Source organism: Kitasatospora sp. NPDC057500 (genome assembly GCF_042802195.1).
Lineage (GTDB): Bacteria > Actinomycetota > Actinomycetes > Streptomycetales > Streptomycetaceae > Kitasatospora.
Genome location: NZ_JBHVER010000039.1, coordinates 1 through 46,935 on the forward strand (window position 1 = coordinate 1; position 46,935 = coordinate 46,935).

Consider the following 46,935-nt stretch of genomic DNA (forward strand, 5'->3'; position numbering starts at 1 on the left):
GGGGGGCCCCCCCGCCGACCCCGCCGCCGCCGGGCCCCCGCCCGCGTCCGCGCGCGCTCAGAAGAAGACCGACCGCCGCTGCACCAGCAGCTGGTAGAGCGTGTGCTGGATGGTCTCGCGCACCTCGTCGGCCAGGTCGAAGACCAGCACCGGATCGTCGGCCGCCTCCGCCGGGTGCCGGTCGGTGGCGATCGGCTCGCCGAACTCGATGATCCACTTGGTCGGCAGCGGCACCGCGCCGAGCGGCCCCAGCCACGGGAAGGTCGGCGTGATCGGCACGTACGGCAGGCCCAGCAGCCGGGCCAGCGTCCGGAAGTTCCCGATCATCGGATAGGTCTCCTCCGCCCCGACGATCGAGCACGGGACGATCGGCACCCCTGCCCGCAGTGCCGAGGAGACGAAACCGCCCCGGCCGAACCGCTGCAGCTTGTACCGCTCGGCGAACGGCTTGCCGATCCCCTTGAAGCCCTCCGGCCAGACGCCGACCAGCTCGCCGCGCTCCAGCAGCGCCTGGGCGTCCTCGTTGCAGGCCAGGGTGTGCCCGGCCTTGCGGGCCAGCTCGTTGACCCCGGGCAGCACGAACACCAGGTCGGCGGCGAGCATCCGCAGGTGCCGCCGGTGCGGGTGGTGGTCGTGTATCACCACCTGGGTCATCAGGGCGTCCAGCGGGATCGTCCCGGAGTGGTTGGCGACGATCAGCGCGCCGCCCTCGGCCGGGATGTTCCCGATCCCGCGCACCTCCACCCGGAAGTACTTCTCCGCCAGCGGCCGCAGCAGCCCGAGCAGCACCTCCTCGGTGAGCTCCCGGTCGAAGCCGAACTCGTCGACCTCGTAGTCGCCGGTGATCCGGCGGCGCAGGAAGGCCAGCCCTTCGGCGGCCCGGTCCTCCCAGCCCTTGCCGAACGCCCGGGTCGCGGCGGCACCGAGCCGCCCGGCCAGCGCGCCGCCGACGGCGTCGGCGACCCGGTCGGCCAGGCCGGGAGCGTCGGCGGGCGGCTCGTTCCAGCTGGGCGCGGACTCGATCGGGATGACCTTCGCCTCGCCCGGCGCGTTCTCGGCGGCGGCACTCATGCGGGTTCAGCTCCTGGGTCGGTGCGGGCGGGCGGCGGTGGCATCGGACCCGGCCAGCAGCGCGGCCAGTCCGTCGGTGACGGCGGTCAGCCGCCGCGGGGGCAGCAGGCCGGGCGACTGCGCGGCGGCGAAGTCCGCGAAGGCCTCCGGCGTGGTGAACGCCGGACGGTGGCCGAACTCCTCGCGCAGCCGCGCGGTGTCCACCACCCGGCCGTGGGTCAGCAGTCGCAGCTGCTCGGGCGAGACGTCGACCAGCCGGGTCTGCCGGGCCAGCCCGGCCATCCAGCTGACGGCGGGCAGCAGCAGCGGCAGGGTCGGCCGGCCCAGCCGGCGGGCGCACTGGGAGAGCAGCAGCACGCCCTCCCCCGCGACGTTGAAGGTGCCGGTGTTCACGGTGCCCGGCGCGGCGGGGAAGGAGGAGCGGCAGAGCACCTCGATCACGTCGTCCTCGTGCGCGAACTGCAGCCGGGGGTCGTACCCGAGGACGGTCGGCAGCACCGGCAGCGCGAAGTAGTCGCTGAGCGGGGTGTCGGCGCCGGGACCGACGATGTTGGCGAACCGCAGCACGGTGACCGCGACGTCCGGGCGGCGCCGGGCGAAGCCACGGACGTAGCCCTCCACCTCGACGGCGTCCTTGGCGAAGCCGCCGACCGGCAGGACCTTCGGCTGGGTGCGCTCGGTGAACACCGCCGGGTCGCGCGGCGCGGAGCCGTAGACGCCGGTGGTCGACTTCACCACCAGCCGCCGCACCCCCGGCGCCTTCTGGCAGGCGCCGAGCAGCTGCATCGTGCCGATCACGTTGGACTCCTTCACCGCGGAGCGGTGGGTGGAGCCGAGACCGGTCGCGCTGACCGCGAGGTGGACGACCGTGTCGACGCCGTGCTCGGCGATCACCCGCGCCACGGCGGGGCGGCGCAGGTCGAGCTGGTGGAAGCGGTACGGCGCGGCGGGCCCGTCCGGCTCCGCGAGCGCGCGCAGCGCCGGGCGCGGCGGCTGCACGTCCACGCCGACCACCAGGTCCACCCCCGGCCGGCGGCGAAGCTCGGCGGCGAAGCGGGCGCCGAGGTGGCGGGCCACGCCGGTGACGAGCACGACCGTTCCCACAGCGCTGCACCCCATTCCTCGGCCCGGGCGACCTGCGTGCACCGTACCGCGCCGCCGCGGCGGGCCGGGAAACGACACCGCCCGCCCCGGACCGTGAGGCCGGGGCGGGCGGTGCGAAGCGCTGGGCGCGCGAGGCGCGGCCGGGGACGCTTACTTCTTGTTGCGACGCTGAACGCGCGTGCGCTTGAGAAGCTTGCGGTGCTTCTTCTTGGCCATACGCTTGCGACGCTTCTTGATGACAGAGCCCACGGAACAACCCTCGCTCACTGAGACTCTCGCCCGTGAGAGACGGAGTCCATACGACTGACGGAGGGCCTAGCCTACCTGCCACTCGCCCAGGGCCGTAATCGCGCTCCCCGAGGCGGGCGAACTCAAGGCGAATCCGGGGCGAACGGATACGGGGTCCACCGTGGCGGACCCCGTACCCGACCGGCCCGCCTACGCGCTTTCGAGCCGCACGTAGGACTCCTTGAGGTACTCGTGCACTGCCTGCTGGGGCACCCGGAACGAGCGGCCGACCCGGATGGCGGGCAGCTCACCGCTGTGCACCAACCGGTAGACCGTCATCTTGGAGACCCGCATGACCGCGGCCACCTCGGCCACGGTCAGGAAGACGACGTCCTGCAAGGGGCGTTCGCCGGAACTCATGACCATCACCCGACCCTTACCCGTGTGCAAGGCACCGGCTTCCCCTCCGGTGACTCCACCGGCACACGTGTATCCCCAGAGTAGTTATGGGTGGTACCAGTGGGAAGAGGGAGAACCGCAGTCCTCGTACGGTGAGGCATAAGCCCGTTGCAGTACGTAGCCGATCGGCGGTCTGCACTAGGCGGCGTGCGCACGGAACGCGACCGGGCACCAGGTCTTCACAAGCGGGGGTGCCGGTTCCGCGGCGCGGGTCAGGGCATCAGGCCGTGGTGCGGCAGGACGGCGCGGCGGGTGGCCAGGATCGCCTGGTCGAGGCGGTCGGCCGGATCGTATCCCGCGTCGAAGTCGCGCCAGACCGGACGGGCGCCGTCCGTCATCCGCAGCGGGGCCGGGCGGCGGGTGCGCCGGTAGACCTCGGCGCGCCAGGACTCCGGGGTCTCGGTGGCCGGGTCGACCGGGCGGCCGGCCGCGGTGGCGACCAGGTGGGTCCAGGTCCGCGGGACGACGTCGACGACGGCGTAGCCGCCCCCGCCGAGCGCGATCCAGCGGCCGTCGGCGTGCTCGTGGGCGAGCGCGTGCAGCTCCTGGGCGATGGCCCGCTGGGCGTCCACGGTGACGGCGAGGTGGGCGAGCGGGTCCTCCAGGTGGGTGTCGGCGCCGTGCTGGGTGACCATGACCTGGGGGCGGAAGGCGGCGAGCAGCTCGGGCACCAGGGCGTGGAAGGCGCGCAGCCAGCCGGTGTCGCCGGTGCCGGCCGGCAGCGGGAGGTTGACGGCGGAGCCCACGGCGCCGGGGCCGCCGGTCTCGGTGGCCCAGCCGGTCTGCGGGAAGAGGGTGGCGGGGTGCTCGTGCAGGGAGACGGTGAGCACCCGGGGGTCGTCCCAGAAGGCCTGCTGGACGCCGTCGCCGTGGTGGACGTCGACGTCGACGTAGGCGACCCGCTCGGCGCCGAGTTCGAGCAGCCGGGCGATGGCGAGGGCCGGGTCGTTGTAGACGCAGAAGCCGGAGGCGCGGTCGGGCATGGCGTGGTGCAGGCCGCCGGCGAAGTTGACGGCGTGCGGGGTCTCGCCGCGCCAGACGGCCTCGGCGGCGGCGACGGACTGGCCGGCGATCAGCGCGGAGGCGGAGTGGACGGCGGGGAAGGACCAGTTGTCGTCGGTGCCGAGGCCGTGCCTGGGGTCCTGCCGCTCGGGGTGGGCGGCGGCGTACTTGACCGCCTCGACGTACTCCGCGGTGTGCACCAGCCGGAGGGTGGACTCGCCTGCGGGCGGCGCCGAGCGGACGGTGACGCCGGGTCCTGCGGCGAGGCCGAGGTCCTCCACCAGGCGCATGGTGAGCGCCAGCCGGGTCGGGTCCATCGGGTGGCCTGGGCCGAAGTCGTAGGCGGTGACCGCCTCGTCCCAGAAGAGGTGCAGGCCGCAGGAGGTGTCACGCTCGGCGTCGGGCATGGCCTCCACCGTAGTGGGTGGGGGCGGCGGGGCCCGGCAACGGGTCCTTGAACGCTGGTTGTACGGGCGTCAGCCCCGGGAGGCTCCGGTGGCCGGTCCGGGGGCCAGGGCTTCGGGAGCCGGGGCGCCGGGAGCCCGAGCGCCGGGAGCCAAGGTGCCGGGGGCCTCGGCGGGGCGACGGCCGGCGAGCCGGCAGCCCAGGCAGTCCGGGTGGCCGCGCCGGCCGGCCGGGTCCGGGGCGCGCCAGTGCCGCAGGCCGGGCGGGCGGGGGCCGGTGGCCTTGCCCCGGCCGGCCAGGTGGAGCACCCAGGCGGCGACCGCCCCGAGGGCGGTCAGCGCCGCGCCGGCCCACAGCCCGGGCGCGGAGCCGGCGATGAAGGCCGCGCCCGTGGCGGCCGAGCCGAGGGTGGCCACCGCCGTACCGGTCCAGCCGGCCACCGTGTGGCCCATGTCGTGATCACCGTGTGCGCCCATGTCTCCTCGTTTGGTGTGATGGACGGGCTCGCACGGACTCCCCCGCCCGCACGACGCCCGACCGACCAACGTTTTATCTCGCAAGATAAGTAACTTAGATGCTAAGGAGATCTCCTGTGGAGGGCAAGCCCCGCCCGGACGCGACGGCCGCACAGGCGCTCTACGCGATGGACCGGATGATCTCGCTCGCGCAGTTCGGCCAGCAGGACATCGCGGCGCGGCTCGGCCTGAACGTCACCGACCTCACCTGCCTCGGCTTCCTGATCGAGGCGGCCACCGCAGGAGAGCCCCTGTCCGCCGGAGACCTCGCCGAACGCGCCCAGCTGACCACCGGCGCCGTGACCGGTGTGCTCAACCGGCTGGAGAAGGCCGGGTACGCCCGGCGCCAGGCCGACCCGGGCGACCGCCGCCGGGTGCGGGTGGTGCTGGAGGCCGACGCGCAGACCCGGATCCTGGAGGTCTACGGCCCCTTCTACGAACGGATCGGCCGCCTCTTCGCCGACTACACCCCGGACGAGATCGCCGTCCTCGCCGACTGGTTCACCCGCGCCCGGGGGATCATGCGCGAGTCGCTGGACGAGGTCCGGGGGACCACGGACCGGGGCGCCTCCGGCTGACGCCCTCGGCTCACGCGGGGGCGGGCGCCGCCGGGGCCGGGGCCGGGGCGAAGCGGTCGGCGAGCGGCAGGACGGCCAGCACCAGCAGCATCGGGGCGAGCAGTGCCCAGCGGTAGGAGCCGGCCCCCGCCAGCGCCCCCACCAGCGGTGAACCGACCAGGAAGCCCGCGTAGTTGAACAGGTTGAGCCGGGCCACGGCGGCGTCCGGGTCCGTCGGGAGGAGCCGGCCGCCCGCTGCGAAGACCTGCGGGACGATCGCACAGATCCCGAGGCCGAGCACGGTGAACCCGGCGATGCCGGTCCCGGCGTCCGGTGCGGCGGCGGCCACCGCGAAGCCGAGCGCGGCCAGCGCGGCACCGGTCCGCACCACCGGGACGGCACCCCAGCGCCGTACCGCGCGGTCGCCGAACGCCCGGCCGAACAGCGTCGCCACCAGGTAGCCGACGTACGAGAGCTTGGCGACGTCCTCGGGGCTGTGCAGCGCGTCGGTCAGGTACTTGACGCTGTAGTTGGAGACCGAGGCGTCGGCGATGCAGGCGAAGGCCATCGCCAGGCAGAGCGGCAGCAGCGGGCGCCACGGGACCGTCCGGGCGGCGGCCTCGGCGGCCGCCCGGACGGCATCGCCAAGTTCGGCGGGTCCGGCGAGGAGCGCGCCGACGGGCAGCGCGAGCGGGGCGATCACCGCGGCCGCCGCCCCGAACAGCACCGGCAGGCCGAGGTCGTAGTGCGCGCCGAGGCCGGCGACGGCCGCGCCGAGGATGCCGCCGAGGCTGAACGCCGCGTGGAAGCCGAGCATCACGGAGCGGCCGTAGCGGCGCTGGAGGCCGACCCCGAGCATGTTCATACTGGCGTCCAGCGCGCCGACCAGCAGTCCGAAGGCGCCCAGGGCGAGCGCCAACTGCCAGAGCGCGTCCCCGAGGCCGACGGCGGCCAGGGTGGCGCAGACCGCCGGCTGGACCACCCGCAGCACGGCCCGCGCGCCGGTCCGGCGGGCCAGCCGCTCGGCGGCGATCGAGCCCACCCCGGCCAGTACCGGTACCGCGGCCAGGAAGAGCGGCAGCAGCGCGTCGTCCAGCCCGTACCGGTCCTGGATCTCCGGGACGCAGGCGACCAGCAGGGCGAAGGCGACCCCTTGGAGCAGGAAGCTCACGGCCAGTGCGGCCCGTCCCGCCCGGAGCCGCGGCGTGATCGCGGGCCCCTCGCTCCGGTCGGCGCTCTCGGGACCCTCGGTACGCACGAGCACCTCGCTACTGGCCGGTACGGCGGTCGGTGGCGAGAGCGTAGGCGCAGACGGCCGTTCCCGGGAGGGGGTGCGCACGCGGAACAGCGGCGTCCTCGGCCGGGCCGCCCCGGCCGCCGGGACCGGGGGGCGCGGCATCGGCCGGTGCCCCGCCCCCGGGGTGTCCGCGCTGCTCAGCCGAGCAGGGCGGGGACCTCGGCCAGGTCGGCGATCAGGCCGGTGGCACCGGCGGCGGTCAACTTCGCCGGGTCGGTCAGCGCGGTGTAGCCGTAGACGTCCATGCCGGCCGCACGGGCGGCCAGCACCCCGTTGGGGCTGTCCTCCAGCACCAGGCAGACCGCCGGGTCGACGCCGAGGGTGCGGGCCGCGTGCAGGAAGAGGTCCGGGGCGGGCTTGCCCACGCCGACGTCCTGGGCGCTGAAGATCCGCTCCTCGGCGATGCGGCCGCGCAGTCCGGCGGCGTCCAGCGCGGCGCGGATCCAGCTGTGGTGGGCGGAGGAGGCCAGGCAGTACGGCATCTCGCGCCGCCGGAGCTCCTCCAGCAGCGCGCCCGCGCCCCGGACGGCGGTCAGCTCGGCCGTGAACGCGTCGAAGATCCGGCCGTGGTACGCATCGTCGAAGTCCTCCGGGAGCAGCGCGCCGTCGTACCGCTCGGCGATGACGTCGTGCACCCGGTGGGCGGCGGTGCCCATGAAGTCCCGGTAGGAGTCCTCGATCGTGGTCGGGTAGCCCAGCTCGGTCAGGTACTCGGCCAGCAGCCGGTTGGAGAGCGGCTCGCTGTCCACCAGGACACCGTCGTTGTCGAAGATCACCAGTTCATAGGTCATGCGTGCGACCCTACCGGCCCGTTCCCGCAGGTCACTTGCCGCCGGAGGCCAGCTCGCGGGAGCGGTCCCGGGCCGCCTCCAGGGCGCCCAGCAGGGCCGCCCGCACCCCGTGGTTCTCCAGCTCGCGGATGGCCGCGATGGTGGTGCCGGCCGGCGAGGTGACCGCCTCGCGCAGCTTCACCGGGTGCTCACCGGAGTCCCGCAGCATGACCGAGGCGCCGATCGCCGACTGCACGATCAGGTCGTGCGCCACCTGCCGGGGCAGGCCGAGCAGGATGCCCGCGTCGGTCATCGCCTCGACCAGGAAGTAGAAGTACGCCGGCCCGGAGCCGGAGAGCGCGGTCGCCGCGTCCTGCTGGGACTCGGGCAGCCGCAGCGCCTTGCCGACCGAGCGGAAGATCTCCTCCGCCCGCTCCAGGTGCGCCTCGGTGGCGTGCGAGCCGCCGGAGATCACGCTCATGCCCTCGTCGACCAGGACGGGCGTGTTCGGCATCACCCGGACCACCGGGGTGCCGGCCGCCAGCCGGGCCTCGAACCATGCCGTGGGGATGCCGGCCGCCGCCGAGATCACCAGCCGGTCCGGGGCGACGTGCGGCGCCAGCTCGTCCAGCAGGGTGCCCATGTCCTGCGGCTTCACCGCGAGGATCAGGGTGTCGGCCAGCTTGGCGGCCTCGGTGTTGCCCACCACGCCGACCCCGTACCGGGTGGCCAGCTCGGCGGCCCGCTCCGGGCGGCGGGCGGTCACCAGGACGTCCCCCGGGTCCTTGCCGGCCCGCAGCAGACCGGAGAGCAGGGCCTCCCCGATCTTGCCCGTGCCGAGGAAGGCGATCTTCTGTCCGTGCGCCGCGCTGCTGGTCATGGCCGCTCCTTGCCTCCGGTACCGCGTTCCTGCACCGCGGCCATCCTCGCACCGCGCGCCCGCCACCGGCGGCACCGTCCACTCTGCGGGCACGGTCGCCGGGCACGGCCGGGCACCGCCGAGGGGGCTGCGACCGGGCGCGGCGGAGCGTCGCGTCCGGGGCTCCGCCGGGCGGCCCCTAGGGCGAAACTCCGGGTTCTCCCCTATGGCCCGGGGGTTGGCGCGGGCGCACCGTGGAGTCATGGCACACGGAGAGATGTCCCGACGTGAGAACCGGCAGGTGGCCGTCGCCGCGGCGACCCTGGGACCGTGGCGGACGGCCGCGGGAGTCGGTGCGCTGGTGGGGGCGACGGACCTGGTGATCGAACTGATCGACGGGGACTGGTCGTCGAGCATGCTGGCCGGTTCGGCCGGCTGGGGCCTGTTCTTCTTCTTCCTGGTCGGCACGGTCGGCGCCCGGCTGCGCCGGGAGAGCGGCGACCGGCGGCTGCAGCGGTGGGCGAACGAGCACCCGTGGCAGGCGGCGGTCCCGGCGGCGGGCGGGCTGCTGGTGCTGAACACGCTGGCGCAGCTGTTCCTCGGGGACGCGGGCTTGTTCGAGGCCTTCTTCGCCTCGCTGTTCCCGGCCGCGATGCTGGTGACCGTCGCGGGGGTGGTCGGCTCGGTGAAGAAGGCCCGCGGCAAGGACTGACGGGGCCTCGGCGGCGGTCGGGCCGGGGACAAAACGTCCCGATCGACGCACACCGCCGGCGTGTTCACCGCTTGGTGTGGCCCCGATCGAACACCTGTCACCCTCCGTCGGCATACTGGCGCGATGCCGATCGCCGAAGATCCAGAACCGCGCCCGTCCGAGGGCGGGGAACCGGGCGGGACCGCCCCGTCCGGGCCGGACGGGAAGGACCCGTTCGCCGACCTCGTCCTGGACGAGGAGTTCGTCCAGGGCGCCTCCGTCAAGGAGCAGACGGGCCGCACCCGGATGCTCGCCGCCCAGTGGCGGCACACCCCGCCGGTCGACCCGGGCGGCCGCCGTTCGGTGAACGACGGACCGGCACCGAAGAAGCGGTTCGCCCGCAAGGCGCGGCCGGTCGACCCGTGGGGCAACCGGCGGCCGCGGCGCTCGCTGGAGTGGCGCACGCCGCTGTTCGTGCTGCTGGCCGTCGCCCTGGTGCTCGCCGCGCTGAACGTCGACGGGCTGCGGGACTGGTACTCGACGCGCTTCGGTGACGGCTCCGCCGGTACGGCCACGTCCACCCCGGTGCCGACCGTCGCGCCGGAGACGGCCCGGCCGACCGGAGCCCCGTCGGCGGCGGCGGAGCAGCGCCCCACCGTCGACCACCCGTGGGCCGGCTCCCCCGCCGAGGGGTGGCCGACCGGCATCACGGTGTTCGAGCCCAAGGAGGCTCCCGGCGCCATCGGGGTGTTCACCGCCGAGGAGGTCGCCGAGCAGGTCGAGCTGGTCAAGGAGTACCTGGCGGCGGCCAACCTGGACCCGGCGGTGGTGGCCGGCGGGCGTCCGGCGGCGGCGCTGGCGATGCTGGACGCAGAGGAGCAGAACTCGGCGGTCAAGGCGCTCGCCAAGCCGTCCGTCGAGACCGACCCCACGTACTGGTTCACCCGCTTCGACCCGGCGGAGGCGATCCCGGTCGACGGCACGGTGAAGCTCCAGGGCATGATCACGGTCGAGGGCGACGGCGAGAAGGGCGTGCTGGTGCACACCGACTTCACCTTCGTCTACGCGCTGCGGCCCGGTCCGGAGGCCGCCGCGCGCGCCGCCTCCCCCAGACCGAAGCCCACCCAGGGCGGCGGCAGCGGCGGCGCGGGCGGCACGGCCAAGCCGGTCGGCTGGACGGTGCCGGCCGCCGACGTCGCCGGGGACACCTGGACCGCCCGCACCGTGGTCCGCAAGGTGGAGACCTTCCGGTTCTACGACCCGAAGCGCTACGACGTGATCCCGAAGAAGCTGAACCTCAGCAGCAGGTCCGAGATCGGCAACAGCGCCTGCGACGTCTACGACGGCTATCTGCACCCGCAGTTCGACCAGTTCGCGGCCGTGGACGGCCCCGAGCCCTCACCGAGCGGCACCGCCAGCGACCCGTACGACCGCAGCAAGGACCTGCCGGCCGACGACGACGAGTGCGGGACGGTGACCCGCAGCTGAGGCCTCAGCGCCTGCGCTTGGCGCGGCCCGGCGTCCTGGCGCCGGGCCGTCCGCTGCGGTTGGCCTGCCGGCGCTCGTGGCGGTCGAGCTCGCGCTCGTAGCGGGCGCGCCGGACGGCCTCGCCCGGGGCCTCGCGCAGGCTGCGGACGAAGTAGGCGAGCAGGGCGCCGACCCCGCCGATGATCCAGACCACGCCGAGCGACTTCTCCTCCGCCATCCAGCCGGTCAGGTTCTCCTTGCCCTCGGCGAGCAGCTTCCAGGTGCGCAGCGCGGCGAGCAGCGAGCAGATCGCGACGGCGGCGGCCAGCAGGCCGTTGAGGAACCCGCCGTTGTCGGCGACCCGGATGCCGTCGACGGCGAAGCGCAACAGGAGGGCGGCGGCCGCGGCGGCGAGCAGGGCGCCGACGGGGACGAGGACGCGGCGCAGCCGGTAGCCGCCGTCGCGCTCGACCCAGCTGGTGCCGAACCAGCGGATCGGCTCCGGCTCGGGGGCGCCGGCGGGCTGGGCGGGGAGGCTGGGTTCCTGGGTCACGGATCCGATTATCCCCGGTCGGCGGAAACGGCGGAGGAGCCGTCCCGGTGGTCGGGACGGCTCCTCGTGGCCGCTGCCGGCCCGGCGGACGGGGTCAGCCGAGCTTGGAGACGTCCCGGACGGCGCCCTTGTCGGCGGAGGTGGCCATCGCGGCGTACGCGCGCAGGGCCTGGCTGACCTGGCGGTCGCGGTTCTTCGGCCGGTAGCCGCCGCCGGCCTCCAGCGCGCGGCGGCGCTCGTCCAGGACCTCGGCGGGGACCTCCAGGGAGATCCGCCGGCCCGGGATGTCGATGGCGATGGTGTCGCCGTCCTCGACCAGCGCGATGGTGCCGCCGGACGCGGCCTCCGGGGAGGCGTGGCCGATCGACAGGCCCGAGGTGCCGCCGGAGAAGCGGCCGTCGGTGACCAGCGCGCAGGCCTTGCCGAGGCCGCGGCCCTTGAGGAAGGAGGTCGGGTAGAGCATCTCCTGCATGCCGGGGCCGCCCTTGGGGCCCTCGTAGCGGATGACGACGACGTCGCCCTCCTTGACCCGCTTGGCGAGGATCGCCTCGACCGCGTCCTCCTGGGACTCGACGACGACGGCCGGGCCGCTGAACGTCCAGATCGACTCGTCGACGCCGGCGGTCTTCACGATGCAGCCGTCCTCGGCGAGGTTGCCGTACAGCACGGCGAGGCCGCCCTCGACGGAGTAGGCGTGCTCGACGCTGCGGATGCAGCCGTTGGCGGCGTCGGTGTCCAGCGACTCCCAGCGCTCGGACTGCGAGAAGGCCTCGGCGGAGCGGACGCAGCCGGGGGCGGCGTGCCAGAGCTCGACGGCCTCGGCGGACGGCGAGCCGCCGCGGACGTCCCAGGTCTTCAGCCACTCGGCGAGCGAGTCGGAGTGCACGGTGTGCACGTCCTCGTTGAGCAGCCCGCCCCGGTAGAGCTCGCCGAGGATGGCCGGGATGCCGCCGGCCCGGTGCACGTCCTCCATGTAGTACGAGCCGTTGGGCGCGACCTTGGAGAGGCAGGGCACCCTGCGGGAGACCGCGTCGATGGCCCGCATGTCGAAGTCCAGCTCGGCCTCCTGGGCGGCGGCGAGCAGGTGGAGGATGGTGTTGGTGGAGCCGCCCATGGCGATGTCGAGGGCCATGGCGTTCTCGAAGGCGGCACGGCTCGCGATCGAGCGCGGCAGGACGGAGTGGTCGTCCTGGCCGTAGTGGCGGTTGGCGATCTCGACGACGGTCCGGCCGGCGTTCTCGTAGAGCGCCCGGCGGGCGGTGTGGGTGGCGAGGACGGAGCCGTTGCCGGGCAGCGAGAGGCCGATCGCCTCGGTGAGGCAGTTCATCGAGTTGGCGGTGAACATGCCCGAGCAGGAGCCGCAGGTCGGGCAGGCGTTCTCCTCGATGATCGCGATGTCCTCGTCGGAGACGTTCTCGTTGACCGCCTGGGAGATCGCGTCGACCAGGTCGAGCTTGCGCACGGTGCCGTCGACCAGGGTGGCCTTGCCGGCCTCCATCGGCCCGCCGGAGACGAAGACGGTCGGGATGTCGAGGCGCAGCGCGGCCATCAGCATGCCGGGGGTGATCTTGTCGCAGTTGGAGATGCAGATCAGCGCGTCGGCGCAGTGCGCGTTGACCATGTACTCGACCGAGTCGGCGATCAGGTCGCGCGAGGGCAGCGAGTAGAGCATGCCGCCGTGGCCCATCGCGATGCCGTCGTCGACGGCGATGGTGTTGAACTCGCGCGGGATGCCGCCCGCCTGCTTGATCGCCTCGGAGACGATCCGGCCGACCGGCTGGAGGTGGGTGTGGCCGGGGACGAACTCGGTGAAGGAGTTGGCGACCGCGATGATCGGCTTGCCGAAGTCCTCGCGGGCTACGCCGGCCGCCCGGAGAAGCGCCCGGGCGCCTGCCATGTTGCGACCGTGGGTGACCGTACGGGACCTCAGCTCGGGCACTGTGCTCCACTCCTTCGGAGGCTGGCTGGCGGCCCCGGTCGTTCGGAGGGTGCGGGGCCGCTGTGTCCGTCGAGCCTACGCCCGCCGTCCGGGCGGCGGACGCCGCGTCCGCGATGCGGTCAGCGACGCGGTCGGCGACGGTGTCACCGGGGGACGACCGCGAGGGTGAGGTCCAGGAGGTACGGCACGGTGATCCGGCCGTCCGGGAACTCGGCCCGCAGCGCCTCGCGCTCGCCCTCCAGCAGCACACGGCGCCGGTCCTCGTCGAGGACGGCGACGTAGGAGCGCGAGGAGAGGTCCGTGACCAGGTGGTCGACGGTGGTCCGGCGCTCCCAGCGGAGCACCGTGCCGACGGACTCAAGACCGAGGCGGCGCCACTGTTCGGCCGCCGTCTCCAGTTCTTCGAACTGGCGGACGGCCCCGGGCACCAGCTCGCGCTCCCGGACGCAGGCGGCCCGGACCCAGGGCACCTCCTGGTCCATCACGTTCCACCAGGCCGCGAGCGCGCCGCCGGGCCGCAGGACCCGGATCGCCTCGGGGACCGAGCGCTCGGGGCGGGTCCAGTGGAACGCCTGGGCGTAGGTCACGAAGTCCGCCGAACGGTCGTGGAACGGCAGCTCGTCGCCGGTGCCCTTGACCAGGGCGAGGCCCGGACCGCTCGCCAGGAACTGCGCCGCCATGCCCGCACTCGGCTCCACCCCGACCACGTCCGCGCCCCGGGCCGCCAGCAGCCGGGTCGAGATCCCGGTGCCCGCGCCCACGTCCAGCACCCGCGCGCCCCGGAGGGGGCGTCCGGCCAGCCGCTCCAGCTCGTCGAACAGCTCCTGCGGGTACGACGGCCGCGCCCGGTCGTACTCCGCCGCCACCCCGCCGAACGACTCCGCGAGTTTCCGGAACTCCTGGACGTCCGTCATGTCTCCCCCTCGATCGGATCGGGTCAGGTTCGGGTTCGGCTCCCGGGCTCAGGCCGGGGTGGTCGCGACGGTGAGGTCCAGGACGTACGGCTCGCTCACCCAGCCGTCCGGGAACTCCGCCAGCAGGGCCTCGCGCTCGACGGCCAGCAGCGGCGCGCGCTGCTCCGGGGTGAGCGCGGCGAGGTAGGAGCGCGAGGAGAGATCGGTGATCAGGTGGTCGACGGTGACCCTGCGCTCCCAGTGGAGCACGACGTGCCCGGTCCGCAGGCCGTACGGGGCGAGGTCGGAGGCGATCTCCTTGGTGGCCCTGTAGTGGTGGTACGTCCCGGGCAGCGCGGCGGCGAGCCGCTCGCCCATCGCCCGCACCCAGGTGACGCCGCTGTCCTTCACGTTCCACCAGGCCGCGAGGGCGCCGCCGGGCCGCAGGACCCGGATCGCCTCGGGGACCGAGCGCTCGGGGCGGGTCCAGTGGAACGCCTGGGCGTAGGTGACGAAGTCCGCCGAGCCGTCGTGGAACGGCAGCTCGTCCCCCGTCCCCCGGACCAGCGCCAGGCCGGGGCCGCTCGCCAGGAACTGCGCCGCCATCCCCGCACTCGGCTCGACCGCGATCACATCGGCGCCCCGGGCCGCCAGCAGCCGGGTCGAGATCCCGGTGCCCGCGCCCACGTCCAGCACCCGCGCGCCCCGGAGGGGGCGTCCGGCCAGCCGCTCCAGCTCGTCGAACAGCTCCTGCGGGTACGACGGCCGCGCCCGGTCGTACTCCGCCGCCACCCCGCCGAACGACTCCGCGAGCCGGCGGAAGTCGCCGCCGGGCCCGGTCGCTTCCGGTTCCGCCATGTCTCCCCCTCAGGACGGCAGTTCGTGTGCCGTCAGCGTACGCGGGCGGGGGTGGCCAGGTGCAAGCGCGTGAAGGCGAGCGCCTCGGCGAGATCGGCTTCGCGTTCGGCGGGCGACGCGGCCCGGCGGGTGTTGACCTCCAGCACCACGTGGCCGTCGAAGCCGGTGCGGGCGAGGTGCTCCAGCAGTTCGGCGCAGGGCTGCTTGCCCCGGCCCGGGATGAGGTGCTCGTCCTTGCCGGAGCCGGAGCCGTCCGCCAGGTGGACGTGGGCGAGCCGGTCCCCCATCCGGTCGACCATCGCGAAGGCGTCCACCCGCGAGGTGGCGACGTGCGACAGGTCGATGGTGAAGTGCCGGTAGTCCTCGTCGGTGACGTCCCAGCCCGGCGCGTACGCCAGCATCTCGCGGTCCTTGTACCGCCACGGGTACATGTTCTCGACGGCGAACCGGACGTCGGTCTCCCCCGCCATCCGGTGCACGCCCTCGACGAACTCGCGGGCGTACTGGCGCTGCCAGCGGAACGGCGGGTGGACGACGACCGCGTTCGCGCCGAGCTTGTCGGCCGCCGCCCGGGCCCGGACCAGCTTGGTCCACGGGTCGGTGGTCCACACCCGCTGGGTGATCAGCAGGCACGGCGCGTGCACGGCGAGGATCGGCATGCCGTGGACGTCGGAGAGCCGGCGCAGCGCTTCGATGTCCTGGCTGACCGGGTCGTTCCAGACCATCACCTCGACGCCGTCGTAGCCGAGCTTGGCGGCCAGTTCGAAGGCGATCGCGGTGTTGGCCGGGTAGACCGAGGCGGTGGACAGGGCCACCTTGGTGTCCGGGATGTGCAGGGTCGGGTGCGCGGGCAGCACCAGGCGGTCGGTGGTGCGCAGCAGCGGGGGGCGGGCGGCGGCCTGGCGGGCGGCCTTGACGGACTTCACCGACTGGACGGCGGCCTTGGCGGCGCCGGCCGCCCGGGCGGTGCGGGTGCTGCGGGCGGGCTTTGCGACGGGGCTCTCCGTCCCGCCGGTCGCCTTGGGCTCGGCCTCGGTCCTGGTCGTGCTCCTGGCCGTGCCCTTGGTCCGGCCGGGGGCGTCGGCGGTGGTCCTGTCGGCGGCCGTCCTGCCGCTCGCCGCCTTGCCCGCCGCTCTGGTGGCGGCCTTCCGGGCGGCCTTCTCGGCGACGCCGCCGGCCGCCTCACGGGCGGCCTTGCCCAACTTGCGGGGGCTGGCGGCGGGGCGCGGGGCGCCCGACCGCGGCTGCCCGTCCTCGGGAGCGCGGCCCTTCCGCGTTCCGTCCTCGTCCGCTGGTTGCGCCACGGGAGACAGCGTAAGCGGACCGCGCCCGGAACGGGGAGCGGGTCGGTACCCGCCCGGCCGTCCCGGGCTCCGTTCGTCAGGGGGTGAGGGCGGGCCGGCGGCGGTCGGCGGCGCTGTCCATGGCGTCCAGACGGCGCAGGATGATGCCCTCGCGCAGCGCCCAGGGACAGACGTCCAGCTCGTCGAGGCCGAACAGGTCCATCGCGGCGTCGGCGACCAGCGCGCCCGCCAGCAGCTGCTTGGCGCGCCCCTCGGAGACGCCGGGGATCTGCGCCCGTTCGGCGACGGTCATCGCGGAGAGCCGGGGCAGCCAGGCGGCGAGGTTGCTGCGGGTGAGCCGGCGGTCCGCGTACGGGCCGGCGTCGGCCGGGGCGGCTCCGGTCATCCGGGCGAGCTGCTTGAAGGTCTTGGAGGTGGCGACGGCGTGGTCCGGGGTGCCGAGGCGGGAGATCTCGCCGACCACGGTGGCGATCTCGGCGCGGATGTGCCGTCGGAGCCCGCGCAGCTGCTCGGGGTCGGCGATGTCGCCGGGCAGCCAGCGGGCGGTCAGCCGGCCGGCGCCGAGCGGCAGCGAGCAGGCCGCGTCCGGCTGCTCGTCCAGGCCGCAGGCGATCTCCAGCGAGCCGCCGCCGATGTCGAGGTTGAGCAGCCGGCCGGAGGACCAGCCGAACCAGCGACGGACCGCCAGGAAGGTCAGCCGGGCCTCGTCCTGACCGGAGAGCACCCGCAGCTCGACGCCGGTCTCCTCGGCGACCCGGCGCAGCACCGCCTCGCCGTTGGCGGCCTCGCGCACGGCGGAGGTCGCGAAGGGCAGTATGTCGACCACGCCCTTGTCCTCGGCGACCCGCAGCGAGGAGGCGATCATGCCGATCAGCTTGTCGACGCCGGCCTCACTGATCGCACCCTGCTCGTCGAGGAGTTCGGCGAGCCGCAGCTCGGCCTTGTGGGAGTAGGCGGGCAGGGGGGCGGCGCCCGGATGGGCGTCCACCACGAGGAAGTGGACCGTGTTGGAACCTACGTCGAGCACACCGAGTCGCATAACTCTCCACGCTACGCGATCCGGGGCCGGAGGAGACCGGCCGTGCCGGGTGTTCCTGCTGGTCCGGGCACTGATCGCGGCTCCGGAGGGCGTCCCGGGGGCCGGTCGGCGAGGTCGTTCGAACACTATTCGGACGGTGTTGTTCCGGCGTTCACCCGGACGGTGGAGGGCCGGCGCGGCGAGGACCGCTCAGAGCAGGCCGTCCCAGAGCTGCTCGACGATCACCGCCCACCAGTTCTCCGGGTCGGCGAAGACCTCCGGGTCCAGTGCGGCGAGCCCGAACTGGAGTGCGGCGACGGCCGCCCCGGCGTCCTGCGGACCGAGCCCGCGCAGACCCGGCAGCCAGCCGGCGAACAGCTCCAGCGAGCTCACGAAGGCGGTGACCGTGGCGTTGCAGTGGCGGGCCGTCGCGTAGTCGGGGTCGACGGCGCGGACGGCGCCGCAGGCGGTGTCCAGGGTGATCAGCGCCCAGCCGTCGGTGCCGAGCACCGACTGCGGGGCGAGCGCCCGGCGCTCCCGCCCGGCCACCCTGGTGCCGCGGCCCGCCGCCGCCAGGTGGTCGGCCACCGGCGGGAGCACGGTCGCGGGGCGGCCGGCGGCGTCCTGGGGCGCACCGCCGAGGACCGGGTCCGGGCGCGGGTCGTACAGGGCGAAGTAGCCCTCGACGGCCGTCGGTACGCCCACCGTCAGCAGCACCCGGGCGTCCCCGGCCGGCAGGTCGGCGCGGGCGACGTCCGCCGGGGAGAACCGGCGGACGCCCTCCGGCCCGAAACGCGCCGTCAGCCGCTCCGCGAGCGCGCGCTCCGCCCCGGGCGGCGGCTGCTGGACGCCACGCGGGAACGGGACCCGGTTGCGGACCGGCCCGTCGCCCTCCTCCCGCGGCAGCGCGCGGACGGCCGCCGCCCGGTGGTCGAAGCGCGGGCCGTACGGCAGGTCGAAGTCCAGTCGCGCGTCGGGGAGTTCGGCGGCCAGCGCGTACGCCCAGTAGCCGCCCGGCAGGGCGCTCGGCCGCAGGTCGGTGCGGACGGCGAGCACCTCCTCGGGCCGGACGCCCTGCTCGCGCAGCCACCACCAGCCGCGCAGCGCGGGGTGCGGCAGACCCGGTGCCGAACGCAGGGCCAGGACCCGCTCCCGGCCGTCCGGGTCACGGTAGGTCAGCTCGGCGCGGGCACCGCGGCCGGTGGCGGGCGGCCGGGTGGGGTCGTAGCCGCCGGCTCCGACGAAGTCCCGGTACAGCCGGACCACTTCGGGCACCGGGACCGACGGCCAGACGGTGAACCGGCCGTCCACCCGGTCCACCACGGCGCAGGCCGCCCCGACCTCCTCGGGCGCCCGCCGCTCGCCGGTCCGCGGGTCCACGTGGACCGGCGGCGGCTCGGCCCAGACCACCCAGCCCAGCTCGAACTCGTGCGAGCGGACCCGCCGGGCCCGCGCCGTCGGCAGGTCGCCGTTGATCCACCGGTGTGCCGCCTCGATCGCCGCCGCCCTCGTCACCGCCACCGCGGCCACCTCCGTCCGTTCACGGCCACTCTCCCCCGTGCGGGTGTCACCGGGCTCACGAGGTGGGGGCGAGCAGGTCGAGGGGGCGGCCTTCGGGGGTGAGGGCGATGGCCCAGAGGCCGTGGTCGGCGGGGTGGAGGGGGGCGGGGGCCCGGCGGCCCGCCTGGTGGTCGAGGTAGGTCACCGCGTCCTGGTGGTACACCGCGTTCCAGGCGTGCGGGCGGCCGAAGCCGTCCAGGGTGAGCAGCACGGCCTGGGCGCCGTGGCCGGCCCGGCGCAGTTCGCCCGCCAGTCGGGCGAAGGCCTGGTCGCCGTCGCCGAGGTCGCGGAAAGGCGCGCCGAGTTCGCGCTCGGCGCGGTCGCGGCCGCCGCGCTCGCCCGCGTCGCCCTCGGTGGGGACGCGCGGGGCGGCGCAGGTCGGGCGGCCGGTGAAGGTGTCGACGGCGGAGAGGGCGATCTCCAGGCTGTTGTTGGCCCGCCCCGGTTCGCGGTACCCGCCGTCGTTGACCACCTCGGTCCAGCCGCCGGCCGCCGGGTCGGGGTGACGGACGGGCAGGCCGTCCGCGGCCCGGGGCGCCCGGCGTTCGATCTCGCGCTGGTGCTCCGGGTCGACCGGGCCGAGCCCGCCGGGCAGACCGGTCGGGCGGCTGTCGGCGATGGTCCGCAGCCGGACGACGGGCGCGCCCGGGACGCCGTCCGCGCGCAGCGCGCGCATGGCCAGGTGCAGGGCGGTCGCGTGCGCGGTGGCCACCGGCACCACGCCCCAGGCGAGCCCGGGCTGACCGTCGGCGGGCGGGGCGTCCGTCCGGCGGCGGTGCTGGGGGTGGCCGGCCGGGTGGTCGTCGGACCGCCCGGGCCCGGGGGCGGGGCCGGTTCCGCCGCCGGGAGCGGGAGCGGGCGGGGGCGCGCCGGGCCCGACCGTCGGCGGAACCGGCGGAGGCGGAGGCACGGGCACGGGTACCGGCACCGGGGCGCCGACCGGGACGACGACCGGGTGCGCGGCCCCGGCGGCCGCGCGAGGGGCCGGAGCGGGGGTGGGCGCGGGGGCGTTCGGCGAGGGGCCGACCGGGGTGCCCGCGCCGATCCCGCTGCCGAACGGGGCCGGGCCGTGCGCGCCGGACCCGCCCGGTGTCGCCCCCACGGCCAGCGGCCCCGGGCCGACCGCCCCGCCGCCACCCGCGCCCGGCGGCGCGGCGTAGGGGCCGGGGTGGGCGGCGGCGTGGGGCGCGGCCGTCCAGCCGCTCACGGCCGGAGCCGACGCGAGGCCGGGAGCCGGCGACGGGGACGGGGCCGGGGACGGCGCGGGGAGGTCGTAGGCGGTGACGGGCTGGGGCGCGGGCGGCGCGAGCACCGAGTCGGTACGGACGGTCAACGGCGCGGCGACGTAGCCGCCCCCGCCGCCGGCTGCGGGACCCGGCGAGGGCACGGGCGCGTGGCCGGACGCAGGCGCGGCGGCCGGCGGCAGCAGGTAGTCGCCGTCGGCCGCACGGGCGTGCCCGGCCGAACCGGCCGAACCGCTCGAAGCGCCGCTGCCTCCCCCGCCCCCGCTCCCGTCGGCGTGGTGGACGGGCGTCGGCCCGGGCCCGGCCTGGGCCCGGTCACCGCCGCCACCGCCCACCGGCCCCTCCGGTCCCGGACGGGGCCCGTGCCCGCTCGGGCCGGGACCGGGCACCGCGTCCTCGGCCTCCGGCTCGCCCCCGGAGACGCCGAACACCCCCGAGGCCCCCGCCCCGAGCACCCCGTCCACCCCGGCCGCCACCGCCGTCACCGGTCCGCCCTCGCCGGGCGCACCGGGCCCGGCCCCGTGCCCGTGCCCGTGCCGCCCGCCCGTCTCCCCCGGCCCGTCCGGCGCTCCCGCCGACGGACCCGCCAGCGGCACCCCCGTGATCTCCCGGCCGTCCTCCCCGGTCAGCACCGGCTGACCGTCCTTGCCCAGCACCGGTCGCCCGTGCTCGTCCAGCTTCACGGCCAGGTTCTCCACCCCGACCACCGGCCGCCCGTCCGCACCCGCCACGACGACCAGCCCGTCGGCGTCCGCCACCGGCGTGCCGTCGGCGCGCACGATGACCGGTTCGCCGTTCGCGTCCAGGACCGGCCGCCCGGCCTCGTCGAGCTTCACCGCGAGCCCGGGCACGCCCACCACCGGCTTGCCGTCCTGCCCCAGCACCACGGCCAGCCCCGTCCCGCCGGGTCCGCCGAGCACCCCGGGCTCGCCGAGGGCGGCGGGCAGTCCGGCGGCCACCGGGTCGAAGGCCCCGCCGACGCCGCCCGGGTAGCCGGCCACCCGCACGCCGCCGGCGCCGGGCGGCGCCAGCCGCAGCAGCGCGATCACGGCCGGCTCCCGCAGCGCGGCGCCCAGGCCGTCCTTCATCGCCCGGCCGAGTTCGTCCAGCAGGCCGCCGATCTTCAGCCCGGCGGCCTCCACGGCGGCGGCCGCCACCGCCCGCGCGGCCTGTTCGGCGGCCGCGTCGACGGTCCGCCGCACCGTGTCGAAGGGCCCGCCCGCGCCCGGTGCCGTCTGTGCCGTCTGTGCCGTCGAAGCCTTGGCCGCGGCGGCCTGCTCCTCGGCCTTCTTCAGTTCGGCGGCCAGTTCATTGAGCGCGGCGACGATGTCGGCCTTGCAGGAGTCGACGGCCCGGGCGGCCGCGTCAAAGGCCCCGGCGACCAGTCCGGCCGCCGCGTGCGCGTCGTCCAGGTGCCCCTTGCCGCCGCCCTGGAACGCCTGCCAGTACGCGGCGAAGGCCTCGACGGCGCGGCCGGAGTTGTCCCCGGTGACACGCCGCGCGGCGTCGCCGCCGCGCTTGGCGAGCCGGTCGGCCTCGGTGCCGAACTCGCGCCAGAGCCCGGCCGCCCTGCGCAGCCCCTCCTCGTCGGCCAGCGGCCACCGGTGGCCGGTCCTGGCCAGGACCGGGACGAGTTCCTCGGGCAGTTTCCGGGACACGTGCCTCCCCCTTCGACGGACGGGCCCCGCACGACCGGGCGGCGCTCCGCCCCGGGGGAGACGCGCGCCGGGCCCCGAACGGTGCGCGCGTCCACCGCCGGCCTCAGGCCGAGCGGTCCTCGGCGGTGCCGCGCGCGCCCGGCGCGCCCCCGGCGAAGCCGCTCGCCGCCGAGGTGTCGGCGTCGGCGGTCCGCCGGGCCATGCCGTGCAGGCCCGCGCCGACCGTCCCGAGCCGCCCGGCCAGTCCGCGCAGGCCGCCCACCAGCCCGCCCTGCGCCTCCCGGTAGACGGCGGCGAACCCGCTGCCCGGCCGGTCCGCGCCCCACGGGCTGCCGAGCGCGGCGAGGCCCTCTTCCAGCGCGGTGGCGGCCTTCCCGAAGTCCGCCGAGATCTTCTCGAACTCCCGCCCCTCACCGTGCAGTTCCCACGGCTTGATGACGAACTCGCTGCCGCCGTCGGCCATCCCCGTACCTCCCCGTATGGTGGACCGGCCGCCATCCTAGGCCCGCCCGGGCCCCCGTCCGACGCCCGCCGACGGCCCCTTCACCCGGCCTTCACCGCGGCCCCGCACCCGCCCCCCGACCGGCCGGAACACCCCTCCGCCCGGCCGCCGCGCGGTGAACTCGTCGTAAAGCCCGTGGCCACGGACGGTTCGCCACCGCGCGAAGGCTCTACCCTTGCCGAGTGGCAGCAGCAGACACGTCCCAGCACAGCAGCGGCACCTCCAAGGGGAAGAAGGCCAAGCCGAAGGCCGGCGGCCCGACCGCCGTCGACCTCGCGATGCCGGTCCTCCGCTCCGAACTCCGCCCCGAGGTCCCGCTCGACTTCCCGCGTGCCTGGGTGGAGTTCGCCGACCCGGACGACGAGGAGCAGGTCTTCCGCTGCGACCTGACCTGGCTGACCTCCCGCTGGTCGTGCATCTTCGGCCAGGGCTGCCAGGGCATCCGCGAGGGCCGGGGCGAGTCCGACGGCTGCTGCACGCTGGGCGCGCACTACTCGGACGAGGACGACGAGAAGCGCGTCACCGGCCACGCCGCCCGGCTGACCCCGGAGATCTGGGAGAACCACGCGCACGGCACCGACGCCAAGGGCCGGATCAAGGCCGACGGCGGCATCACCATGTTCGACGAGGACGGCGACCGCCAGACCCGGCGGGTCAACGGCGCCTGCATCTTCGTGAACAGCCCCGGTTTCGCCGGCGGCGCGGGCTGCGCCCTGCACGCGCTCGCGCTCAAGGAGGGCCGCGAGCCGCTGGAGACCAAGCCGGACGTCTGCTGGCAGCTGCCGGTGCGCCGCACCTACGACTGGATCGACCGCCCGGACGACACCCGCTACCTCCAGGTCACCATCGGCGAGTACGACCGCCGCGGCTGGGGCCCGGGCGGCCACGACCTGCACTGGTGGTGCACCGGCAGCCCGGACGCCCACCAGGGCGCCGACCCGGTGTACGTCAGCTACCGCCCGGAGCTCACCGAGCTGATGGGCCGGGCCGCGTACCGGGTGCTGGCCGGGCTGTGCGAGGAGCGGATCGCCACCAAGGGCGACCGGAAGGTGGCCCCGCACCCGGCCGACCCGGCGAAGAAGCCGAAGGCGCCCAAGAGCAAGTAGCTCCGAGGGGGCGGGCCCGCCCGCCCCCTCACCCCGCTCGGCTCACTTGTCGATGTCGCCGACGACGAAGAACATCGAGCCCAGGATCGCCACCATGTCCGCCACCAGCGTCCCGGGCAGCAGCTCGGTGAGCGCCTGGATGTTGTTGAACGACGCCGAGCGCAGCTTGAGCCGCCACGGCGTCTTGTCGCCGCGCGACACCAGGTAGTAGCCGTTGACGCCGAGCGGGTTCTCGGTCCAGGCGTAGGTGCTGCCCTCGGGGGCCTTGAGCACCTTGGGCAGCCGCAGGTTGACCGGCCCGGGCGCGAGCTCGGCCAGCTTGTCCAGGCAGGCGTCGGCGAGGTCCAGCGCGTTGACCGTCTGCTCCAGCAGGCACTCGAAGCGGGCCAGGCAGTCGCCCTCCTCACGGGTGACCACGGTCAGCACCCGCCGCAGTTCCTCGCTGCCGTAGGCGAGGTAGGGCTCGTCGCGGCGCAGGTCGAGGTCCAGGCCGCTGGCCCGGGCGATCGGGCCGCTGACGCCGTACGCCTCGGCCTGCGCCCTGGTGAGGACGCCGACGCCGGCGGTGCGGGCGCGGAAGATCTCGTTGCCCAGCACCAACTCCTCGAAGACCGGCAGCTGGGAGCGGACGACGCCGACCGCGGTGCGGACCCGGCCGAGCCAGCCGGCCGGGAGGTCCTCCTTGAGGCCGCCGACCCGGTTGAACATGTAGTGCATCCGGCCGCCGGAGGCCTCCTCCAGCACGTGCTGGAGGTCCTCGCGGCCGGAGAAGGCGTGGAAGATCGGGGTGATCCCGCCCAGCTCCAGCGGGTAGGAGCCGAGGAACATCAGGTGGTTGAGGACGCGGTTCAGCTCGGCGAGCAGGGTGCGGAGCCACACCGCGCGCTCGGGCACCTCCATGCCGAGCATCCGCTCGACGCCGAGCACCACGCCCAGCTCGTTGGAGAAGGCCGAGAGCCAGTCGTGCCGGTTGGCCAGCATGATGATCTGCCGGTAGTCCCGGGCCTCGAACAGCTTCTCGGCACCCCGGTGCATGTAGCCGATCACCGGCTCGGCGGTGACGATGCGCTCGCCGTCCAGCACCAGCCGCAGGCGCAGCACGCCGTGGGTGGCCGGGTGCTGCGGACCGATGTTGAGCACCATGTCGGTGGCGCCCGCCTCGCCCGTGAAGTTCTCGGCTCCCGCCCCGATGCCGACCGTGGTCTCCCTCATGGGATGAGAGTCTGCCATCCCGGCAGCGCCTCCAGGCTCGGCGGTACCGGCATGCGGACGGTCTGCGCGAGCCAGCCGAACGCGCCGAGACCGGCCGGGTCGGTGAGCTCCGCCCCCTCGCCGGCGCCGCCGAGGGCCCGCAGGTAGGCGGCCGGGTCGGTGGACGCGAGGGCGAGCGCGGGCCGGGCGCCGCTGACGCCGAGCGCCCGCAGCGCCTCGCGCTGCGTCGTCCACAGGCTGTGGAGGCCGGGGACGGCGACGGCGTCCAGCGCCACGTGCGCGGTGACGTCGCAGGAGCCGTCGGGCACCGGGGCCACCTCGCGGCCGTCCCGGAAGCCGGTGCGGGTGGGGAACGGCGGGCGGCGGGCGGCGGTGTGCCCGTAGTCGGCGGCGACGGCGAGGCCGCGGTCCAGGCCGGCCACCGCGTGCGCCCAGGCGGCGTCCCGGGGGGTGCCGAACTCGGCGAAGTCGCCGGGGTGTTCGGCCGGCCACCAGCGGGCGGCCCAGGCCGCGTCGGCGGCGTCGACCGGGGCGCCGAGCCGCTCCTCGCCGGTCCCGGTGTCCACCTCCAGGTAGCGCAGCCGCCCGTCCTCGCCGACCTCACCGGTGTCCAGCGGCACGTTGTCCAGCCACTCGTTGGCGAACAGCAGCCCGGTGACGCCGCGCGGCACCTCGTCCGTCCACACCACCCCGGCCCGGCGCTCCTCCGTCCACAGGCCTGTGGACGGAGCGGCGGGCGGCAGCGGCGGCCGCTCGGCGAGCTCCACCGCGTACACCCGCAGCCGCCCGCCCACCGCCTCCGGCAGCTCCGCCAGCACCCCGGCCACCAGTTCGCCCCGCCCGGCCCCGACGTCCACGAACGCCAGCTCCTCCGGACGGCCGAGCGCCGCGTCCACCTCCAGGAGCAGCCGGGCGACCGCCCGGGCGAACAGCGGCGAGGCGTGCACCGAGGTGCGGAAGTGCCCGGCGGGGCCCTCCGGCCTGCGGTAGAAGCCTCCGTCGGGTCCGTAGAGGGCGCGCTCCGTGGCGGGCGCCCACCGCATCCAGGTCATGGGGCGGGACGCTACACACCCGGTCCGTACCCGCCCAATCCGTACGGCATCGGTACGTCACGCTCTCCGACCTAGGGAGTAGGACGGATCGCCCTCCCGGCGGACCTTGGGGCACGGCGCACCTGCCTACGCTTGACCCGTGCATCGACTCAACGCGTGGCTCCGCCGACACCCCATGGTGGTCGACTCCGCCTGGGCCGCGCTGGTGCTCGTCCTCGGCATCCTGCCGGAGGAGGGCAGCGGCAACACCGGCTGGCGCGCGGTGGTCGGCTTCGTCGTCGCCGTCCTGCTGCCGCTGCTGATGGTGTTCCGGCGGCGGTTCCCCGACCTGACGGTGGCCGCCGCGATCCTGGTCGGCCTCGCCCAGGTGGCCCTCGACGTCAACCCGGCGCTCTCCAGCATCGCCTATCTGGTGTTCGCCTACACGGGCGCCGCGTTCGGCGGGCGGTGGACGTCCCGGGCGGCGCTGGCCGGCGGACTGCTGGCCGGGCCGCTGGTGTTCTGGCGGATCGATCCGGAGAAGGCCACCCGGATGCCCGACGGCGACATCAGCTACGTCGAGTACTCCATCCCCGAGGCGCTGTTCTTCGGGGGCATGATGACCACCCCGTTCATCCTCTGCTGGGCGTGGGGGCGGCTCACCCGGGTCCGCCGGGCCTACCTGGTGGAGCTGGAGGACCGCGCGGCCCGGCTGGAGCGCGAGCGCGACGCCCAGGCCAAGGTGGCCGTCGCCGCCGAGCGGGCCCGGATCGCCCGCGAACTGCACGACGTGGTCGCGCACAACGTCTCGGTGATGATCGTCCAGGCGGACGGTGCCGCGTACGTGCTGGACAACTCGCCCCAGCAGGCCAAGGAGGCGCTGGGCACCATCGCCTCCACCGGCCGGCAGGCGCTGGTCGAGATGCGCCGGCTGCTCGGCGTGCTGCGCACCGCCGACACCAAGGGCGAGGAGTACGTGCCGCAGCCGGGCGTCGAGGAGCTGCCGGATCTGCTGGACCAGGTCCGCACGGCCGGCCTCCAGGTGGACTTCGCGACCTCGGGCGACCCGCGCGAGCTGCCGCGCGGCGTCGAGCTGACGGTCTACCGGATCGTCCAGGAGGCGCTGACCAACGTCCGCAAGCACGGCGGCCCCGATGTGCACGCCCGGGTCGCGGTCGACTTCGGCGAGCGCGAGCTGGCCGTGCTGGTCGAGGACGACGGCCGCGGCAGCACCGACGAGGAGCTGGCCGCCGGCGGCACCGACGGCCAGGGCCACGGCCTGATCGGCATGCGCGAGCGGGTCGGCATGGTCAGCGGCAGCCTCGACGTCGGGCCGCGGCCCGGCGGCGGCTTCCGGATCCGCGCCGTGCTGCCGCTCAAGGCGGCCCACTGACCCGGCCGACGACGCCGCCCACCGACCCCCGCCGTTCCCCCGAGGAGCTAGGAGCCACCCTTGACCATCCGCGTGATGCTGGTCGACGACCAGGAGCTGCTGCGTACCGGATTCCGGATGATCCTGCAGTCGCAGGGCGACATCGAGATCGCCGCCGAGGCCGGGGACGGTGCCCAGGCCCTGGAGAAGCTCCGGCACACCGCGGTGGACGTGATCCTGATGGACGTCCGGATGCCGCGGCTGGACGGCGTGCAGGCCACCCGGCGGATCTGCCTGGCCGAGGACGGCGCCCCGCTGCCGGACGCCCCGCACGTGCTCATCCTCACCACCTTCGACCTCGACGAGTACGCCTTCGCCGCGCTCAAGGCCGGCGCCAGCGGCTTCCTGCTCAAGGACGTGCCGCCGACCGAGCTGGTGGCCGCGATCCGCGCCGTGCACGGCGGGGACGCGGTGGTCGCGCCGACCACCACCCGCCGCATGATCGACCGGTTCGCCGAGGTGCTGCCCACCCCGCAGAGCGGCCCCGGCCGCGCGGACACCCTCGGCCCGCTCACCGAGCGCGAGCGCGAGGTGTTCCTGCTGGTCGCGCAGGGCCTGTCGAACGGGGAGATCGCGGCCCGGCTGGTGCTCTCCGAGGCCACCGTGAAGACCCACGTCGGACGGATCCTCGCCAAGCTCAGCCTGCGCGACCGGGTCCAGGCGGTGGTCCTGGCCTACGAGGCGGGCCTGATCCGCGCCGGCGCCACCGACTGAGCCCGTCCGGGGCCGCCCGGGGCGCGTTCCCGCCCCCGTAGAATGGGCCGGTACGTCCGGTACCCCCGAGTGGACCGGAACGGGACCCCTGGACGAAGGCGGGTGCGTGAGTCTGTCCGACTACGGCGATCTGGCCCCACTCGACGACCCGGCCGACCCCGGCAACCGCCCCGCGCGGCTCGCCGTCGGCGTGGTCGGCACCGGCCGGGTCGGCCCGGCCCTCGGCGCCGCCCTCCAGCTGGCCGGCCACAAGGTGGTCGCCGCCTCCGGGGTCTCCGCCGCCTCCCGGCGCCGCGCCGAGACGCTGCTGCCGGGCGTGCGGGTCGTCACCCCGCCGCAGGTGCTGGCCGCCGCCGACCTGGTGCTGCTCACCGTCCCCGACGACGCGCTGGCCGACCTGGTCGCCGGCCTCGCCGCGACCGGTGCCGTCCGCCCCGGCCAGCTGCTGGTGCACACCTCCGGCGCGCACGGCGTGGCCGTGCTGGAGCCGGCCACCCGGGCCGGCGCGCTGCCGCTCGCACTGCACCCCGCGATGACCTTCACCGGCACCTCCGTCGACCTGGCCCGGCTGGCCGGCTGCCCGTTCGGGGTGACCGCCCCCGACGAGCTGCGCCCGGTCGCCGAGGCGCTGGTGGTGGAGATGGGCGGCGAGCCCGAGTGGGTGCCCGAGGACGTCCGCCCGCGCTACCACACCGCCCTCGCGCACGGCGCCAACCACCTGGTCACGCTGGTCGCGCAGGCGATGGAGCTGCTGCGCTCGGCGGGCGTCGCCGAGCCCGGCCGGATGCTCGGCCCGCTGCTCGGCGCCGCGCTCGACAACTCGCTGCGCTCCGGCGACGCGGCCCTCACCGGCCCGGTCGCCCGGGGCGACGCCGGCACCGTGCGGCGCCACCTGGCGCAGCTCAGTACGGTGTCCCCGGACATCCCGGCCGCCTACCGGGCGATGGCCCGCGCCACCGCCCAGCGGGCCCTGGCCCACGGGACGATCGACGAGACGTCGGCGGCGGCGCTGCTGGACGTACTGAACGAGGAGAAGCAGTAATGGCACGCGGCAAGCAGCCGGGCAAGGCCCAGCGCGCCCCGAAGGTCCACCGGGCCGTCGTCACGCACACCGTCGACGACTTCGAGTCGGCGTTCTGGCCGGACGAGCAGCCGGTGGACAACGCGGTCGTGATGACGATGGGCGCCCTGCACGAGGGCCACGCCGCGCTGATCCGCGCCGCCCGCAAGCAGGTCGGCCGGGACGGCCGGGTCGCCGTCTCGGTCTTCGTCAACCCGCTGCAGTTCGGCGCCGGCGAGGACCTGGAGCGCTACCCGCGCGCCCTGGACGAGGACGTGCGGCTGGCCGAGGCCAACGGCGCCGACGTGGTCTTCGCACCGTCCGTCGACGAGGTCTACCCGAACGGCGAGCCCCAGGTGCGGCTGGCCGCGGGCCCGATGGGCGAGCGCTACGAGGGCGCCACCCGGCCCGGGCACTTCGACGGGGTGCTGACCGTGGTCGCCAAGCTGCTGCACATCACCGACCCGGACTTCGCCTTCTTCGGCGAGAAGGACGCCCAGCAGCTGGCGGTCGTCCGCCGGATGGTGGCCGACCTCGACTTCGACGTCGAGGTGGTCGGCGTGCCGACCGTCCGCGAGGAGGACGGCCTGGCGCTCTCCTCCCGCAACCGCTACCTCTCCGCGGAGGAGCGCACCCGCGCCCTCGCCCTGTCCGAGGCGCTGTTCGCCGGCCGGGACGCGGCCGCGCAGGGCCCGAAGGCCGTGCGCGAGGCCGCCTCGGCCGCGCTGGCCGCCGCCGAGGGCGTGGACCTCGACTACCTCGCCCTGATCGATCCGCACGACTTCACCGAGGCGCCGGACGACTTCCAGGGCGAGGCGGTGCTGGCCGTCGCCGCGAAGGTGGGCGCGACCCGCCTGATCGACAACGTCCGCATCATCGTCCGGTAGTACCGCCCGGTACCTCCGAAAAGCAGTCCCCCTAGGCATGCACTCACAGGAGGCGTGACCCGCAATGCTCCGCACCATGCTCAAGTCCAAGATCCACCGGGCCACCGTGACCCAGGCCGACCTGCACTACGTCGGCTCCGTCACGGTGGACGAGGACCTGCTCGACGCCGCCGACCTGCTCCCCGGCGAGCTGGTCCACATCGTCGACATCAACAACGGCGCCCGGCTGGAGACGTACACCATCCCCGGCCCGCGCGGCACCGGCGTCATCGGCATCAACGGCGCCGCCGCCCGCCTGGTCCACCCCGGCGACCTCGTCATCCTGATCGCCTACGGGCAGATGGACACCGCCGAGGCCAAGGGCTACGTCCCCAAGGTCGTCTTCGTCGACGAGCACAACCGGATCACCGGCACGGGCGGGGACCCGGCCGAGGCCGGGGAGGGCAGCGGACTGCTGCGCGGGGACGCGGCGTACCGTGGCGGCAGCGGCGCCGTCGACGCCGCCGCGCGCTAAGGAGCCACCACGTCATGTCCGCCGTCACGCACCGCCTCACCGCCCCCGCGCCGGGCTGGACCACCGACACCGACGTCGTCGTGGTCGGCTCCGGCGTGGCCGGGCTCACCGTCGCCCTGAACGTCCGCAAGGCCGGCCTGCGGGCCATGGTGGTCACCAAGGCGATGCTGGACGACGGCTCGACCCGCTGGGCCCAGGGCGGCATCGCGGCCGCCCTGGGCGAGGGCGACACCCCCGAGCAGCACCTGGCCGACACCCTGGTGGCCGGCGTCGGGCTCTGCGACGAGGACGCCGTCCGCGCGCTGGTCACCGAGGGCCCGGACGCGGTCCGCCGACTGATCGCGGTCGGCGCCGCCTTCGACCGCGGCGAGGACGGCGCGGTCCTGCTCACCCGGGAGGGCGGCCACCACCGCAACCGGATCGCGCACGCCGGCGGGGACGCCACCGGCGCCGAGATATCCCGGGCCCTGGTCGAGGCCGTCCGGCAGGACCCCGAGGTGGAGCTCATCGAGCACGCCCTGGTCCTCGACCTGCTCACCGACGCCGACGGGCACGCCGCCGGGCTGACCCTGCACGTCATGGGCGAGGGCCGGCGGGACGGCGTCGGCGCCGTCCGCGCCCGCGCGGTGGTGCTCGCCACCGGCGGCATGGGCCAGGTCTTCTCGGCCACCACCAACCCGGCGGTCTCCACCGGCGACGGCGTGGCACTCGCGCTGCGGGCCGGCGCCGAGGTCACCGACCTGGAGTTCGTCCAGTTCCACCCCACCGTGCTCTTCCTCGGCCCGGAGGCGCACGGCCAGCAGCCGCTGATCTCCGAGGCCGTCCGCGGCGAGGGCGCCCACCTGGTCGACGCGGACGGCGTCCGGTTCATGACCGGGCAGCACGAGCTGGCCGAACTGGCCCCGCGCGACATCGTCGCCAAGGCGATCACCCGCCGGATGGAGCTGCGGGGCACCGACCACATGTACCTGGACGGGCGGCACTTCGGCGCCGAGATGTGGGAGCGGCGGTTCCCGACCATCCTGGCGTCCTGCCGCGCCCACGGCATCGACCCGGTCACCGAGCCGGTCCCGATCGCCCCGGCCGCGCACTACGCCTCCGGCGGAGTGCGCACCGACGACCACGGCCGCACCTCCGTCCCCGGCCTGTACGCCTGCGGCGAGGTCGCCTGCACCGGGGTGCACGGCGCCAACCGGCTGGCCTCCAACTCGCTGCTGGAGGGCCTGGTCTTCGCCGAGCGGATCGCCGCCGACCTGGCCGGCCGGCACGCGGCCGGCGACCTGCCCGCACGCACCGTCGACGCGCGCGCCGCCCGCGACGCCCGCCCGGTGCCGCTGCCCGCGCCCGAGGCGCGGGCCGAGATCCAGCGGCTGATGTCGCGCGGGGCGGGCGTCCTGCGCTCGGCCGCGTCGATGGCCGACACCGCGCGCGGACTGGCGCTGCTCGCCGAGCACGCCCGCACCGACGCCGCCGAGCAGAAGCCGGCCGACCCCCGGGTGGAGACCTGGGAGGCCGCCAACCTGCTGCTGGTCGCCGACGCGCTGGTCACCGCCGCCGGACAGCGCGAGGAGACCCGCGGCTGCCACTGGCGCGAGGACTTCCCGGAGCGCGACGACGCGCACTGGCGCCGCCACCTGATCACCACCCTCACCGCCTCCGGCGGCCCCGTCAGCACCCCCGAGGAGCAGTAACACCATGACCGACGCGACCGACGTGACCCACCTGCACGAGCACGAGCACGAGGAGCTCCCGCTGGCCGGCGGCTGCGGCGACGGCTGCGCCTGCGGGGACGGCGAGGGCTACGAGACCGGCCTGGACCCGCAGCTCGCCGAGCTGCTGGAGGAGGCCGGCCTCGACCCGGTCGAGGTCGAGGACATCGCCACCCTGGCGCTGGCCGAGGACCTGGCCGGCGGCGAGGACGTCACCTCGGTGGCGACCGTTCCGGCCGACGCCGTCGCCACCGCCGACTTCACCGCCCGCCAGGCCGGCGTGGTGGCCGGCCTGCGGATCGCCGAGGCGGTCGTCTCGCTGGTCTGCGAGGAGGAGTTCGAGGTCGAGCGGCACGTCCAGGACGGCGACCGGGTCGAGGCCGGCCAGGTGCTGCTCTCGGTCCGCTCGCGCACCCGGGACCTGCTGACCGCCGAGCGCAGCGCGCTCAACCTGCTCTGCCACCTGTCCGGCATCGCCACCGCCACCCGCGCCTGGGCGGACGCCCTGGAGGGCACCGGCGCGGTGGTCCGCGACACCCGCAAGACCACCCCGGGCCTGCGCGCGCTGGAGAAGTTCGCGGTCCGCTGCGGCGGCGGCGCCAACCACCGGATGGCGCTGTCCGACGCGGCCCTGGTCAAGGACAACCACGTGGTCGCGGCCGGCGGCGTCGCCGAGGCGTTCCGGGCCGTCCGGGCCGCCTACCCGGAGCTGCCGGTCGAGGTCGAGGTCGACACCCTGGAGCAGATCGCGCCGGTCCTGGAGGCCGGGGCCGACCTGATCCTGCTGGACAACTTCACCGTCCCGCAGCTGGCCGAGGCGGTCGCCCTGGTGGCCGGCCGGGCCAGGCTGGAGGCCTCCGGCGGACTCACCCTGGCCACCGCGCGCGAGGTCGCCCAGACTGGTGTCGACTACCTGGCGGTGGGCGCGCTGACCCACTCCTCGCCGATCCTGGACATCGGCCTGGACCTGCGCGCCTGACCGTCCGTTCGTCCGCTCCGCCGGTTCGTCCGCTCCGCCCGTTCCGTCCGTCCGCTGGTCCTCGACGAAGAAAGCACCCCATGCTGCTCACCATCGACGTCGGCAACACCCAGACCACCCTCGGCCTGTTCGGCGGTGAGGAGGTCGTCGAGACCTGGCGGATCTCCACGGACCCGCGCCGCACGGCGGACGAACTGGCGGTGCTGCTGCACGGCCTGATGGACTCGCAGGGCTCGCGCACCGCGATCGCCGACGCGAAGGTCGAGGGCCTGGCGATCTGCTCCTCCGTCCCCTCCGTGCTCCACGAGTTCCGCGAGGTGACGCGCCGCTACTACGGCGACGTCCCCGCGGTGATCGTGGAGCCGGGGGTGAAGACGGGGGTGCACGTCCTGATGGACAACCCCAAGGAGGTCGGCGCCGACCGCATCGTCAACGCGCTGGCCGCCAACCACCTCTACGGCGGCCCGTGCATCGTGGTCGACTTCGGCACCGCCACCACCTTCGACGCGGTCAACGCCCGCGGCGACTACGTCGGCGGCGCGATCGCCCCGGGCATCGAGATCTCGGTCGAGGCGCTCGGCAACCGCGGCGCCCTGCTGCGCAAGATCGAGCTGACCCGCCCGCGCAACGTGATCGGCAAGAACACCGTCGAGGGCATGCAGTCCGGCATCCTCTACGGCTTCGCCGGACAGGTCGACGGCCTGGTCGACCGGATGGCCCGCGAGCTGTCCAAGGACCCGGACGACGTCCAGGTGATCGCCACCGGCGGCCTGGCCCCGCTCGTCCTCGGCGAGGCCGGCTCGATCGACGTCCACGAGCCCTGGCTGACCCTGATCGGCCTGCGCCTGGTCTACGAGCGCAACCGCCCGAGCTGAGCCCGCGAAGTGTGACGAGAATCACACCTTCGCGAACGAGGACATTCACCCACGGTTCCCCCACCGCGACCGTGCGCGATCACCCCCGGCGCCCCCGCCGTGCTACCGTCCGAGGACGGGGCCCCGCCACCCGCCGCTCCCCACCTAGGAGCGGCAGGACCGAGGGGGGAGACACATGCACGGAACCATCACGGCCGTCGATGACGCCCTGGCCTGCCTGCGCACGTCGGCGTCCCGGATCGACAGCCTGAGCGGCCGCCAGGAAGAGGTGCTGAACCTCCTGGCGCTGGACCTCTCCAACCAGGAGGTCGCCGACCGCCTCGGCATCACCGAACGCACCGTCAAGGCCCACGTGGCCGCCCTGATGGAGCGCCTCGGGGTCGACTCGCGGCTGCGCCTGGCCATGGTCGCGCTCTACCGCCGCATGGCCGACTGTCCTTGCGGACAATGGTCTTGATGCGAAGGAAGGCCTAAATTCGGGAGCACTCGGGGGTCCGGGTCCGCATCCGCGACCCCCGGCGCGCCATTCGGGGGGAAGTACCGAAGCTTCTCTCCTTCGTGCCCCCGTCCGATCCATGGGCGGGCCATCCGAAGGGTCCAACGTGAACGTCAAGCGCATCGCGGCCGTGGCCGCGATCCTCGCCACCGGCCTCGGCACCGCCGTCGCCACCGCCCCGGCCGCCTCGGCCGCCACGGGTAGCTGCTCCTCCTTCAACGCCTGCCTTTTCTACAACTCGTCCGGCTACGGCCTGGGCGCCCAGTTCACGCACAGCGACAACGTCTACGACTACGCCGGCTCCTATTTCAGCTCGGGCCCGTACGGCAGCAGCGGCGCCGGCACCGCGGTCAAGAACCGCGCCGCCTCCGTGGCGAACGGTGACCCGGCCTACCAGATCACCATCTGGCAGCGCAGCGGCACCAACCCGTTCGGCAACCACGAGTCGGTCAGCCCGTTCGCGTTCAAGGACCTGACCCTTCTCAAGAACGACAACGCCGCCGGCACCTGGCAGTACGTCGGCTGACGTCGCACCTCATCGCACGGTGCGGGCCCGGCCGGTCCGGGCCCGCACCGGCACCACACGCACCCAGCCATGGAGACCGCCGAACAGATGGCCACCACCGCTTCCACCCGGGCCCGATCCGGGCTGCTCACCGGGGGCGCACTGCTGCTCCTGACCACCGCCTGCAGTTCCTCCGGCACACCGGCCGCCACGTCCACGGACCAGGGGCTCAAGGTGCCGCCACCGTCGGTCTCGGCCGTCCCGACCCTCGCCAAGGCCGACGACAAGGCGCTGCCGATCGAGGCCTATCTGCTGACCCCCGAGCAGCAGCAGCAGCTGATCAGGGCCCGGGACGCGCTGACGGCCCGGTGCATGACCCGATTCGGCTTCACCTACGCCCCGGAACCGGCTCCCACCGATCCCGGAACACGGCAGAAGAACCTGACCCAGTGGCGGTACTTCGTCACGGACACGACGGAGACCGCGCAGTACGGCTACACCGCCAAGGACTTCCGGCACGGCCAGAAGCCCTCACGGGCACCGGAGCCTCCGGCCTACCTCCTCGCGCTCACCGGAAGCGCGGACGGGGCGGTCGCGGTGGCGCCGGGCCAGACCCCGAAGGGCGGCCAGGACATCAACGGCCAGCGGATCCCGCCCGGCGGCTGCATCGGCGAGGCATTGGGCAAGCTGGGCGCCAGCACCGCCAACGGCAACGGCGGGGACGCCCAACTCGCCTCCGACATCAAGAACTCCGGCTGGAACCAGTCGCTGGCCGACTCCCGGCTGCTCGCCGCCTTCACCGCCTGGTCCGGCTGCATGAAGGCCAAGGGCTACGACTACCCGACCCCGATCGCGGCCGCCGACGACCCGCAGTGGCAGACCATCGGCGCCTCCTCCGAGAAGGCCCGGCAGACCGCCACCGCCGACGCGACCTGCAAGGCCGAACACAACGTGGTGGGCATCTGGTACACGGTCGAGTCCGCCTACGAGACCACGCTGATCGAACAGAACGCCGAGGCGATGCGCGCCATCAGGCAGGACATCGACAACCGGATGAAGCTCGCCGCCCAGGCCCTCGCCTCCTGACCCGTGGCCGACCACGGGACACCGGCGCCGCCATGTCGATCACCCCTGTCGAGAACTCGCCGACAACCATGACGGATGGTCAGGCAGTCTTGCTGGTTGGACGTCGAGCAGAACGCCCGGGCGCCGAAGGAGGCCGCCGACGCCGAGAAGCGGGTGGCGCAGGAGGCGAGCAGGGCCGCGGCCGGGCGAATCGGGAGATCCGCCCGACAGTCGTGACGCAGCATCAGGCAGTCTTTATGGTCGGACAGTTGGAAGAATTTCCGGAACGAGGGTGGGTCGTGGCCGAGTTCGAGGGGTCGGACGTCACGCCGGAGGCGGCGGCGGACGACGAGGTGGGCGGCGAGGTGGGCGGCGAGCGGGGGGTCCGGCGGCGCCGGCGGGCGCTGGTGCTGGTCATGGCGGCGGCGGTGGCACTGGCCGGGGGCGGGGTCGCGGCGTCGACGATGATCAAGTCGCCCGCGCAGGCGGCGGCGGACAGCGAACCGCCGGCGCCGGACGTGCTGACGGCGGCAGTGGAGAAGCGGGTGCTGACCGACTCCGTGGTGATCCGCGGCCAGGTGAGCGCCGGGCAGTCGGTGGACGTGGCGCCGGCCGGGGGCGGCGGTGCGACGGGGGCGAAGCCGGTGGTGACCAAGCTGCCGCTCAAGGTCGGCGACCAGGTGCAGGCCGGGCAGTCGGTGCTGGAGGTGGCGGGCCGACCGGTGTTCGCGCTGCACGGCGACCTGCCGGTGTACCGGGACCTCAAGCCGGGCGCCACCGGGCAGGACGTCAAGCAGCTCCAGCAGGCCCTGAAGGAGCTGGGGTTCGGCTCGGACGGCGACGCCGAGGGCACCTACGGGACGGGCACCAAGGAGGCCGTGAAGAAGTTCTACGCCGCGCGCGGCTACGACCCGATGCCCGCCACGCCCGACGGGGACGCCCAGGTGACCGCCGCCCAGGACGCGGTCACCGGCGGCGAGCGCGCGCTGGCGGACGCCAAGGACGCGCTGAAGCAGGCGAAGAAGCAGTACGACGACGCAGTGGCGGCCGCCCGGCAGCAGGAGCTGGCCCAGCAACAGGCCCAGCAGCAACAGACGCAGCAGCAACAGGCCCAGCAGAGCGCCGCACCGACCGCCGCCCCCGCCGGCGGCCCCGCCTCCACCGCGCCGGCCCCCGCAGCGACGGCCGGCACCGGCCGGTCCGGCACCACCGGCGGCACGGGCCCGGCGGCGGCCCCGGCCGGGGAGAGCCCGGTGGACGCCGCCCGCACCGCCGCCGAGACCGCCCAGAAGCAGGTGACCCGGGCCACCGAGGACCTCGCCAAGCTGCGGAAGAAGGTGACGGACGCCAAGACCTCCAGCGGCCCGATGGTCCCGGCCGCCGAGCTGCTGTTCCTCTCCGGCTTCCCGGCCCGGGTCGACGCGGTGGCCGGCCGGATCGGCGGCGAGGTCTCCGGCAAGGTGCTGACCGTCTCGGCCGGGGCGCTGGTGGTCAAGGGCGGTCTGAGCATCTCCGACAAGGGCCTGGTGCACCCCGGGCAGACGGTGGAGATCCTCTCCGAGGTGACCGGCGTCAAGGCCGCCGGCAAGGTCGGCGCGGTGGCCGACACCCCGGGCGACGGCCAGCCGGCCGGAGCCGCGCCGGGTGCCGGCCAGGGCGGCGGCCAGAACCAGGCCCCCGCCCAGGGCGCCGCCGCGAACGGCTACCCGATGGTGGTCCAGCCGGACGCCCCGCTGGACCCGCGGCTGGCCGGCCAGGACGTCCGGCTGACCGTGCAGGCCGCCTCCTCGGCCGGCCCGGTGCTGGTCGTCCCGCTGTCGGCGGTCTCCGCGACGGCGGACGGCAGGACGGTGGTGACGGTGTACGAGAACGGGCAGCGCCGCCGGGTGGAGGTCACCCCGGGAACGGTCGGCGGCGGCAGCGCCGAGGTCCGGCCGCTGGGCGAGGGCACGCTCAAGGAGGGCGACCAGGTGATCGTCGGCGTCAAGGACGCCACCGGGGCGGGCGCCAAGTGAGCGAAGCGCCCGACACCACCGGCGCGACCGGCCCGGCCACCCCCGTCATCGAGTTCCGCCAGGTCGGCCTGACCTACCCGGGCCCGCCGCCGGTGGCCGCCCTCAAGCCGTGCGACCTGGCGGTCGCCCCCGGCGAGTACGTGACCGTGATCGGGCCGTCCGGCTCCGGGAAGTCCACCTTCCTGAACATCGCCGGCCTGCTGGACGCCCCCACCACCGGCCACTACCTGCTGGACGGGATCGACACCGGCACGCTCCCGGACGCCGACCGCACCGCGCTGCGCGGGCGCCGGATCGGCTTCGTCTTCCAGTCCTTCCACCTCCTCCCGCACCGCTCGGCGGCCGAGAACGTCGCCCTGGCGATGCTCTACACGGCCACCCGGGGCCGGCGCGCCGCGGCCGAGCGGCGCGAGCTGGCCCGCGCGGCACTGGTCCGGGTGGGCCTCGGCCACCGGCTGGACGCGCTGCCGACCCGGCTGTCCGGCGGCGAGCGGCAGCGGGTGGCGATCGCCCGGGCCCTGGTCGGCCGGCCGTCGCTGCTGCTCTGCGACGAGCCGACCGGCAACCTGGACACCGTCACCGCCGAGTCGATCCTGGCCCTGCTGGACGAACTGCACGCCCAGGGCCTGACGGTGCTGCTGATCACCCACGACCCGCAGGTGGCCGCCCGCGGCCGGCGGACGGTGGCGATCCGGGACGGCCTGCTGCGCGAGGAGGTGGCCGCGGCGTGAGGCCGACCCGCCGCGACCGGGTGGTCGAGCCCTCCCGGTTCCCGCTGCGCGACCTGCTCGCCGAGGCGCTGGCCGGCGTGCTCCAGCGGCCCGCCCGCTCGGCGCTGACCGGTCTGGGCACCGTCCTCGGGGTGGGCACCTTCGTGGCCATCCTGGGGCTGACCGCGACCACCTCCTCGCAGATCGACTCCCGGTTCAACGTGCTGAGCGCGACCGAGGTGAGTGTCGAGGACATCGGCGGCACCCGCCCGGAGCTGGTGCCGCTCGCCTTCCCGGCCGACGCCGACGCCCGGATCGAGCGGCTGAACGGGGTCGAGGCGGCCGGCGTCTACTGGCCGGTGGACCAGGCCTCCGGGACGGTCCGGGCCGCGCCGGTGGGCCGGCAGGGCGGCGGCGAGCAGGTCTCGGTGGTGGCCGCCTCCGCCGGGGTGCTCGCGGCCGCCGAGCCGCACCTGGTGCAGGGCCGCACCTTCGACCGCTGGCACGACTCCACCGGCCGGCAGGTGGCGGTGATCGGCGCGGCGCTGGCGTCCCGGCTGGGCATCACCACGCTGGACACCCAGCCGGCGATCTTCCTGGCCGACAAGCCGTTCACGGTGATCGGGATCCTCGACGACGTGAAGCGCAAGCCGGACCTGCTGCTCTCGGTGACGGTGCCGCGCGGGGCCGCCGCCCGGCTCTGGGGCGAGCCGAACCGCGACCGGGCCAAGATGATCATCTCGACCAGGATCGGCGCCGCCCAGCAGATCGCCGCCGAGGCCCCGCTCGCCCTGGACCCGGCGCACCCGGAGTACTTCAAGCCCGTCCCGCCGCCGGACCCGCGCACCCTGCGCTCCAACGTCACCTCCGACCTCAACCAGCTGTTCCTGCTGCTGGCCGGCATCTGCCTGGTGATCGGCGCGGTCGGCATCGCCAACACGACCCTGGTCGCCGTCCTGGAGCGGACCGGCGAGATCGGCCTGCGCCGGGCGCTGGGCGCCCGCGGCCGCCACATCACCGGCCAGTTCCTCTCCGAATCGGCCTCGCTGGGGCTGATCGGCGGCCTGGTCGGCACCTCGCTGGGGGTGCTGACGGTGCTCGGCGTGGCGCTGGCCCGGGAGTGGACGCCGGTGGTCGACCCGGCGACGGTGGCCGCCGCACCGGTGATCGGCCTGCTCACCGGGCTGCTGGCCGGGGTCTACCCGGCCTGGCGGGCGGCCCGGATCCAGCCCGCGGAGGCCCTGCGGCGCTGACCCCGGCACCGACCCCTGCCGTCCTGCGGGCGGGCCCCGGCGGCCCGCCCGCAGGACGTTCCCGGGGCAAACGTGGGGCGTCGGCGCGACGTTACCGACAAATCGGATATTCCTCACGTAGTGTCAGCCCATGCCTACGCCACACGGATCGCGCGGCGGCATGGCCTTCAGCGCCGACGAAGTCCGCGTGCTGCGCCGCGCCCTCGCCCAAGCCCTGCACCCCGCCGTCCCCGTCCACCTCCAGCTCCCCGGCCTGCCGCCGCACGCCGACGGCGCCGCGCTGTGGGCCGAGGACGTCCAGGACGCGCTGCGCCTGACCGAGGCAATCGACGAGGCCGTCCAGGAGGGCGGCCGGCTGCGCGCCTTCCTCCTCGCCGACCTCGCCCGCTACCGGGCCGCCCTGCCCGGCAGCGCCGGCGGCTACCTGGAACGGCTGGAGGAGGCGGTGGCCGACGGCTACCTCCCCGGACCCGAGGACCTCACCGCGCTGCGCGGACTGAGCCGCCAGCCCTGCGGCCAGGGCGAGCGCTCCCGCCGTTCCCGGCTGGCCGGGCGCTGCCACGCGCTGGCCGAGGCCGCCGTCCGCGAGCGGCTCGCCCTCACCACCGGCCAGCGCCACCTCGTCGCCGTACCGAGCCCCGCCGCACCCCCGAGCAGCACCTCCCCCGCCTTTACCGGCCCCATCCCTGTTGGCCCCCCTGTTGGAGGACGGATCCCGATGAGCAGCACCGAGCCCCCCGTCGAGCAGTCCGCCGACCCGCGCGCGCCGCAGGGCCGCAAGCCCGTCCGGCCGCACCGGATGCCCACCCCCGCCGAGCTGTTCGGCCGCCGCCCCAAGCCGCCGGCCGGCCCGCCCGCGCCGCCCGCGCCCGAGGACGTGGAGCTGGCCACCGGAACCGGCTGAGCCCGCCCGCCACCGCCCCCCGGGGAGGCCGCGCCGGATCCGTCCGCCGCGGCCTCCCCGGTTCCGCTTCCGGCGGCCCCGCCGCACCGCCCGGCACGGCAATCCCGTGGCGGAGCACCGGCCGCGGCTGGCTACCCTGGTGGGGTGAGCGATCAGAGCCCTATCCCCGCGACCGACGACCTTCCCGAGCAGATGCGCGTCCGGCGCGAGAAGCTGGACCGGCTCCGGGCCGCCGGCGTCGACCCCTACCCGGTCGGCTTCCCCAGGACCAGCACCATCGCCGACCTCCGGGCCAAGCACCCGGACCTCGCCCCGGACACCGCGACCGGCGAGCGGACCGGCATCACCGGCCGGGTGATCCTCTCCCGCACCGGCGGCAAGCTGTGCTTCGCCACCCTGCGCGACGGCTCCGGCGACCTCCAGGTGATGCTCTCCCTGGACAAGCTGGGCGAGGAGCGGCTGGCGGCCTGGAAGTCCGACATCGACCTCGGCGACCAGGTCGGCGTCGAGGGCGAGGTGATCACCTCCCGGCGCGGCGAGCTGTCGGTGATGGTGGACCGCTGGGAGCTCACCTCCAAGTGCCTGCGCCCGCTGCCTGACAAGCACAAGGGCCTGACCGACCCGGAGGCCCGGGTCCGCCAGCGGTACGTCGACCTGATCGTCAACCCCGAGGCCCGCGAGATCCTCCACCTGCGCTCCAGGGTGGTCCGCTCGATCCGCCGCACCTACGAGGAGCGCGGCTACATCGAGGTCGAGACCCCGATGCTGCAGCCGGTGCACGGCGGAGCCAACGCACGGCCGTTCAAGACGCACATCAACGCCTACGACATCGACCTCTACATGCGGATCGCCCCCGAGCTGTACCTCAAGCGGCTGGTGGTCGGCGGCGCGGAGAAGGTCTTCGAGATCAACCGCAACTTCCGCAACGAGGGCGCGGACTCCACCCACAACCCGGAGTTCACCTCGCTGGAGTCCTACGAGGCCTACGGCGACTACGACACCCAGGCCGAGCTGATCCGGGCCACCATCGTCAACGCCGCCCGGGACGCGCTGGGCACCACGGTGATCAAGGGCCTGGACCCGCACGGCGTCGAGCACGAGATCGACCTGGCCGAGCCCTGGGACGAGGTCGCCGTCTACCCGGGCATCTCCGCCCGCCTGGGCGTCGAGGTCACCCCGGAGACCTCCGTCGAGGAGCTGCGCAAGCTGGCCGCCGAGCACGGCATCCCCTTCGAGAAGGAGTGGGGCCACGGCCAGATCGTGCTGGAGATGGTGGAGCGCCTGCTGGAGGAGAACGCCGTCCGGCCGACCTTCATCAAGGACTACCCGACCGAGGTCTCCCCGCTGACCCGCCGGCACCGCTCGGTCCCGGGCGTGGCCGAGAAGTGGGACCTGGTGATCTTCGGCACCGAGATCGGCACCGCCTACTCCGAGCTGGTCGACCCGGTCGAGCAGCGCGCCCGCCTCACCGCGCAGTCCCTGCTCGCGGCCGGCGGCGACGTCGAGGCGATGCAGGTCGACGAGGACTTCCTGCGGGCCCTGGAGTACGCGATGCCGCCCACCGGCGGCCTCGGCCTCGGGGTGGACCGCCTGATCATGCTGCTCACCGGCAAGAACATCCGGGAGACCGTGCTCTTCCCGCTGGTGAAGCCGGAGCCCAAGGCGTCCGCCGGTGCGGCGGAGAAGACCGAGGAGGAGTGACCTGATGGACTACGTCAGCGCGATCGTCCCGCCGCTGGTCATGGCGATCGGCTTCGGCTTCCTGGTGCGGGCCATCATCCGCAGCCAGGGCGGGGCCCAGAAGGCCAAGGAGGATCTGGTCGACTGACCCCGTCAGCCGCCCGTGAACACCGTGCGCCGCCATTCCCGGATTCCGGGGGTGGCGGCGCGCCGGTTTGGCGGCACTTCACAAGATTTGCCCCATTCACTCCCTATCCTGGCCGCACTATGGTCCGGCAACTCGGCGAACTTGAGAACGCCATCATGACCCGGGTGTGGCAGTGGAACCGACCGGTCACGGTTCGCGAGGTTCTCCTGGATCTGCGGTCGGAACGCGATATCGCCTACACCACGGTGATGACCGTCCTGGACAAGCTGCACAGAAAGGGCTGGCTCCGCCGGGAGCGCGCGGGGCGGGCCTATCGATATGAACCGGTCTCCTCCCGCGAGGCGTACACCGCGGCGCTGATGAACGACGCGTGGGCCACCAGCGACAATCCCGCGGCGGCCCTGGTGCACTTCTTCGGCCTGATGTCGCCGGAGCAACGGGAGGCGCTGCGGGACGCCTTGCGGGTGGCCGCTCCGCCCCCGTCCGATCCGGACGCCCCGGATTCCCCGGAGAGCGGACCGGATACCGGGGAGACCCGCTCGGGGCCGGCACGATAACGTCCCGGCATGGAGGTCACCATCCGCCGGGCGCGGACCACGGACGTACGGGCCGTGCGCGGGCTCATCGACGCCTACGCGCGCGACGGGATTCTGCTCGACAAGCCCACCGTCACACTGTTCGAATCGGTGCAGGAGTTCTGGGTCGCGGAACGCGACGACGACGGGACGGTGGTCGCCTGCGGCGCGCTGCACGTCATCTGGGAGGACCTCGCCGAGGTCCGCACCCTCGCCGTCGACCGGTCCTGCCGGGGCCACGGGGTCGGACACCTGCTGCTGGAGAAGCTGCTGCAGACCGCCCGCTGGCTCGGCGTCCGTCGGATTTTCTGCTTGACGTTCGAGGTCGCCTTCTTCGCGAAACACGGTTTCGTGGAGATCGGCGAGCTCCAGGAAACCGATGATGGTACGACAGACCCGGCGGCGATCGCTACGGATGTCTATGAAGAACTTCTCCGCTCGTACGATGAAGGTGTCGCCGAGTTCCTCGACCTGGAGCGGGTGAAGCCCAACACACTGGGCAACTCGCGCATGCTGCTGCACCTGTGAGCCGCCCCCGGACCGGCCAGGGGTTTGTGTTTTCCGGGAAAAGGCGCTTTCCTTTCCTTAGGCAATGGGTCGTTTAGCGGAAAGGGAAGCCCGTGGCACAGAGGGTGCAGGTCATTCTTGAAGACGATCTCGACGGCGGGTCGGCGGACGAGACGGTCACGTTCGCGCTCGACGGCGTTGCCTACGAGATCGACCTGAAGAGCGCCAACGCGGACAAGCTCCGCGGTCTGCTGGCGCCGTACGTGGAGAAGGGGCGCAAGCAGAGCGGCCGCCTCGCCGGCACCCGCCGCGCCGGCCGCGGCTCCGCCCCGCGTCCGTCCGGCAGCGTCCCGGACACCGCCAAGATCCGCGCGTGGGCCAAGGAGCAGGGCCTGGAGGTCAACGACCGCGGCCGCGTTCCCAGCAACGTGCGCGAGGCCTACGAGAAGGCCAACGCGTCCTGAAGCGGGCGACGCCCGGCCGTCCGGACGGGTGCGGGGTCCCGGGCGGCGCTTGAGGCGTCCGCGACACGCGCGCGGGGCGCGGAGGGGTCCCCTCCGCGCCCCGCGGCGCACACCGTCACGGCCTGTGCAACGCTGTAAGGGCGAAGCGGCGACGCGGACGCACCGGAACGGCGCACCGGCCCCGCCGCGGCTGATCCACCGTCAGCGGCGGCCCGACTTCTCGCCAGGCGAACACCGCCACCGCGGAAACTGCGCGAGAACCACCCCGATACCGGGTATGAATGCAGAGGGACGGGGTCCGTGACTCCGCCCGGGGCAGGACGCGTGACCGGTCGGACACCCGCCGGCAGCGTCGCGGCGGAGGTTGTTCGCCGATGGCGTAGCGGTATCCGGTGCATCCGGCCCGCGGGCGGGAACACCGTCTTCCAGCATCGGGTTGGGATTGGTGTCGGCTGGTCGCGCAGCATCTCGCTCCCCTTCGAGGGAGTGAATCCGTGGGCCGCGCCGCTGAGCGGGACTAGCATGCGGAAGGACAGGGCGGGGACGGACCCCGAACTGCCCGACCGCTCTGAGGAGCGATAAACGATGTTCGAGAGGTTCACCGACCGCGCGCGGCGGGTTGTCGTCCTGGCTCAGGAAGAAGCCCGGATGCTCAACCACAACTACATCGGCACCGAGCACATCCTCCTGGGTCTGATCCACGAGGGTGAGGGTGTCGCCGCTAAGGCCCTGGAGAGCCTCGGGATTTCTCTTGAGGCCGTTCGCCAGCAGGTCGAGGAGATCATCGGCCAGGGCCAGCAGGCCCCGTCCGGTCACATCCCCTTCACCCCCCGGGCGAAGAAGGTCCTGGAGCTGTCGCTCCGGGAGGCCCTGCAGCTCGGCCACAACTACATCGGCACCGAGCACATCCTGCTCGGCCTGATCCGCGAGGGCGAGGGCGTCGCCGCCCAGGTCCTGGTGAAGCTGGGCGCCGACCTCAACCGGGTCCGCCAGCAGGTCATCCAGCTGCTCTCCGGCTACCAGACCCCGGGCGGCAAGGAGTCGGCCACGGCCGGCGGGCCCGCCGAGGGCACCCCATCGACCTCGCTGGTCCTCGACCAGTTCGGCCGCAACCTCACCCAGGCCGCCCGCGAGGCCAAGCTCGACCCGGTCATCGGGCGCGAGAAGGAGATCGAGCGGGTCATGCAGGTGCTGTCCCGCCGCACCAAGAACAACCCGGTGCTGATCGGTGAGCCCGGCGTCGGCAAGACCGCCGTCGTCGAGGGCCTGGCCCAGGCGATCGTCAAGGGCGAGGTCCCGGAGACGCTCAAGGACAAGCAGCTCTACACGCTGGACCTGGGCGCCCTGGTGGCCGGCTCCCGCTACCGCGGTGACTTCGAGGAGCGCCTGAAGAAGGTCCTCAAGGAGATCCGCACCCGCGGCGACATCATCCTGTTCATCGACGAGCTGCACACCCTGGTCGGCGCGGGCGCCGCCGAGGGCGCCATCGACGCGGCCTCGATCCTCAAGCCGATGCTGGCCCGCGGCGAGCTGCAGACCATCGGTGCCACCACGCTCGACGAGTACCGCAAGCACCTGGAGAAGGACGCCGCGCTGGAGCGCCGCTTCCAGCCGATCCAGGTCGCCGAGCCGTCGCTGCCGCACACCATCGAGATCCTCAAGGGCCTGCGCGACCGCTACGAGGCCCACCACCGGGTCTCCATCACGGACGCCGCCCTGGTCGCCGCCGCCACCCTGGCCGACCGGTACATCTCGGACCGCTTCCTGCCGGACAAGGCCATCGACCTGATCGACGAGGCCGGCTCCCGGATGCGCATCCGCCGGATGACCGCGCCGCCGGACCTGCGCGAGTTCGACGAGAAGATCGCCGACGTGCGCCGCGAGAAGGAGAGCGCGATCGACGCGCAGGACTTCGAGAAGGCCGCGTCCCTGCGCGACGACGAGAAGCAGCTCCTCCAGGCCAAGGCCAAGCGCGAGAAGGAGTGGAAGGCCGGCGACATGGACGTCGTCGCGGAGGTGGACGAGGAGCTCATCGCCGAGGTCCTGGCCACCGCCACCGGCATCCCGGTCTTCAAGCTGACCGAGGAGGAGACCTCCCGGCTGCTGCGCATGGAGGACGAGCTGCACAAGCGCGTCATCGGCCAGAAGGACGCCATCAAGGCGCTCTCCCAGGCCATCCGGCGCACCCGTGCGGGCCTCAAGGACCCGAAGCGCCCCGGCGGCTCGTTCATCTTCGCCGGCCCGTCCGGCGTCGGTAAGACCGAGCTGTCCAAGACGCTCGCCGAGTTCCTCTTCGGCGACGAGGACGCGCTGATCGCCCTCGACATGTCGGAGTTCTCGGAGAAGCACACCGTCTCCCGGCTCTTCGGCTCGCCCCCCGGCTACGTCGGCTACGAGGAGGGCGGCCAGCTCACCGAGAAGGTGCGCCGCAAGCCGTTCTCCGTCGTCCTCTTCGACGAGGTCGAGAAGGCCCACCCGGACATCTTCAACTCGCTGCTGCAGATCCTGGAGGACGGCCGACTGACCGACTCCCAGGGCCGCGTGGTCGACTTCAAGAACACCGTCATCATCATGACGACCAACCTCGGCACCCGGGACATCTCCAAGGGCTTCAACCTGGGCTTCGCGGCCCAGGGCGACACCCAGACCGGCTACGAGCGGATGAAGGCGAAGGTCGGCGAGGAGCTCAAGCAGCACTTCCGCCCCGAGTTCCTGAACCGCGTCGACGACATCGTCGTCTTCCACCAGCTGTCCGAGGACGACATCATCCAGATCGTCGACCTCATGATCGACAAGGTGGACGAGCGGCTCAAGGACAAGGACATGGGCCTGGAGCTCAGCGTCGAGGCCAAGAAGCTGCTGGCCAAGCGCGGCTACGACCCGATCCTGGGCGCCCGGCCGCTGCGCCGGACCATCCAGCGCGACATCGAGGACCACCTCTCCGAGAAGATCCTCTTCGGCGAGCTGCGGGCCGGCCACATCGTGGTCGTCGGTGTCGAGGGCGAGGGCAAGGACGCGAAGTTCACCTTCCGCGGCGAGGAGAAGTCCGCGGTCGCGGACACTCCGGCCGCCGTCGCCTCGCCGGGTCCGGACCTGACGAAGTAGCAACATTTAACAGATAACAGCAAACGGTTTGGGCC

General features: G+C 74.3%; 45 protein-coding genes. 25 read left to right on the plus strand and 20 right to left on the minus strand.

Annotated elements, in window-relative coordinates; all coding sequences use genetic code 11:
* Nucleotides 1-57 precede the first annotated feature (57 nt).
* From ACFU74_RS11630 to ACFU74_RS11655, 6 genes are all read right to left on the minus strand, one after another.
* On the minus strand, nt 58-1,071 hold the full coding sequence (locus ACFU74_RS11630; RefSeq protein ID WP_380755262.1) for a lysophospholipid acyltransferase family protein: 1,014 nt from the start codon (nt 1,069-1,071) through the stop codon (nt 58-60).
* A 6-nt stretch (nt 1,072-1,077) separates the two neighbouring features.
* A complete protein-coding gene (locus ACFU74_RS11635; protein ID WP_380755263.1) occupies nt 1,078-2,175 on the minus strand; it encodes an NAD-dependent epimerase/dehydratase family protein in 1,098 nt (365 codons plus the stop codon).
* Nucleotides 2,176-2,325: 150 nt separating this feature from the next.
* Nucleotides 2,326-2,424 (minus strand): 30S ribosomal protein bS22, encoded by a 99-nt coding sequence (locus tag ACFU74_RS11640; RefSeq protein ID WP_003948845.1) that lies wholly within the window; start codon nt 2,422-2,424, stop codon nt 2,326-2,328.
* 189 nt (nt 2,425-2,613) lie between these two features.
* Complete coding sequence (locus tag ACFU74_RS11645; RefSeq protein WP_045937940.1) at nt 2,614-2,823, minus strand: helix-turn-helix domain-containing protein; 210 nt, start codon at nt 2,821-2,823, stop codon at nt 2,614-2,616.
* Between the two features lie 251 nt (nt 2,824-3,074).
* On the minus strand, nt 3,075-4,271 hold the full coding sequence (locus ACFU74_RS11650; protein WP_380755265.1) for an acetoin utilization protein AcuC: 1,197 nt from the start codon (nt 4,269-4,271) through the stop codon (nt 3,075-3,077).
* A gap of 69 nt (nt 4,272-4,340) precedes the next feature.
* Nucleotides 4,341-4,745 carry an HGxxPAAW family protein gene (locus ACFU74_RS11655; RefSeq protein WP_380755267.1) on the minus strand — a complete coding sequence of 135 codons (405 nt, stop codon included), beginning with the start codon at nt 4,743-4,745 and terminating at the stop codon, nt 4,341-4,343.
* 116 nt (nt 4,746-4,861) lie between these two features.
* On the opposite strand from ACFU74_RS11655, the gene ACFU74_RS11660 reads away from it, so the two are divergent.
* Entirely contained in the window at nt 4,862-5,362 is a 501-nt protein-coding gene (locus ACFU74_RS11660) for a MarR family transcriptional regulator (protein WP_380755269.1), read from the plus strand.
* A gap of 10 nt (nt 5,363-5,372) precedes the next feature.
* On the opposite strand, the gene ACFU74_RS11665 is transcribed toward ACFU74_RS11660, so the two are convergent.
* The 3 genes from ACFU74_RS11665 to proC form a co-directional block, all read right to left on the minus strand.
* Nucleotides 5,373-6,599, minus strand: coding sequence for an MFS transporter (locus tag ACFU74_RS11665; RefSeq protein ID WP_380755271.1), 1,227 nt, complete (start codon nt 6,597-6,599; stop codon nt 5,373-5,375).
* Nucleotides 6,600-6,775: 176 nt separating this feature from the next.
* Nucleotides 6,776-7,429 carry an HAD family hydrolase gene (locus ACFU74_RS11670; RefSeq protein ID WP_380755273.1) on the minus strand — a complete coding sequence of 218 codons (654 nt, stop codon included), beginning with the start codon at nt 7,427-7,429 and terminating at the stop codon, nt 6,776-6,778.
* A 31-nt stretch (nt 7,430-7,460) separates the two neighbouring features.
* Nucleotides 7,461-8,288 (minus strand): pyrroline-5-carboxylate reductase, encoded by an 828-nt coding sequence (gene proC, locus ACFU74_RS11675; RefSeq protein WP_380755275.1) that lies wholly within the window; start codon nt 8,286-8,288, stop codon nt 7,461-7,463.
* A 256-nt stretch (nt 8,289-8,544) separates the two neighbouring features.
* Here proC and ACFU74_RS11680 point away from each other — a divergent pair, with 256 nt between their 5' ends.
* Nucleotides 8,545-8,979 carry a hypothetical protein gene (locus ACFU74_RS11680; protein WP_380755277.1) on the plus strand — a complete coding sequence of 145 codons (435 nt, stop codon included), beginning with the start codon at nt 8,545-8,547 and terminating at the stop codon, nt 8,977-8,979.
* Nucleotides 8,980-9,102: 123 nt separating this feature from the next.
* Nucleotides 9,103-10,446 carry a hypothetical protein gene (locus tag ACFU74_RS11685; RefSeq protein WP_380755279.1) on the plus strand — a complete coding sequence of 448 codons (1,344 nt, stop codon included), beginning with the start codon at nt 9,103-9,105 and terminating at the stop codon, nt 10,444-10,446.
* Between the two features lie 4 nt (nt 10,447-10,450).
* On the opposite strand, the gene ACFU74_RS11690 is transcribed toward ACFU74_RS11685, so the two are convergent.
* The 9 genes from ACFU74_RS11690 to ACFU74_RS11730 all read right to left on the minus strand — a co-directional run bounded on the left by ACFU74_RS11690 (nt 10,451) and on the right by ACFU74_RS11730 (nt 21,915).
* Entirely contained in the window at nt 10,451-10,978 is a 528-nt protein-coding gene (locus ACFU74_RS11690; protein ID WP_380755281.1) for a hypothetical protein, read from the minus strand.
* Between the two features lie 94 nt (nt 10,979-11,072).
* Nucleotides 11,073-12,917 (minus strand): dihydroxy-acid dehydratase, encoded by a 1,845-nt coding sequence (ilvD, locus tag ACFU74_RS11695; RefSeq protein ID WP_380755283.1) that lies wholly within the window; start codon nt 12,915-12,917, stop codon nt 11,073-11,075.
* Nucleotides 12,918-13,060: 143 nt separating this feature from the next.
* Complete coding sequence (locus ACFU74_RS11700) at nt 13,061-13,831, minus strand: class I SAM-dependent methyltransferase (RefSeq protein ID WP_380755285.1); 771 nt, start codon at nt 13,829-13,831, stop codon at nt 13,061-13,063.
* 48 nt (nt 13,832-13,879) lie between these two features.
* Nucleotides 13,880-14,668: a class I SAM-dependent methyltransferase gene (locus ACFU74_RS11705; RefSeq protein WP_380755287.1), complete on the minus strand. Its 789-nt coding sequence runs from the start codon at nt 14,666-14,668 to the stop codon at nt 13,880-13,882.
* A gap of 32 nt (nt 14,669-14,700) precedes the next feature.
* Nucleotides 14,701-15,528: a sugar phosphate isomerase/epimerase family protein gene (locus ACFU74_RS11710; RefSeq protein WP_380755333.1), complete on the minus strand. Its 828-nt coding sequence runs from the start codon at nt 15,526-15,528 to the stop codon at nt 14,701-14,703.
* 520 nt (nt 15,529-16,048) lie between these two features.
* Entirely contained in the window at nt 16,049-17,011 is a 963-nt protein-coding gene (locus tag ACFU74_RS11715; protein WP_380755288.1) for a Ppx/GppA family phosphatase, read from the minus strand.
* A 189-nt stretch (nt 17,012-17,200) separates the two neighbouring features.
* A complete protein-coding gene (locus ACFU74_RS11720) occupies nt 17,201-18,511 on the minus strand; it encodes an SUKH-4 family immunity protein (RefSeq protein WP_380755289.1) in 1,311 nt (436 codons plus the stop codon).
* A 55-nt stretch (nt 18,512-18,566) separates the two neighbouring features.
* A complete protein-coding gene (locus tag ACFU74_RS11725) occupies nt 18,567-21,452 on the minus strand; it encodes a toxin glutamine deamidase domain-containing protein (protein ID WP_380755291.1) in 2,886 nt (961 codons plus the stop codon).
* Nucleotides 21,453-21,555: 103 nt separating this feature from the next.
* On the minus strand, nt 21,556-21,915 hold the full coding sequence (locus ACFU74_RS11730) for a hypothetical protein (protein WP_380755293.1): 360 nt from the start codon (nt 21,913-21,915) through the stop codon (nt 21,556-21,558).
* Nucleotides 21,916-22,232: 317 nt separating this feature from the next.
* On the opposite strand from ACFU74_RS11730, the gene ACFU74_RS11735 reads away from it, so the two are divergent.
* Nucleotides 22,233-23,060: a hypothetical protein gene (locus ACFU74_RS11735; RefSeq protein WP_380755335.1), complete on the plus strand. Its 828-nt coding sequence runs from the start codon at nt 22,233-22,235 to the stop codon at nt 23,058-23,060.
* Nucleotides 23,061-23,102: 42 nt separating this feature from the next.
* Here the strand turns inward: ACFU74_RS11735 and ACFU74_RS11740 are convergent, their stop codons facing one another.
* Both ACFU74_RS11740 and ACFU74_RS11745 read right to left on the minus strand, forming a co-directional pair.
* Complete coding sequence (locus ACFU74_RS11740; RefSeq protein WP_380755295.1) at nt 23,103-24,272, minus strand: NADH-quinone oxidoreductase subunit D; 1,170 nt, start codon at nt 24,270-24,272, stop codon at nt 23,103-23,105.
* Nucleotides 24,269-25,324 (minus strand): SAM-dependent methyltransferase, encoded by a 1,056-nt coding sequence (locus ACFU74_RS11745; protein ID WP_380755297.1) that lies wholly within the window; start codon nt 25,322-25,324, stop codon nt 24,269-24,271. The genes ACFU74_RS11740 and ACFU74_RS11745 overlap by 4 nt, the downstream gene beginning before the upstream one ends.
* Before the next feature lie 175 nt (nt 25,325-25,499).
* On the opposite strand from ACFU74_RS11745, the gene ACFU74_RS11750 reads away from it, so the two are divergent.
* The 21 genes from ACFU74_RS11750 (at nt 25,500) to ACFU74_RS11850 (ending at nt 46,900) form a co-directional block, all read left to right on the plus strand.
* Nucleotides 25,500-26,696, plus strand: coding sequence for a sensor histidine kinase (locus ACFU74_RS11750; protein ID WP_380755337.1), 1,197 nt, complete (start codon nt 25,500-25,502; stop codon nt 26,694-26,696).
* 60 nt (nt 26,697-26,756) lie between these two features.
* Nucleotides 26,757-27,449, plus strand: coding sequence for a response regulator (locus tag ACFU74_RS11755; RefSeq protein WP_380755299.1), 693 nt, complete (start codon nt 26,757-26,759; stop codon nt 27,447-27,449).
* 106 nt (nt 27,450-27,555) lie between these two features.
* On the plus strand, nt 27,556-28,491 hold the full coding sequence (locus ACFU74_RS11760) for a Rossmann-like and DUF2520 domain-containing protein (protein WP_380755301.1): 936 nt from the start codon (nt 27,556-27,558) through the stop codon (nt 28,489-28,491).
* Nucleotides 28,491-29,396 (plus strand): pantoate--beta-alanine ligase, encoded by a 906-nt coding sequence (gene panC, locus ACFU74_RS11765; protein ID WP_380755303.1) that lies wholly within the window; start codon nt 28,491-28,493, stop codon nt 29,394-29,396. The genes ACFU74_RS11760 and panC overlap by 1 nt, the downstream gene beginning before the upstream one ends.
* A 64-nt stretch (nt 29,397-29,460) precedes the next feature.
* Nucleotides 29,461-29,910 (plus strand): aspartate 1-decarboxylase, encoded by a 450-nt coding sequence (gene panD / locus ACFU74_RS11770; RefSeq protein ID WP_380755305.1) that lies wholly within the window; start codon nt 29,461-29,463, stop codon nt 29,908-29,910.
* A gap of 14 nt (nt 29,911-29,924) precedes the next feature.
* On the plus strand, nt 29,925-31,601 hold the full coding sequence (locus tag ACFU74_RS11775; RefSeq protein WP_380755307.1) for an L-aspartate oxidase: 1,677 nt from the start codon (nt 29,925-29,927) through the stop codon (nt 31,599-31,601).
* A 4-nt stretch (nt 31,602-31,605) separates the two neighbouring features.
* Nucleotides 31,606-32,598 carry a carboxylating nicotinate-nucleotide diphosphorylase gene (gene nadC / locus ACFU74_RS11780; RefSeq protein ID WP_380755309.1) on the plus strand — a complete coding sequence of 331 codons (993 nt, stop codon included), beginning with the start codon at nt 31,606-31,608 and terminating at the stop codon, nt 32,596-32,598.
* Nucleotides 32,599-32,678: 80 nt separating this feature from the next.
* A complete protein-coding gene (locus tag ACFU74_RS11785) occupies nt 32,679-33,473 on the plus strand; it encodes a type III pantothenate kinase (protein WP_380755311.1) in 795 nt (264 codons plus the stop codon).
* 175 nt (nt 33,474-33,648) lie between these two features.
* The gene (locus ACFU74_RS11790; RefSeq protein ID WP_380755313.1) at nt 33,649-33,930 is read left to right on the plus strand and encodes a LuxR C-terminal-related transcriptional regulator; all 282 of its coding nucleotides are present in this window, start codon (nt 33,649-33,651) and stop codon (nt 33,928-33,930) included.
* Nucleotides 33,931-34,075: 145 nt separating this feature from the next.
* Nucleotides 34,076-34,495, plus strand: a complete 420-nt coding sequence (locus ACFU74_RS11795; RefSeq protein ID WP_380755315.1) for a peptidase inhibitor family I36 protein — start codon at nt 34,076-34,078, stop codon at nt 34,493-34,495.
* Nucleotides 34,496-34,564: 69 nt separating this feature from the next.
* On the plus strand, nt 34,565-35,560 hold the full coding sequence (locus tag ACFU74_RS11800; RefSeq protein ID WP_380755317.1) for a hypothetical protein: 996 nt from the start codon (nt 34,565-34,567) through the stop codon (nt 35,558-35,560).
* A gap of 278 nt (nt 35,561-35,838) precedes the next feature.
* Nucleotides 35,839-37,554, plus strand: coding sequence for a peptidoglycan-binding protein (locus ACFU74_RS11805; RefSeq protein WP_380755319.1), 1,716 nt, complete (start codon nt 35,839-35,841; stop codon nt 37,552-37,554).
* Nucleotides 37,551-38,285, plus strand: a complete 735-nt coding sequence (locus ACFU74_RS11810; protein WP_380755321.1) for an ABC transporter ATP-binding protein — start codon at nt 37,551-37,553, stop codon at nt 38,283-38,285. The genes ACFU74_RS11805 and ACFU74_RS11810 overlap by 4 nt, the downstream gene beginning before the upstream one ends.
* On the plus strand, nt 38,282-39,517 hold the full coding sequence (locus ACFU74_RS11815; protein ID WP_380755323.1) for an ABC transporter permease: 1,236 nt from the start codon (nt 38,282-38,284) through the stop codon (nt 39,515-39,517). Before ACFU74_RS11810 ends, ACFU74_RS11815 begins: the two co-directional genes overlap by 4 nt.
* 130 nt (nt 39,518-39,647) lie before the next feature.
* Nucleotides 39,648-40,421, plus strand: a complete 774-nt coding sequence (locus tag ACFU74_RS11820; protein ID WP_380755324.1) for a hypothetical protein — start codon at nt 39,648-39,650, stop codon at nt 40,419-40,421.
* Nucleotides 40,422-40,565: 144 nt separating this feature from the next.
* Complete coding sequence (gene lysX / locus ACFU74_RS11825; RefSeq protein WP_380755325.1) at nt 40,566-42,122, plus strand: bifunctional lysylphosphatidylglycerol synthetase/lysine--tRNA ligase LysX; 1,557 nt, start codon at nt 40,566-40,568, stop codon at nt 42,120-42,122.
* A 4-nt stretch (nt 42,123-42,126) separates the two neighbouring features.
* Nucleotides 42,127-42,249 carry a hypothetical protein gene (locus ACFU74_RS11830; RefSeq protein ID WP_256463529.1) on the plus strand — a complete coding sequence of 41 codons (123 nt, stop codon included), beginning with the start codon at nt 42,127-42,129 and terminating at the stop codon, nt 42,247-42,249.
* 119 nt (nt 42,250-42,368) lie between these two features.
* Nucleotides 42,369-42,806, plus strand: coding sequence for a BlaI/MecI/CopY family transcriptional regulator (locus tag ACFU74_RS11835; RefSeq protein WP_380755327.1), 438 nt, complete (start codon nt 42,369-42,371; stop codon nt 42,804-42,806).
* 9 nt (nt 42,807-42,815) lie between these two features.
* A complete protein-coding gene (locus tag ACFU74_RS11840; RefSeq protein ID WP_380755328.1) occupies nt 42,816-43,352 on the plus strand; it encodes an amino-acid N-acetyltransferase in 537 nt (178 codons plus the stop codon).
* Nucleotides 43,353-43,444: 92 nt separating this feature from the next.
* Entirely contained in the window at nt 43,445-43,795 is a 351-nt protein-coding gene (locus tag ACFU74_RS11845) for an Lsr2 family protein (RefSeq protein WP_344339286.1), read from the plus strand.
* A 585-nt stretch (nt 43,796-44,380) separates the two neighbouring features.
* Nucleotides 44,381-46,900, plus strand: a complete 2,520-nt coding sequence (locus ACFU74_RS11850; RefSeq protein ID WP_380755331.1) for an ATP-dependent Clp protease ATP-binding subunit — start codon at nt 44,381-44,383, stop codon at nt 46,898-46,900.
* Nucleotides 46,901-46,935 lie beyond the last annotated feature (35 nt).

Bases quoted from the DNA above. Each gene is read 5' to 3' on its own strand.
- nadC (WP_380755309.1), top strand. From the start codon at position 31,606: ATGACCGACGCGACCGACGTGACCCACCTGCACGAGCACGAGCACGAG.
- ACFU74_RS11730 (WP_380755293.1), bottom strand. From the start codon at position 21,915: ATGGCCGACGGCGGCAGCGAGTTCGTCATCAAGCCGTGGGAACTGCAC.
- proC (WP_380755275.1), bottom strand. From the start codon at position 8,288: ATGACCAGCAGCGCGGCGCACGGACAGAAGATCGCCTTCCTCGGCACG.
- ACFU74_RS11775 (WP_380755307.1), top strand. From the start codon at position 29,925: ATGTCCGCCGTCACGCACCGCCTCACCGCCCCCGCGCCGGGCTGGACC.
- ACFU74_RS11835 (WP_380755327.1), top strand. From the start codon at position 42,369: ATGGTCCGGCAACTCGGCGAACTTGAGAACGCCATCATGACCCGGGTG.
- ACFU74_RS11740 (WP_380755295.1), bottom strand. From the start codon at position 24,272: ATGAGGGAGACCACGGTCGGCATCGGGGCGGGAGCCGAGAACTTCACG.
- ACFU74_RS11630 (WP_380755262.1), bottom strand. From the start codon at position 1,071: ATGAGTGCCGCCGCCGAGAACGCGCCGGGCGAGGCGAAGGTCATCCCG.
- panC (WP_380755303.1), top strand. From the start codon at position 28,491: ATGGCACGCGGCAAGCAGCCGGGCAAGGCCCAGCGCGCCCCGAAGGTC.
- ACFU74_RS11650 (WP_380755265.1), bottom strand. From the start codon at position 4,271: ATGCCCGACGCCGAGCGTGACACCTCCTGCGGCCTGCACCTCTTCTGG.
- ACFU74_RS11745 (WP_380755297.1), bottom strand. From the start codon at position 25,324: ATGACCTGGATGCGGTGGGCGCCCGCCACGGAGCGCGCCCTCTACGGA.
- ACFU74_RS11790 (WP_380755313.1), top strand. From the start codon at position 33,649: ATGCACGGAACCATCACGGCCGTCGATGACGCCCTGGCCTGCCTGCGC.
- ACFU74_RS11750 (WP_380755337.1), top strand. From the start codon at position 25,500: ATGGTGGTCGACTCCGCCTGGGCCGCGCTGGTGCTCGTCCTCGGCATC.
- ACFU74_RS11645 (WP_045937940.1), bottom strand. From the start codon at position 2,823: ATGAGTTCCGGCGAACGCCCCTTGCAGGACGTCGTCTTCCTGACCGTG.
- ACFU74_RS11840 (WP_380755328.1), top strand. From the start codon at position 42,816: ATGGAGGTCACCATCCGCCGGGCGCGGACCACGGACGTACGGGCCGTG.
- ACFU74_RS11705 (WP_380755287.1), bottom strand. From the start codon at position 14,668: ATGGCGGAACCGGAAGCGACCGGGCCCGGCGGCGACTTCCGCCGGCTC.
- ACFU74_RS11785 (WP_380755311.1), top strand. From the start codon at position 32,679: ATGCTGCTCACCATCGACGTCGGCAACACCCAGACCACCCTCGGCCTG.
- ACFU74_RS11820 (WP_380755324.1), top strand. From the start codon at position 39,648: ATGCCTACGCCACACGGATCGCGCGGCGGCATGGCCTTCAGCGCCGAC.
- ACFU74_RS11850 (WP_380755331.1), top strand. From the start codon at position 44,381: ATGTTCGAGAGGTTCACCGACCGCGCGCGGCGGGTTGTCGTCCTGGCT.
- panD (WP_380755305.1), top strand. From the start codon at position 29,461: ATGCTCCGCACCATGCTCAAGTCCAAGATCCACCGGGCCACCGTGACC.
- ACFU74_RS11735 (WP_380755335.1), top strand. From the start codon at position 22,233: ATGCCGGTCCTCCGCTCCGAACTCCGCCCCGAGGTCCCGCTCGACTTC.
- ACFU74_RS11830 (WP_256463529.1), top strand. From the start codon at position 42,127: ATGGACTACGTCAGCGCGATCGTCCCGCCGCTGGTCATGGCGATCGGC.
- ACFU74_RS11685 (WP_380755279.1), top strand. From the start codon at position 9,103: ATGCCGATCGCCGAAGATCCAGAACCGCGCCCGTCCGAGGGCGGGGAA.
- ACFU74_RS11800 (WP_380755317.1), top strand. From the start codon at position 34,565: ATGGAGACCGCCGAACAGATGGCCACCACCGCTTCCACCCGGGCCCGA.
- ACFU74_RS11655 (WP_380755267.1), bottom strand. From the start codon at position 4,745: ATGGGCGCACACGGTGATCACGACATGGGCCACACGGTGGCCGGCTGG.
- ACFU74_RS11715 (WP_380755288.1), bottom strand. From the start codon at position 17,011: ATGCGACTCGGTGTGCTCGACGTAGGTTCCAACACGGTCCACTTCCTC.
- ACFU74_RS11700 (WP_380755285.1), bottom strand. From the start codon at position 13,831: ATGACGGACGTCCAGGAGTTCCGGAAACTCGCGGAGTCGTTCGGCGGG.
- ACFU74_RS11680 (WP_380755277.1), top strand. From the start codon at position 8,545: ATGTCCCGACGTGAGAACCGGCAGGTGGCCGTCGCCGCGGCGACCCTG.
- ACFU74_RS11670 (WP_380755273.1), bottom strand. From the start codon at position 7,429: ATGACCTATGAACTGGTGATCTTCGACAACGACGGTGTCCTGGTGGAC.